Consider the following 57,127-nt stretch of genomic DNA (forward strand, 5'->3'; position numbering starts at 1 on the left):
CCCGCCGTCGTTCACGCCGCGTCGCGCAGGCGTCGCGCGGGTCGCGCTAGCTCTGCGACTTGCCGTGCGAGCCGAGCTGGCGCGTGGCCTCGACGACGCGGGCAGCCATGGCCGACTCCGCCGTCTTGCCCCAGGCGCGGGGGTCGTACGTCTTCTTGTCGCCGACCTCGCCGTCGACCTTGAGGAAGCCGTCGTACTTGCGGAGCACCGAGTCGGCGATGGAGCGGCTGAACGCGTACTGCGTGTCGGTGTCGATGTTCATCTTGACCACGCCGTTGCGGACGGCCTCCGAGATCTCGTCGTCGGAGGAGCCGGATCCGCCGTGGAAGACGAGGTCGAACGGCTTCTCGCCCGTGCCGTACTTCGACTGGATGCCGTCCTGGATCTCCTTGAGCAGCGACGGGCGCAGCTGCACGCCACCGGGCTTGTACACGCCGTGCACGTTGCCGAAGGTGAGCGCGGCCATGTAGCGGCCCTTGTCGCCGAGGCCGAGGGCCTCGACCGTGGAGATGGCGTCCTCGAGGGTCGTGTAGAGGTGCGAGCCGGTGTCGTGGCTGACCCCGTCTTCTTCGCCGCCGACGACGCCGATCTCGACCTCCAGGATCGCGTTGATGGCCTTCATGCGGGGGAGCAGGTCCGTCGCGATGTCGAGGTTCTCATTGAGCGGGATCGCGGATCCGTCCCACATGTGCGACTGGAAGATGGGGTTGCGGCCCGCGCGGACCTCCTCCTCGCTGGCCTCGATCATGGGGAGGACGAAGCCGTCGAGGGCGTCCTTCGGGCAGTGGTCGGTGTGGAGCGCGACCGTGATGGGGTAGTTCTTGGCGACCTCGGTGGCGAAGCGCGCGAACGCAAGCGCGCCGGCCGCGCGGTTCTTCACGGTGTGGCCGGAGAAGTAGTCGGCGCCGCCCGTGGTGACCTGGATGATGCCGTCGGAGCCGGCCTCGGTGAGCCCCTGGAGGACCGCGTTGATGGTCTGCGACGACGAGACGTTGACGGCCGGGTACGCGAAGGCGCCGGACTTGGCGCGATCCAGCATCTCGGCGTACTGCTCGGGGGTTGCTACGGGCATGGTGCATCTCCTTCGGCGGATCCACGGCGGCGCCGTGCGGCTGTCGCGGTGAACCATAGGCCGGTGGGAGCGCATCCCGCGGCCGGGCCCCGCGTGGTCGCCACTCTACCCAGCGGGGGTGTCCGCGACCGGGGACGCGGGACGGGTGAACTCGTCGGCCGTGAGCTCGCGGGCGGTGGCCTCGAGCGGCTCGAGCGTGCCGATGACCTTGGACTCGTCGAGCCGGGTGAGGCGGCGGGCGGTGGGCAGCACCTGGCGCTCCAGGGATCCGACGACGCGGTTGTAGTCGCCCACCGCGCCCGTGAGGGAGCGGCCGAGCTTGGCGATGTGCTCGCCGCTCGTGGCGAGACGCGCGTGCAGCTCGCGGCTGAGGTCGAAGAGCTGCTTCGCGTCCTCCGTGAGCACCTCCTGCTGCCAGCTGAACGCGACGGTCTTGAGCACCGACCACAGGGTGACGGGCGACGAGAGCGCGACCCGGCGGCTGAACGCGAACTCCATGATGCTCGGATCCGCCTCCAGTGCCGACGAGACCAGCGACTCGCTCGGGATGAACGCGATGACCATCTCCGGGCTCGCGTCGAGCCCCTCCCAGTACGCGCGGCTGCCGAGCGCCGTGATGTGGTCGCGCACGGCCTGCACGTGCTGCTTCATGAGCGCGTCGCGACGGGCGCCCTCGGGCCCCGTGGCGGACGCGGGGATGGCGCTCGCCTCGAGGTACGCGGTGAAGGGCGCCTTCGCATCCACCGCGATGTGCTTGCCGCCGGGTAGGTGCACGACCATGTCGGGTCGGCCGACGCCCTGTGCCGTGGCGACGGACGTCTGCACGTCGAAGTCGACCCGGTGGATGAGGCCGGCCGCCTCCACGACGCTCCGTAGCTGCGTCTCGCCCCACACGCCGCGCGTGCTGTTGGAGCGGAGCGCCGACGCGAGCGTCTCGGCCGTGGCGCGCAGCCGCTCCTCCGCCTCGGTGGCGCTCCGCAGCTGCTCGCTCAGCTCGCCGTGCTGCTGCCGGCGCTGCTCCTCCAGCTCGTGCACCTTCGCCTGCACCTGCTTGAGGCTCTCGGCGACCGGACTGAGCGCGGTGAGCACGCGGCCGTCCTCCTCGGTGCGGGCGACCTCTGCGCGTTGGATCTCGCGCAGCCGGGTCTGCAGTTCCGCGATGCGGTCCTCCTGCTGGCCGATCTGCTCACGGAGGTGGGACTCCTGCGCATCCAGCCGCTCGCGGTGCAGCGCGTCCTGGGCCTGCGCGCGCTCCGCGTACTGCGCCGTGGTCTGCGCGACCTGCTCCTCGGCGAGCCGCTCGGTGCGATCCAGCTGCTCGCGCAGCGCCTGGACCGTGGCCTCCGCGGCGGCGAGGCGCGCGGCCTCGCCCGCGGAGCCCGGCGCATCCACCCCGGAACGGGCGCGCGACACGGCGAGCCCGACCACCGCGCCCACGGCCAGGCCGATGACGAGGCCGACGAGGAGGGCGATGACGGGATCCATGCGTGCAGTGTGCCAGCGGCCCCCGACACGGCCGGGACGCCGGGCGCGCGCCCGAGGGATGGATCCGGCCGGGGGCGCCTGGGGAGGATCAGGCACAGTCGATGGGCGGCGTCGCGGCGGCCGACGCGCGCGTGACGGTCTGCGTGCGCGGCGCGCCGATGCGGCCGAGCCCCACGCCCACCGCCTCGGCGAGCCCCGTCAGCGACGCCGCTCCGTGCCGGCCGGCCGCGTGCACGACGATGGCGGCGCACGCCCGCGCATCCGCCAGCGCCTCGTGGTGCGAGAAGTCCTCGAAGCCGGCGGCTCGCGCAGCGACCGGCAGCCGGTACGAGTCGAGCGTGTAGGTGCGGCGCGCGACCTGGAGGCTGCAGAGGTAGGAGTACGGCGGCGCGATGAGCGCGGTCGCCTTGCACGCGCCCTGGATCACGCCCATGTCGAAGCGCGCGTTGTGGGCCACGAGGTGGTCGTCGCCCGCGAAGGCCATGAGGCGCGGCAGCTGGTCGGCCCAGCCGTCGGCGCCGGCCACGTCGTCCTCCACGATGCCGTGGATCCGCGTGTTCCAGACCGAGAAGGAGTCGTGCCCCGCGGGCGGCCGGATGAGCCACGACGCGGTCTCGACGACGACGCCGTCGCGCACCTTCACGAGACCCACCGAGCAGGCGCTCGCCGACGAGTTGTTGGCGGTCTCGAAGTCGATCGCGGTGAAGTCCAACGGCATGGGTTCGAGTGTTCCACGCACGACCGACGCCGGATCCCGGGACAGCCCGGGCCGGCGCGGGCGGGGGAGGAGCCGGAGGGCCCCGTACGATGGACTCCCGTGGCACTCACTATCGCGATCGTCGGTCTCCCCAACGTCGGCAAGTCGACGCTCTTCAACGCCCTGACCAAGAACCAGGTGCTCGCCGCGAACTACCCGTTCGCGACGATCGAGCCGAACGTGGGCGTGGTGAACCTCCCGGACCCGCGCCTCGAGGTGCTCGCCGGCCTCTTCGGCTCCGAGCGGATCCTCCCGGCTCCCGTCTCCTTCGTCGACATCGCGGGCATCGTCCGCGGCGCGAGCGAGGGCGAGGGGCTCGGCAACCAGTTCCTCGCGAACATCCGCGAGGCCGACGCGATCGCGCAGGTCGTCCGCGGCTTCGAGGACGAGGACGTCGTGCACGTCGACGGCCGCGTCGACGCCGCGAGCGACATGGAGACCATCAACACCGAGCTGATCCTCGCCGACCTGCAGACCCTCGAGCGCGCCGAGCCGCGCTACGAGAAGGAGCTGAAGACGAAGCGCATCGAGCCCGTCGTGCTCGAGACCGCGAAGGCCGCGCGCGAGTGGCTCGACTCGGGCAAGCCGCTGTCGGCGTCGAAGATCGACCTCGAGCCGGTGCGCGAGCTCGGCCTGCTGACGGCCAAGCCCTTCATCTACGTGTTCAACGTCGACGAGCAGGTGCTCGGCGACAAGGCCAAGCTCGCGGAGCTGGCCGCCCTCGTGGCGCCCGCGCAGGCCGTGTTCCTCGACGCGAAGATCGAGTCGGAGCTCATCGAGCTCGACCCCGAGGACGCCGCCGAGATGCTCGCGAGCACCGGCCAGGAGGAGTCGGGCCTCGACCAGCTCGCCCGCATCGGCTTCGAGACCCTCGGCCTCCAGACCTACCTGACGGCCGGCCCCAAGGAGACGCGGGCCTGGACCATCGGCAAGGGCTGGAAGGCCCCGCAGGCGGCCGGCGTGATCCACACCGACTTCGAGAAGGGCTTCATCAAGGCCGAGGTCATCTCCTACGACGACCTGGTCGAGACCGGCTCCATCGCCGAGGCGCGCTCCAAGGGCAAGGCCCGCATCGAGGGCAAGGAGTACGTCATGCAGGATGGCGACGTGGTGGAGTTCCGGTTCAACAACTGAAACTGGGCCGGCCGGCCGGCCGGCCGGCCGGCTGATCCGGTGGCTTGAGAAGGCCCCCTTGCGTCAATCGGCCATGCCGCCGCGCGTCCTCATAGAGCACCTTGGTCCCGGACAATGTGAGATTCCTCGCAGCCGGTCGGCCTACCAGCGCGTATCCGTAGTCGCTGGCGTTGTCAGGGGCCTTCCATCATCGCGGTGAGGCTGACACCATGTTAGCTGTAGGACCGACGTGCGCGGGGCGCGCGCACCTAGCTCAGCGAAAAAATCATTCGGCCGTTCGGCGGCACAACAAGTTCAGCGGAGGACCCGGTGTCAAACAGCGCCATCAATCATGGACGAATCGTGGCCCTCATTTGGAGCATCGCTGATGACGTTCTCCGCGACCTCTACGTTCGCGGCAAGTATCGAGACGTAATACTCCCATTCACCGTCCTCCGCCGCCTTGATAGCGTCTTGGGGCCAACGCGAGGGGCGGTCATGACGATGAAGAAGATGCTGGATGAAGCCGGCATCGCCGATCAAGATGCTCCGCTTAGAGACGCGGCCAAGCAGGACTTCTACAACACGTCAGGATTCGCTTTAAGCGACCTGCGGCATACGTCGAACGCTACCAGGCTGCGTCAGAATTTCGCGGCCTACCTTGACGGCTTTTCGTCAAACGTGCAGGAGATAATCGACAATTTCGAGTTCCGCAATCAGCTTCCACGCCTCACCAGGGCCGACGCACTCGGCGCGCTTATCGAGAAGTTCCTGGCGCCAGACCTCGACTTGTCTCCTAGCGCGCTAGACAACCATGGTATGGGAACCGTGTTCGAGGAACTCGTTCGACGCTTTAACGAGGAGAACAACGAAGAGGCCGGTGAGCACTGGACGCCACGTGACGCCGTCCGCCTGATGACAAGGCTCATGTTCGAGCCGATCGCTGATGATATCCCATCCGGCACTTACCGTCTCTATGACGGCGCGATGGGCACCGGCGGCATGCTGACAGTTGCCGAGGAGACGCTAAAGAATCTGACCGAGTTGTCAAGAAGAAAAGTGTCCACTCACTTGTATGGACAGGAGATCAACGCCGAGACCTACGCAATCGCAAAGGCCGACCTGATCCTGAAGGGAGACGGCAAGGCTGCGGACAACATCGTAGGTGGCCCGGAATACTCGACTCTCTCGAACGACGCGTTCGCAGGTCAAGAGTTCGATTTTATGCTCTCGAACCCGCCCTACGGCAAAAGTTGGAAGACCGATCAGGATCGGCTCGGCGGCGCGAAAAAGATCATCGATCCGCGCTTCGTAGTTACTCACGATGGTGATAGCGAATACTCTCTGGTCACGAGAAGCAGCGACGGGCAGCTGATGTTTCTCGCAAATCTGATTTCGAAGATGAAGCAGAGAACCGATCGAGGCTCCCGCATCGCATCAGTCCACAATGGGTCTTCGCTGTTCACCGGTGACGCGGGACAAGGCGAGAGTAATGTTCGCCGGTGGATAATCGAGAACGATTGGCTCGAGGCCATCGTCGCGCTACCGCTCAAGATGTTCTACAATACCGGCATTGCGACTTACGTGTGGGTGCTTTCTAATCGTAAAGAAGAGCGCCGCAAGGGCAAGGTTCAACTGATCGATGCCACGGGCTGGGCTACACCGCTCAGGAAGAACCTGGGAGAGAAGGGTGTCGAGGTTAGTGCTACCGACGCCGACAAAGTGCTCGAAGCGTTCAAGGCGTTCGATCAGTATGCCGACACCGATCGTTCCAAGGTGTTCGACGGAGCCGACTTCGGTTATCGGAAAATAACAGTTGAGCGCCCGCTACGCATGGTCGGAGTAGATCCAAACCGCGTGTACTCAGCGAAGGAAATTGCGCGACTCAAGGAAGAAGGCATACGCGATGAGACTGCTCCGCCGGTCATCAAGAAGGCACTCCCATACGCTGCTGTGCCCGACCCGCTTCACGGTCAATACGAGGCCATCATCAGCGGGCGAACTCGTGTGGTGGAGTACGAGCCGGACACCAAACTTCGCGACACCGAGCAAGTGCCACTGACTGAACCGAAAAATGACTACTTCGACGGCATCGAAGCTTTCTTTCGTCGCGAAGTCACTCCCTATGCTCCGGATGCCTGGATCGATGAGTCAAAGACGAAGATTGGCTACGAGATTTCCTTCACGCGCCACTTTTATAGGCCCGCCCAGACGCGAACTCTCGCTGAGATCCAGGCAGACATCCGTGCCCTCGAGGCCGAGACAGAGGATCTGATCGCCGAGATCGCTGGTAAGGTCTGATGTTTTACGATTTACAACGATACGGCTCATATAAAGCCGCAGGTGAATGGATTCCCGAGTTGCCTATTTCGTGGGGCTGGTCGCCTGCCCGAACGGTCTTTGCTGAGCGTAAAGACGCTGGACACGTTGAGGAACAGATGCTTTCTGTAACTATCGGTAGCGGGGTCATTCCCCAAGCTGACTTACTGTCGTCTACGTCGAAAAAGGACTCATCCAACGTTGACAAGTCGAAATATAAGCTGGTCGAGCCTGGCGATGTTGTCTACAACAAAATGCGTGCATGGCAAGGAGCCGCAGGCGGATCAGGGCATCGTGGCATTGTTAGTCCTGCTTATATCGTGATGTCTCCACGAGATGCCCTCACCGAATACATTCACCACGTCGTCAGGACTCCGCAGTTCGCGAAAGAAGCCGAGCGTTGGTCGTACGGCATCACTTCCGACCAGTGGAGCTTGCGGCCTGAGCACTTCAAGATGATCCGCTTCCCCGTGCCACCGGTTGAGGAGCAGGCAGTAATCGTAAAATACCTTACCCACGCGAACGCCCGCGTCGACAAGGCCATCGCCGCCAAGCGCCGCCTTATCGCCCTCCTTAATGAGCAGGGCCGGGCCATCGTTGAGGCTGCTCTATCGCTAAACGCGGGGAGCGAACGTCTAGGTTTTCACATAGATCTCACTACCGGTTTTCCGTTCAGGAGCGAAGATTTCAAGTCCGGGTTGCATGCATCGCGAACGCGCCTTTTGCGAGGCGTTAATGTTGGAATCGGTGAAACGCGTTGGGAGGATGTGGTTTCAGTTGACCCCGATTTGGCTAAATCAGCTTCTAGCTTTCGCTTGGAGTTCGGTGATCTCATTCTTGGGATGGATCGACCGGTCATATCTGCCGGTGTGCGTGTGGCGCAAATCAACGACGACGCAGTGGGCTCTCTACTCGTGCAGCGAGTGGCACGCTTGCGGCCCAGGGCAACTTTGGATGCTGCGTACTTGATGACGGTGCTACGAAGCGTAGTGTTCGAAAGATACTTGGAGCCAATCTTCACTGGAATCAGTGTGCCGCACTTGAGCCCAAAGCAGATTCGCGATTTTCTCATTCCGTTGCCGGCTATAAGTGACCAGAGAGCGATAGTCGCTCAAATCGAGCTCGAGAAGATTAACTTGAATGAAGCTGTCTTGCGCGCTCAGGAGGAGATTGTTCTCCTCAAAGAGTTTCGGACACGCCTGGTCGCCGATGTCGTGACGGGCCAAGTTGACATCAGAGCAATAGCAGCCACGTTGCCGGACACACCCGAACCGATCGACAGACTAGTCACAAACCTGGATGACGGTCTTGAGGAAGCACTGAGCGAAAGCGAGGAGTGAGTATGCAGCGACTCAGCGAGGAGAGCTTGGAAACGCTCATCGTCACCCAGATGAGCGGGGATGGCTGGACCGCGGGGGCACCTGGCGACTACGTCGCTTCCTACGGGATCGATCTGGAACACTTCGTTAAGTTCATCGAGACAACCCAACCCGATCTCGTCGACTCGCTCGGGCTCATGTCCGAGACTCCCACGCGCCATAAGTTTCTGGCTCGGCTCCAGGGTGAGATCACGCGGCGAGGTGTCGTCCACGTCTTGCGAAACGGCATCGACCATCACGGTGACCATCTTGATCTCTATTACCCGACACCTGTGGATGGGAATTCAGAGGCTGCTGGGCATTTCGCCGCGAACCGGTTCGTCATCACGCGGCAGGTGCATCACAGCGTCAGTAACCCAGGCGATGCCGTCGACCTTGTGGCGTTCGTCAACGGTCTGCCCATCTTTACGTTTGAGTTGAAGAACAACATCACGAATCAAACGGTGCAAGACGCGGTGCAGCAGTACCAGCGCGACCGGGATCCTCGTGAGTTGCTGTTCGCGTTCGGCCGGACGATTGCACACTTCGCCCTGGATGATCAGCGCGCGCGATTCTGCACCGAGCTCAAGGGTGCTTCATCGTGGTTCTTGCCGTTCGACCAAGGATTCAACGATGGTGCGGGTAACCCGCCGAATCCCGATGGAGTCATGACGGACTACCTGTGGCGGCGAGTGCTCGCGCCGCAGAGCCTCGCCGGGATCATCGAGAACTATGCGCAGATCGTGGTTGAAAAGAGCCAGAAGACTGGCAAGAAGGTCTCCAAGGCGATCTTCCCTCGGTATCACCAGCTCGATGTCGTGCGCCGACTCCTGTCCGATGTCGAGGCCAACGGTGCTGGTCGTCGCTATCTCATTCAACACTCGGCTGGCAGCGGCAAGTCAAACTCGATTGCCTGGCTGACTCACCAGCTCACCGAGGCCTCACATGATGGCAAGATCGCCTTCGACTCGATCATCGTCGTCACCGACCGCATCATCCTTGACAGCCAGCTCACGCAGACCATCAAATCGTTCCTGCAGGTGGGGTCGACTGTGGTGCATGCGGACCGATCCGGAGATCTACGCCGCGCGATCACCGCAGGCAAGAAGATCATCGTCACTACGGTGCAGAAGTTCCCGTACATCCTGGATGACATCGGTACGGACCACCGTGACCGCACATTTGCCATCGTCATCGACGAGGCGCACTCATCACAAGGATCGAAGACCTCAGCGGCCGTCTCACGTGCACTTGCAGGTGTCGAAACCAACGAGGACGACACCGTCGAGGACCGGATCAACCGGATTATTGAGGGCAAGAAGCTGCTGACGAACGCGAGCTACTTCGCTTTCACGGCGACACCGAAAAACAAGACGCTCCAGATGTTCGGCGAGCCGGTGCCCAATGCCGAAGGAGGCACGAGCTTCCGCCCATTCCACTCGTACACGATGAAGCAGGCGATCCAGGAGGGGTTCATTACGGATGTCCTCTCAAACTACACGCCGGTCGGCAGCTACTACAAGCTGATGAAGACCGTGGAGGACGATCCCGAGTTCGATGCGAAGCGCGCCTCGAAGAAGCTTCGCGCCTATGTCGAGGGCAACGAGCACGCCATCGCTCAGAAGACCGACATCATGGTCGAGCACTTCCTCGCCCAGGTGGTCGCGAAGCGCAAGATCGGCGGCCAGGCGAGGGCAATGGTCGTGACGTCCTCGATTGCGCGATGCATCGAGTACTTCCATGCAATCCGTGACGCGCTCGGAGCACGAAAGAGCCCGTACCGGGCGATCGTCGCTTTCTCCGGTGAACATGAATACAAGGGCCTGAAAGTCACCGAAGCGAGCTTAAACGGCTTCCCGTCCAACGCGATCGCCGAGCAGGTGAAGACCGATCCCTATCGGATCCTTGTTGTCGCGAACAAGTTCCAGACCGGGTACGACGAGCCGCTACTGCACACGATGTACGTCGACAAGATGCTCTCCGGTGTGTTGGCCGTGCAGACCTTGTCGCGGCTTAATCGGGCACACCCCGCGAAGCACGACACGTTCGTCCTGGACTTTGCCAATGATGCCGATGAGATCCAGCGCGCTTTCGAGCCCTACTACCGCACGACCGTACTGTCTGAAGAGACGGACGCCAACAAACTGCACGATCTGGTCAACGATCTCGACGCGTTTGGCATTTACGCGCCTGAGCGAGTCGATGAGTTCGTCAATCGGTATCTGGCGGGGGAGAGGCGCGATCGCCTTGACCCGCTGCTGGACATTAGCGTCGCTGAGTACATCGAACTCCCCGACGAAGACGACCAGGTGATGTTCAAGGGAAACGCTAAGGCCTTCCTCCGCGCCTACAATTTCCTCTCCACCGTCCTGCCTTACGGCAGCAGTGAGTGGGAGAAACGATCGATATTCCTTGACCACCTGGTGCCCAAGCTGCCGGCCCCCAAGGAGGAGGATCTCTCCGCGGGAATCCTTGAGAACATCGACCTGGAGTCGTATCGCGCTGAAAAGCTCAACGCGATGAAGATCGTGCTAGATGACGAAGACGGCACTGTCGCCCCGGTCCCGGCCGCCAGCGGAGGGCACCTCACAGACCCAGAACTCGAGAGGCTCTCAGTGATCGTCAGGAGCTTCAACGATCACTTCGGCAACATCGAGTGGAACGACGCCGATCGCGTTGAGCGCTTCATCACCGAGGAGATTCCGAGGCTAGTCTCCGAGGACGAGGCCTACAAAAACGCGCAGGCTAATGACGACCCGGTGAATGCTCGCGTTGAGAGCGACCGGGCTCTAAGCCAAGTTATGCTGCGCCTCATCTCAGATGACACTCAGCTCTTCAAGGAGTTCCAGGACAACGGCAGCTTCAAGCAGTGGCTCGCTGGTGCAGTGTTTAAGGCGACGTACCGAAAGAGCGCATGACAAAGGGGCGTAAGGGGTTGAGTCGTCAAGTCGCATTATGGGATGTCACTCTCGGTCGCACCCCGACTACACGTGCGTCCTGGACTCCCGCGCGAGTTGTGAATCCCGTATGAGTAACAGCGCTGGCGTGAGAACCCGCCGCGAGGAGGAGATCGCGTTCCTTGTCATGGAACAGGTTCTTGGTGTCGATATTCAGCTCGCCGATGCCAATGGCGCGGACAAGATGCCCGACGGCGTTTGGGTGAGTCGCGATGGCCAAACCCGGTGCATCGTCGAGATAACGTCACCCCCGGCCGACCGCCTGATGGCTAAATGGGCGAAGGCGAAGCGAGAAGGGCGACCACAGGCAGAGAGCGGGTCAATACCTCTGCGGCGGAACGAGCTCGCTGATGTCTGCGTCGAGTTGCTCGCGACGGACTGGGCAGTTGGGAACATAAATAAGCTGCAAGCACAACGGGCCGACGAGCGACACCTCTTCCTGTTCGGACGAGGGCACTATATCCAGCACTACTTTTGTCGCCTTTCCGACCCGTATGAGGATGGATCTCCTGAATCTGTCTCAAACCTTGTCCTACCCGACGGTATTTCCGATGTCTGGTTCAGAGGCCGAGCCCCACGCAAACCCGGTCAGCTGTTGGGACCCATTGAGGTCTACCTAGCGCGATACAGCGCGGGACCCGGCTGGCAGCGCTATGTGGTGGAGATTGAAGAGCAAGACCTTCCCTCTCCTGCCTCTGGCATAGCGGACGACCCGGTGCCAGCCCGGATGCGGCACACGAAAGATCGAACAACCGTCGGCGTGATGGTTGACCCCTAGGGCTCGGTCGGGTTCCAAGATCGTTCGCAGTACCGACGCATTTAGAGCGTGCGAGCCAGGACGGTGAACCGTCCATAGATCCGACACGGTGTGTTGTGGTCAACATTGTGCGGATCTCGTTGAGGGCTTCGGCACCTCGAACGGGCGTTGGATGAACCTGCAGAGCAACTACGAGCTGCGGCTCCAGCGGCGGGCGCTGCACGACAGGATCGCCGAGATCGTGCCCCTGCGCGTCGCCTGACGCCGAGTCCTCAGAACAACGGCCAGGGAACAGCGGAGGACTGGCCGACGGGAGGCGGGAAGCGCGCCTCCGAGCGCAGGCGCGTGCAACGAGCGTGCAACGCCTCAAGTTCCTTAGCCGTCAGCAGCCCCGCCAGCTCCTGCGCCAGATCCCCGTCGAGTGCCGTGAGCACCCGGTCGATCCCGGAGAGCTCCTCCGCGGTCAGCGCCTCCCCGACCCACCCCCACAGCACCGTCCGCAGCTTGTGCTCCTGGTGGAACGTCAGGCCGTGGTCCACGCCGAAGCGGTGGCCGTCGGGCATCGCGAGCACGTGGTAGCCCTTGCGGTCGGCGTTGTTGGCGATCACGTCGAAGACGGCCATGCGGCGGAGGGCGGGGGAGTCCTCGTGGATCAGGGTGACCGAGCGGCCGTCCTCGTCCTCGCCGCCGAGCACCGTCCGGTAGCCGGTCTCCGGGATGTCGGCCGCGGGGATCAGGTCGACGGCGTCCTGGTCGGGATCCTCGTCCTGCCAGAGCTGCACCATGCCCTCGCCGAGGGGGCCGTCGCGGATCCACGTGCGCGGGACGACGTTCCAGCCGAGCGCCTCGGACACCCGGTACGCGGCGACCTCGCGGTCGGCCAGCCTGCCGTCGGGGAAGTCCCAGAGCGGGTTCTCGCCGTCGACGGGCTTGTAGACGACCTCCACGTCGCCGACGGTGCCGAGGAACGTCGCGTTCGACGCGGTGCGGATGCGGCCGGTGAGGGTGAGCTCGGCGGTCACGAGGTCCGTCTCGGACATCACTCGTCGGGGAAGGTGTGGACGTGCCCGTCGGGGTCGATGGGGTAGCCGCAGATCGCGCAGATCGGGCGGCCGGCGCCGACGATCTCGTGGGTGCGCTTCGCGAACGCGCGGGCTGCGCCGACGGGCATCCGCACCACGAGCATCTCGGTGTCGTCCGCGTCGTCGTCGGTGGGCAGGTCGAAGTCGTCGCTGTCGTCGTCCTCCGCGAGGGGGTATGCCTCCATGACGATCTGCGCCGTCGTCGGATCCCAGCCGAGGCCCATGGCGCCGGTGCGCCAGCGCTCGTCGACCTCCTCGAGCGGGTCGTTGTCGACGAGCTCCGGAGGCGTGCTCGTGGGGACGCTGAAGGGGTTGCCCTCGACGGTGACGAGCTGGTCGAGGATCTCGTCGATCTTCTCCGCGAGGAGGGAGGACTGCTGCTTCTCGAGGGCGATGGTCACCAGCTGGGGGCCGGAGCGCACCTGGAAGTAGAAGGTGCGGGCGCCCGGGAGGCCGATGGTGCCGACCACGGCCCGGTCGGGCCAGTCGAATTCGAGGGCTCGTGTGGGCATGCCTCCACTCTAGGCGCGGTGGATCACGGCGTCGCGTGCCCGGCGCCGCCGCCCACGGGAGCGTCACCGGATCCGACGGCCGCGGCCAGCCAGGAGAGGTCGCCCGCGTCGCTGTTGGTGGCGTGGACGGTGGGCCGGCTCGCGCCGTAGCGCACGATCGAGACGGACGCCGGGCCCACGTCGATGCGCTGGAAGAGGTCGAGGTGCGTGCCGAGCGCGTCGGCGAGGATCGACTTGATCACGTCGCCGTGGCTGACCGCGACCCACACGGCGCCCGGCCCGTGCTCGGCCTCGATCGCGGCGTCGTGGCGGCGGATCGCGGCGACCGCGCGCGCCTGCATCCCGGCCATCGACTCGCCGCCCGGGAAGACGACCGACGACGGGTGCGACTGCACGCGCGACCAGAGGTCCTCCTTCGCGAGGTCGGCGAGGGAGCGGCCCTGCCAGTCGCCGTAGTCGCACTCGGTGAGGTCGGGGTCGACGGGTTGGGCGGGCTTCCCCGTCTGCCGGTCGAGGATCCGCTGCGCGGTCTCCCAGCAGCGCTGCAGCGGGCTGGACACGACGGCCGCCAGCGGCAGCGCGGCGAGCCGGTCGGCGGTGCGGTCGGCCTGCTCGCGTCCGGTGTCGTCGAGGTCGACGCCGGGGGTGCGCCCCGCCAGGATCCCGGTCGCGTTCGCTGTGGTGCGTCCGTGCCGCACGAGGATCACTGTCGCCATGCGGCCAGCCTAGGGACACGGGCTGGCCGCGGGGCGCAGGGAGCGGGCCTCACGCCGGAGGGCGGCTCGGTCCGTCGTGCGCTCCGATCCGCGTGCCGGTGGTCGCGGCGGCGACCAGCGCGGCGGTCCCGGCCGCGACCATCGACAGCACCGTGATGCCGGGCAGCCACGCAGACGCGACGAGTCCGCTCACCGGGGACGCGAGCAGGACGCCCGCGTAGATGCCCGTCATGTAGGCGCCGGTGGTCCAGCCGACGCGCTCCGGGCTGAAGGACTGCACCCAGCTGAGCCCCACGGCGGCGAAGAGGCCGTAGTAGCCGCCCTCGAGGACGCTCGCGAGCGCGGCGAGGGCCCATCCGTCGGCCAGGAGGTAGGTGCCGTACGCGATCACCGCCATCGACGAGCAGAGGAGCAGGGCGACGCGCGGGCTGCATCGCGCGAGGACCTCGGGGGCGAGCAGGATGGCGACCATCTCGACGGCCGCCTTGATCGCGATGACGCTGCCGATCCCGCTCTCGGGCACGGCGGCGTGGGCCTCGAGCAGCAGCGGCAGCGACGTGGTCGTCGCGATGTGCGCGAATGACAGCAGGAAGACCAGCGCCACCGCCGCGCGCACGCGGCGTCGGACGGGGAGGCCCGGTGCGACCGACCGACTGGTCTCCTTCCGCGCTGCGGGGCCGGGGCCGTCGGTGGGGCCGACTTCCAGGCAACGCCGGGCCGACAGCAGCAGCGCGAGCGCGACCAGGGCGGACGCGCTGACCGCGACGAGCGACGTCTCGGCGTTCGCGGAGCCCACCAGGGCGAACGAGCCGGCGGGGCCGAGCACCCACCCCGCCGAAGTGGCGAGCCGGAGGGCGGAGTTGGACCTCGTGAGGTCGCGTCCCGCAGCGACCGCCGCACGTCGGCCCATGGCGTAGAACACCGGTACCGTGGCCCCGCCCGTGGCCAGAGCGGGGACGACCAGGACCAGGAACACCGGATCCCGCAACGCGCCGATGGCCGCGACGCCCGCGACGACCTGGGCTGCCCCGCCGACGGCGCACAGGAGCACCGCGGATGTGCCGCGGTCGACGAGCGCGGAGGCGCGGCGGTTCAGGAGGATCGTGATCGCGGTGACGGCGAAGGAGTACAGGCCGACCTCCCACAGCTGCCACCCCATCCGCGTCGCGAGCAGGTACGGCAGGAGCGGCACCATCGCGGAGTTCGCCACGACGGCCGACGCCAGCAGCGGGGGCACCAGCCGGTGGTCGGTCGTGCGCGGATCGGACGTCGTCGGTCCTCCGGCGCCAACCTGGACGCGCCCGCGTGTGCGCACCCCGACATGTTAGGGACGGAGCCCCCGCACGGGGGCGTCGGCGGGCAGTCTTCCCGCGGAGTTCATCTGACGGCGAGGGAGTCCCGCGGCGCGGTGCGCTGCCGGCGTCGACGCCTCACGCCGTCTCGTCCTCCCGCACGGAGGCGCGCATCACGGGATCGGAGTCCGCGTCGACCGCCGCCGGATCCACCGACCCGCCCCGCGCCTTCGTCACCGCGTACAGCCCGAGCACGACCGCCCAGGCGACGAGGCTCAGCACGAGCTGGGGGCGGATCTCGGGATCCAGCGCCATCTGCACGAGCACCGCGACGATCCCGACGACCGTGAGGATCGAGAGGCCGGGGAACAGCCACATCCGCACGACCAGCCCTGACGAGCCGTTGCGGCGGCGCAGGACGATCTGCGAGATCGCGATGAGCAGGTAGACGAACAGGATGATCGCGCCGGAGGAGTTGAGCAGGAACAGGAACACGGTGTCGGGGGAGACGGCCGCCGCGATCACGCAGAGGAAGCCGACGACCGACGAGAGCAGGATCGCCGCGCGCGGCACGCCCCGGGACGTCACCTGCACCAGTCGCGCGGGCGCCTCGCGCCGCCCGGCCAGCACGAAGAGCATGCGCGACGCCGTGTAGAGGCCGGAGTTCAGGCAGGAGAGCACGGCCGTGAGGACGACCGCGTTCATCACGTCGCCGGCGAACGGGATGCCCATGCGGTCGAAGGCGCTCACGAAGGGCGAGGCGCCGAGCTCCGTGGAGTCCCACGGGAGGATCACGGCGAGGAGGAACAGGGAGCCGACGAAGAAGAGCGAGATGCGGAGGATCACCGAGTTGGTGGACTTCCGGATCGCGGTCGCCGGGTCCTTCGACTCGGCCGCGGCGATGGTGGCGATCTCCGCGCCGACCATGGAGAAGATCACGACGACGACCGAGGAGAAGATCGCACCGACGCCGTTCGGGAAGAAGCCGCCGTGCGCGGTGAGGTTCGAGAAGTCGGCGGAGCGGCCGGGCCAGATGCCGAGCACGTAGAGCCCGCCGAGGCCGAGGAACAGGATGATGGCGGCCACCTTGATCCCCGCGAACCAGTACTCGAAGGCGCCGAACGCGCCGACGGAGACGAGGTTCGTGGCGGTCATCAGCGCCATGAGCCCGAGGGACAGCAGCCAGAGCGGCGCGTCGAACCAGTAGGTGAGGGCCTTCGCGCCGGCGACCGCCTCGAAGCCGACGACGATGACCCAGAAGTACCAGTACAGCCAGCCCATCGAGAAGCCGGCCCAGCCGCCGAGGGCGTGGCGGGCGTAGTCGGCGAAGGAGCCGGTGCTCGGGTTCGCGGTGGCCATCTCGCCGAGCATCCGCATCACCAGGATGATGAGGACGCCCGAGATCGCGTAGGTGAGGAACGCCCCGGGGCCGGCGCCGTTGATGACGACGCCGGAGCCGACGAAGAGCCCGGCGCCGATCACCCCGCCGATCGCGATCATGCTGAGCTGTCTCTGCGTCAGTCCCTTGTGCAGCTGCGGTGCGGGTGCCATGAAAGCCTCCGTGCGTGTCGGCGTTCTCGGGTGGGGGATCCTCCCGCTCCACCGGCGACGCGTCGGGCCGGGAGGTCCTGAGCACGATACGCAGGGGAGGGGCCCGGCCGGGAAGTGTTCACAAGGGCTTTACATTCGGGCGGTGTTCGGGCGCAGCCGACGACCGGAGGCCACCGTCCGCCGGCCGACGGAGCACGATGGCCGGAGGAGCACACGACGAGAGGCGAGACGATGGCAGCTGAGACGCAGGCCGGTTGGTGCGACGACGGCTCGGGCACCACGCGCTGGTGGGACGGCACGCGGTGGACGGAGACGGTGCAGCCGCTGCCTCCGCCGGGATACGCGGAGGCGGCGGTACCTGCGTCCGTCGCGACGGCATCAGTCGGCTCGCACAAGCGGGACAAGACGTACGTCGTCCTCCAGACCATCCTCAAGGAGAAGGTGTGGGGCACGGGGTCCGGCAACCTCACCGAGCTGGAGAACGCGATCAACGCGCAGGCGGCCCGCGGCTACCGGCTGCACACCATCTCGACGGCGGTCTCGGGGAGCAAGGGCCTGGGTGGTGGCGACCGGATCCAGGCGACGATGGTGTTCGAAGCGATCGACTGACCGCATCGCCCGGCTGGGCCGCTACACAGCCCCCCGCACCGTCGGCCGGCAGATCAGCACCGGGCACGGCGCCGAGTGCTGCACGCGCGACGCGGTGCTGCCCAGCAGGATCGTCGCGGTGAGGCCGCGGCTGCCGGCGGCCATGGAGATCAGGCCCGCGGAGAGCTCCTCGGCCGCGCGGATGATCTCGGTGGCCGGCGAGCCGCTGCGGACGTCGCGGTGGATCGTGGGGCCCCAGCCGTCGAAGACCGCGGCGACCGTGTCGACGGCGGCCTCGGCGTCGCGGCGGTAGCTGAGCTCGGTCTGGCCGGTCGCGCGGCGCGGGCCGAGCTCGTTGGCGAAGGGTGCCGCGGCGTAGGGGCTCACGACGGCGAGCACGGTGACCTCGGTGATCTCGCGGGAGTCCGCGATCACCTGGAACTGGCGGGCGGCCTCGAGCGAGGCGCGGGATCCGTCGGTGGCGACGATGACGTGCACTTCTCAGACCTCCCGGTCGGTCGGGCCGGCCGCGGCGACGCCGGCGGCGTCCTCGAGATCCGGCTTCTTCTGGCCGAACGCCCGCTGGAACAGGTACAGCACGAGGCCGAGCGCGAGCAGCCCGCCGACCCACCACAGGGCGTCCGGGTCGTCGACGAGCGTGTAGATCAGCACGGCGACGTTGCCGACGATCCCGACGATGAGCAGCGGCGTGTTCGCGCGGTAGGTGTCCTTCGTCTCGTCGTGGCCGCGGAGCTTCAGGCACGCGACGATCACGAGCGCGTAGATGAAGAGGAGGAACACGACGGTGATGGTCGCCAGGCGGTCGACGATGTCGAGCCGCTCGTCCTCGGGGATGCCGGCCTGGCTGGAGCGGATGGCCGCGCCGATGATCAGCAGCGACGCGACCACGGCGCCGCCGAAGATGAGCGCCACGTAGGGGCTGCGGCGGGCGGGGTGCACCTTGGCGAAGATCGCGGGCACGACGTTCTCGCGGGCCATGCCGAACAGGATCCGCGACTGGGCCACCACGGTCACGAGCGCCGTGTTGCTGATGGCGACCATCGCGATGACGGCGAAGATCACGAGCATCACCGCGGCGGGGATGAAGAAGAGGTCGGCGCGGATCACCTCGAGGAGCGTGTTGCCCGCGAGGTCGCCGATCGGGACGGCGAGGGCGGCGGCCATCGAGACGAGCACGTAGACGACGCCGGCGGTCATCATGCCGCCGATGAGGGCGCGGGGAAACGCGCGCGACGGATCGATGGTCTCCTCGGCCACGTTCGCCGCGTTCTCGAAGCCGGTCATGGCGAAGAAGGCGAGCGAGACGCCGGCGAGCACGGCCAGCACCGCGGATCCGGCGCCGCCCTCGACCTGGAACTGCAGGAGCACGGACGGGTCGCCCACGCCCTCGACGAGCGCGATCACGCCGATCGCGACCACCACGATGAGCCCGCTGATCTCCACGAACGTCATCACCACGTTCGCGATGACGGACTCGCTGATGCCGATGAGGTTGATGAGCGTGATGACCGCCACGAACGCGACCGCGATCCCGGTGGTCGCCCAGATCGCCGACTCCGGCAGCCCGATGAGATCGCTGAGGTAGCGCACGAAGCCGGCGGCGAGGGAGCCGACCGCGGCCATGTTGGCGCTCAGCATGCAGATGGTGATGAAGAAGGTGAGCACCGGGCTCCGGAACGCCTTGTTGATGTAGAGCGAGGCGCCGGCGGCCTGCGGGTACTTCGTCACGAGCTCCGCGTAGGCGAGGCCGGTGATGGTCGCGATGGAGACGCCCACGAGGAACGCCATCCAGAACGCGCCGCCCACGGCCGCGGCCACGAGGCCCACGAGCACGTAGATGCCGGAGCCGAGCACGTCGCCGACCACGTAGAAGTACAGCTGCTTGACCGTGATGGAGCGCTTCAGCTCGCTGCGCGGGGGTGCCTCGGCCTCGATGGGGTTCGCCATTTCCCCACCCTAGAGGGGACGTGTCCCGGGGTGAAGGGGTTCCCTCGTGCCCTCTCGTCGTGAGAGGGTCTGCGTCGTAACTGATGCTCGTGACGTCGAGGCACGCGAAGGCCTCTACGTCGTCGGCGGCGAGTTCGTGCCCGCTTGAATGCCGCCACTTCATGCGATCACCCGCGACAACTCCTCAGGACGGTGAAGGTTGAACTGCTCTGGATGCACCACCGAGCTTTCCCGCACCGCGCGATTCTGCCCCGGGTGCGGCCTCGCTGCGGTCGGCCCGACCGGCGTCAACGGTGTCACGACGGGCGGAGGGTCTATCGGCGGCGGGGTCTTTCAAGCGGGAAGGGACATCGTCCTGGGTCTCGGGGAGCCGCCGTCGCCCCGCGGCACCTACGAGACTGTGCCCGCCTGGCGCAGCCCATTCACGCAGGCGGTGCTCGGCTGGACGGGCCTGATCCTGGGCGTGGTCGGACTCCTGCCTCTTGCGAAGGTCGTCGAACCAGTTGTCGCGATGGTCACGGACCGACACGGCCCTCCGGTATCGGCTCCTCCGGTCGGCTGGACCTTCGGGCTGCTCGCCATCGTCGCGGCCATCGCGTTGGTGACACATCTGTTCGGGATCGCGCGCCACGGCACCCGGCACCCGCTGTGCTTCGGATTCGCGCTGAGCGGCTCGGGGAAGCGCATCACCATCGAACGCGTGGTCCCCGGACCCTGCCCTTTGTGCGGTGGTCGCATGCGCTACGTGAGCCGACCGACTGGCTGGCGGGAGACGGTCATGTCGGACGGTCGGATCAAGAAGGTCGTCACCGAGCGGGTGCCGGCTCTCGTCTGCGCGCGGAATTCCCGGGCGCATTGGTTCGAGGTGGATCCTGCAGAGCGATGACTCAGCTCGGCTAGGGCGCCGACGCTCAGTCGCGGTTCGCGAGCCGTTCCATGAGGGCGATCGCGTCGCGGATCTCGTCGTCGCCGATCGGCGGCCGTGCGGCGGTCGCGGTGTCGCGGATCCACGCCACGCGCGCGTCGAGAACCTCCTCGAGCAGGCGTCGGCCCGCGGGTGCGACGAGCAGGCGGGAGCCGTCGTCGTCGGACTCCTCCGCGAGGATCCGGCGCTGCAGCAGGCCGCTCAGGCTGGGGACGAGCGCCGCGCGCGACGTGCGCGTCCAGTGGGCGAGCGACGTGCGGTCCACGCGCACGTCGGTCGCGACCACGCGCACCAGCTGGATCTGCAGGCCGGTGAGGCCCACCCACGCCTCGAGGGTGGCGGCGTCCATGAGGTCGAAGACCGTGGACATCGAGATGACCAGACGTTCGTGGGTGCGGGGTTCCGGCATGATGCTCCTCTGGTGGAGCGTGTCACGGCGCCCCGGGATGGGGCGACTGCTCGTACTCCGGAACGTACGCTCCGGGAACGTGCCCGGTGTCGAAGAGGCCGACATGCACAGGCGCCGGACCTTTCCGGGATGATGGGAAGGCTGCCCGCGCTCGCCGCGGGAGCCTGGACGGACGGGGAGATGCCATGAGCGCTCACGTCGACGCGGCGGGATCGGACGCCGGGTGGCGGGCATGACGCCGCGGATCCGCGCGCTGCTCCTCAGCGGCATCATCGCGGGGCTGACAGCCGCGATCGTCGCCGCCGCGCGTCCGTGGACCCGACCGCCCGAGCCCGACGACTGGGTCGTGCTGCGCTTCGCCGCGGGCGAGGGCGGCTCCGCGTACGAGGCGTTCGCGTCGCTGGCGGCGACCGAGGCCGCGGGCGACGACGCCCTGCAGCTGCTCGAGGCGGGTGCGATCCACGGCAACGCGTTCGGCGACGACTCCTACGACGTGCACTACATGGGATCCGACCGCCGCCTCATGTGGGAGGTGCTGGAGCCGATCTTCCAGGACGCGCCCGTCGCCTGGACCTCAGTGGAGCTGCGCCGCGGCTTCGACGACGCGGCGCCGGTGGTGGTGCGGGCGCGGCGGTGACGGCGGGGCGCCGGGCGGCCAGGAGCGAGCCGTACCGGGACGGTGTCGGACCCCGCGCCTAGCGTCGGGGCATGACGTCGAGACGATCCGCGGGGCGCCGCGATGCCGTGCACGGCGGTGCCGCCGCATCGTCCGGTGCCGCCCCGGCCTCCGGTGCCGCCCCCGCCTCCGGTGCCGCCCCCTGCCGCGCGGACGCCTGCGGTGATCCGGCCGAGCCCACCGCCCCCGTCCCGCTGTGCGCGGCGCACCTCGTCGCCGCGGCCGAGTGGGCGGAGCGCGAGCGGGGCATCGAGGACGCGCTGCCGTCGCCGTGCCCGGCCTGCGGATCGCGCCTCGGCGTGCGCTTCCCCTCCGCGTGGCTGTGCGCGGTGTGCGAGTGGCGGCACGGCGAGCACCCGGACGGGGAGCTGGCGGCACCCCGGGTGGACGTCGTCTACTACATCCGCTTCGGCGACCGGATGAAGATCGGCACGAGCGCGAACCCCAGGCAGCGGCTCGGCACGCTCCGGCACGACGAGCTGCTCGCGTTCGAGCGCGGCGGCCGGGCGGTGGAGCGGGCGCGGCACGAGCGGTTCGCGCGGCAGCGGTACGCCCGCACGGAGTGGTTCGCGCTCGACGCCGAGCTGCGCGCGCACGTGGCGGCGCTCGCGGCCGGCCAGCCGGATCCGTGGGAGCTGCTCGCGCGCTGGCGCAGCGAGGCGCTGGCGCTGCGGATCAGCTGACGTGCGCGGGCCGGCCGGCTCTGGGCGCGGTCGCGGGCGGTTCGGACGGCGGCTCCTCGCGCAGGTACGCGTCCACGAACAGCGCCCCACGGATCTCGCGCAGCCGGTCGAGCAGCGCATCCACCGTGCCGCGCGTGATGCCCGACACGCACAGGTCGTAGGGACCGAGCGGCGGCAGCCTGCCGGTGCGGATGCGGATCACCTCCCACCCGGCGGCGCGCAGCGCGCGGTCCTTGCGCCGGTCGGCCTCCTCGCGACGGCCGACGTGCTCGAGGCCGTGGCGGCCCGTGGAGTCGTACTCGATCGCGACGCGCAGCTCCGGCAGCAGGATGTCGGGCCACGCCTCGAGGTGCTCGAAGAACGGACGCGCGAGGCGCACGGCGTTGAAGCCCGGCGTGTGCTCGAGGCGCGCGGCGAGCTCCTGGCGGAGGCGCTCCTCCACCGCGGACGCGGGCGGCGGCGCGCAGGCGCTCGCGAACGGCTCACCGACCGGGAGGTCGGGCGTCTTCGCGCAGACGCCGGGGGAGCGGCGGGTGCGGGCGGGAGCCGCGGCGGCGGCCTGCGCGGCGCTGCTCGGCGTGCCGTCCTTCCCACGTCGGTCGCGTGCGGTGCCGCCGGAGGACGGCATCCCGTCGCGCGATCCGCGGCGGGGGCGCGGGGCCTCGGTGGGGGACGGGCGCGCCGCGGTCGGCACCTCGGATCCGCCCGCCACCGGCCCCGCGACGAGCGGCGACGCCCCCGGCCAGCGCACCCGGTCGGCCATCGGCAGCACGGGCGTGCGCGGGGCCGCGGCCTCGGCGCAGTCCGGGCACCACGACGACCGTCGGCGCTCGCGGCCCGGCCGCATCCGCTGCTCCTCGGGCGTCGCGACGAAGACGTGGCCGACGTCGCACTGCCAGGTGAGGAGCACATCGGCGGCGGGCGGCACCTGCGTGAGCGTGATGCCGCGGTTGAACTCGGGGTGGTACTGCCGGATGAGCACGGGGAACGACGCCCACGCCTCCCGGTAGGTGCCGACGGGATACGGCACGTCGAGGCCGCGCGACCAGCGGCGCCGCGCCCACCACGCATCCACCGGTTCGGGCATGCGGTCACGCTAGGGGCGACCACCGACGTCGCCGCCTACCCTGGGGCGATGCCCGACCTCGCGACCGACCGCCTGCTCCTCCGCCGCTTCACGGAAGCGGACGCGCCCTTCCTCCTCGACCTGCACGCGCGGCCCGAGGTGATGCGGTGGATCGGCACGGGGGCCGTGCAGGCGGATCCCGCGCAGGCCGTCGCCCGCGCCGCCCGCTACGCCGCCCTCGACCACCCGGTGCGCGGCATCTGGGCGATCGAGGACCGCGACGGCGGCGCGCTCCTCGGCACGCTGCTGCTCAAGGACCTGCCCGCCTCGGCCGCGCCCCTCGCCGCCGACGACCCCGCCCCGCGCGATGCGCCGGAGGACGGCGAGACGGAGATCGGCTGGCACCTGCACCCGGACGCGTGGGGTCGCGGCGTCGCCACGGAGGCCGCCAGGCGGGTGCTCGCCCACGCCGCCGAGCGCGGGCTGACGCGCGTGCTCGCGGTCACGAACCCGGCGAACGCCCCGTCGCAGGCGGTGTGCCGGCGGATCGGCATGCGCCTCCTCGGCCGCACGCACGGCTACTACGACAAGGAGTGCGCGCTGTTCCGCATCGACCTCGCGGACCGGGCCGACGCTCCCGGGGGCCGGATCCGGCGGACGGCCTGATGCCGCGCATCGTCCCGCTGCTCGGCTCCGACGACCGGGTGGTCGCGGGCATCCGCCGCATCCGGTCCGACGGGGACGTGCCGCTCGTGCTCGACGAGCGGATGCCGGAGGCGCACCTGACGGCGGTCCGGACGCTGGTCGACGAGGCGGCCGTCCCGTCCGACGCGGCCTGGGCGACGCTGACCTCGGGCAGCACCGGTGTCCCGCGTGTCGTCGTGCGCACGGACGCGTCGTGGCGGTCGTCCCACGCCGCGGTCTCGGATCTCCTGCACGCCGGCCCGGCGGACGGGATCGCGCTCCCCGCCCCGCCGGCGTCGTCGCTCACCCTGTTCTCGCTCGCGCACGCGGAGGCCGGCGGTCCGCGACCGGTCCTCGTGGGGCGCGACGGCGACGCGCGCGGCGCCGTCTGCTTCCACGGCACCCCGCAGGGCCTCGCCCGGCTCCTCGCCGCGGGCGGCACGACGCCCCTCCGCACGGCCCTGGTCGGCGGCGCGGCCCTCGACCCCGCGCTCCGGGCGGAGGCCGAGGCCCGGGGGATCCGCGTGGTCGCGTACTACGGCGCCGCGGAGCTCTCGTTCGTCGCGATCGACGCGGGCGACGGGCTGCGTCCCTTCCCCGGGGTCGACGTCGACGTGCGCAACGGCCGGCTCTGGGTGCGCTCCTCCACGGTCGCGATCGGCTACCTCGGCCGGCCGGGCGCCCTCCGCCGCGACGGCGGCTGGGCGACGGTGGGCGACCTGGCGGAGCTCGTCGGCGGACGGCTCGTGCTCCGCGGCCGCGCCGACGGGGCGATCCTCACCGCCGCGGCGACCGTCGTCCCCGAGGAGGTCGAGGCGGCGCTGCGGACGCTCTCCGGCGTGGCGGACGCGGTCGTGTTCGGCCTTCCCGTCCCCGGCATCGGCGCGCTCGTGGCCGCGCTCGTCGAGCCGCGCGCGTCCGGCCCCGGGCTCGACGTGGCCTCGCTGCGGTCGGGTGCCGCCGCCGTGCTCGCACCCGCGAGCCGGCCGCGCGTGTGGTTCGCGGGTCCCGTGCCGCGCACCGCGGCGGGGAAGCCCGCTCGCGCCGAGGCGATCCGGCGCGCGACGTCGGGTGAGGCGGACCGCCTTGCCGGCTGAGCCCCTCATCGTCGCCGCCCGGCGAACGCCCATCGCGACGCGCGGTCGCGCGCTCGCCGCCGTGCCCGTCGACGAGCTCGCGGCGGCCGTGATCCGCGCCGTCGTCGTCGACGCGGGGAGGGCCGTCGGGTCCGCGCTGCCGGTGGCCGACGTGCTCCTCGGTAACTGCATGGGCCCGGGCGGCAACCCGGCGCGGATCGCCGCGCTCGCCGCGGGCCTCGGAGCCGGGGTGCCGGGCGGGACCGTCGACCGCCAGTGCGGCAGCGGGCTCGCGGCCGTGGTCGACGCGGCCACGGCCATCCGCGCGGGCGCCGCGGGAGGGCGCATCGCCGGGGGTGCCGAGAGCGCATCCACCGCCCCGGTCCGCTCGTCGGGCGGCGTCCCCTACGCGCGGGCGCCGTTCGCGCCGGCGGGCTGGCCGGATCCGGACATGCTGCCCGCGGCCGACGACCTCGCCCGCCACGACGGCATCTCCCGTGCCCGCCAGGAGGAGCACGCGCGGCGCAGCCACCGGCGTGCCGTCGCCGCCCGGGACGCCGGCCGCCTCGCGGAGGAGCTCGTCCCGGTCGGATCCTCGGGCATCACGGCCGACGACGCGATCGGCGCCGCCCTCGACCTCCTCCCGCGCCTCCCTCCGCTCCGGGGCGGCGGCACGGTCACCGCGGGCACGGCCACGCGGGTGAGCGACGGGGCCGCGGCCGTCGCGCTCGTGTCGCGGGACCGGGCGCCCGGCGTCCCCGGCCTCGTGGTCCGGGGCCATGCGGTCGTCGGATGCGATCCCGCGCTGCCCGGCATCGGCGCCGCTCCCGCCGTGCTCGCCGCCCTCGCCGACGCGGGCATCGGGATCGTCGGCGTCGCCGCGTTCGAGATCGTGGAGGCGTTCGCCGCCCAGTCGCTCGCCGTGCTCGACCGCCTCGGGCTCGCCGACGACGACCCTCGGGTCTGCGCCGACGGCGGCGCGCTCGCGCTCGGCCACCCGTGGGGCGCGAGCGGGGCGGTGGGCGTCGTGCGGCTGTTCAGCCGTCTCGTGCGCGGCGGCGCGCCGGCCGGCACGATCGGCGTCGCGGCGGCGTCCGTCGGCGGCGGCATGGGCATCGCCGCGGTGGTCGAGGTGGTGCGCTGACCCGGGTCGGGCGCCCGCGTCAGCCCTCCCGCTCGCGCGCCCTCCGCGTCTCGCGGTCGTTCGCCTTCCGGATCCCCTCGACCAGCTCGTCCTTCGTCATGCGGCTGCGGCCGGGCACGTCGAGGCGGCGCGCGACCTCCGACAGGTGCGCCTTCGAGGCGTTCGCGTCGACGCCGCCGGCCGTGCCCGCGCCGCGCCGCTCGGCGCCGTCGTCGGACGGCCCCGCCTCGTCCTTCGGCTCCCAGTGGTCGCCGACCTTCTCGAAGCCGTGCTCGAGCGCGGCGTAGGCGGTGCGCTCGGCGCGCTCGCCGGATCCGTACTGCTCCTCGGCCGCGGCGTGCGCCGCCGACCAGGTCGCCTGCGCGTGCTCGGGGGAGCGGCGGATGGTGCTCGGCATGTCGTCGTCGGGGGCCACGGATCCTCCTCGTGCTCGGTGCGGGCGACCTCGCGCGCCCGCGGTCCCTCCACCCTGCCCCTCCGGACGGGCCGAGGTCGATGCCGGCGCCGATGCCGACGCTGATGCCGGCGCCGACGCGACCGCCTCAGCCGAGCGCGGCACCCGCTGCGTCGACCCCCAGCCGCCGGATCGCCACGACCGTCACGTCGTCCGGCAGCGACCGCTCGGCCACGAGACCCGTGATGCCCGTCACCGCGTCGATCGCGCGCGGTCCGGCCGACATGGCCGCGTCGACGGCCAGGTCGAGCGACCCGATCGACCCGTCGAAGAGGTCGAGCACCCCGTCGCTGCAGATGAGCAGCAGGTCGCCGGGGTCGAGGCGCACGGCGCTCGTCGCCCACTCCTGCGTGCCCAGCGCCCCGAGCGGCAGGTTCCGGGACGGGATCGTCTCCCGCGACCCGTCCACCCGGCAGACGACGCCGAGGCCGTGCCCCGCGTCCACGGCCGTGATCCCGCCGCTCGCCGCCTCGAGCCGCAGGTGCAGCAGCGTGACGAAGGCGTCGTTCGCCTCGAGGTCGGGCTCGACGGCCCGGTCGACGACGGACATGGTGCGGGCCGGATCCTCGCTCGGCAGCGCGATCCGGAGGGAGGCCCGCACGGTCGCCGCGATCACCGCGGCGCCGACGCCCTTGCCCATCACGTCGGCCAGGGTCACGACGAGGCCCTCGGGCGTCCGCTGCCAGTCGAAGAAGTCCCCGCTCACGGCGCCGCTCGGCACGCACGCGCCCGCGACCTCGTACCCCGGCAGGTCGGGCACGGTGCGCGGGAGGAGCCGCCGCTGCACGCCGCCGCCCTCCACCAGCTCCTCCCGCGACACGGCCGCGCGGGCCGCGGCCGCCTTGGCCGCCTGCTCGCCGCTCAGCGACGCCATGCTGAACGACACGACGACGAGCAGCACGAGCGTGATCAGCGCGGTCGACGGCGTGCCGAACCACGTCGTGAAGACCTCGCCCCGGGGGCCGGTCGCGAGGAACGCCACGAGGCGCCCGCCGTAGTAGACCGAGAGCGCGCCGGACGCGAGCAGCAGCGGCCAGCGCGTCCGCGAGTACGCCGCGTCGAGCAGCGCGAACTCCCGGCTCGAGAGCCCGATCAGCGCCGCCATGAGCGCGAGGAAGAGGGGTCCGGCCGACCAGTCGTTCGTCGCGGGCGAGTCGGCGCTGGAGACGACCGTCACCAGCACGGCCGGCGCGACGACCAGCCACCACGGGGTCGGCCGGTCGCGGAGGGAGCGGCTCCCCATCCACATGGACGCGGAGCCGGCGACGATGAGCCCGTTGCCGAGCGGGTTCGCCCAGACCTGGCCGCCGGTGCCGTCGAGGACGTAGGCGAGGGATCCGCTCATGAACAGCGCGATCGCGGCGCACCACCAGAAGCTGAAGGACGAGCGCGTGCCCCGGTAGGTGACGAGCGCGAAGAGCAGCAGCAGCACCAGGGAGGTGACGCCGAAGGCGATGCGGAGCGTGAGCGAGTCGAGCAAGGTGCTGTCCGTGGTCCTTCGGCCGAGCGCTCGGGCCGGACGTCGTCCAGCGGGTCGCGCGAGCGGTGCGTCCACCCGGGAGCATCGAGGCCGAGGCCACCGCAGCACCCCCCGGCAGCAGCGATCGTCCTCGCCAGGCTACCTATCGCGGACGAAGGAATCGACGACGAACGGGGATCGGATCCGCAGGGGCCTCCCTCCGACCGCCCGACCGCCGCGGCGCCCGCCGCCGCCCCCACGCGCCCGCCGCGGGGGATGATGGACGCATGGCGTCTCCGCTCCACCCCCGCACCCCGTCCGCCCTCCGTCGCGCCGCGCTCGCCGCGGGCGCCGCCGTGCTCGTCGTCGGGGGCGCGCTGATCCCCGCCGGCGCCGCGTCCGCGCACGACCGGCTGGTCGGATCCACGCCCGCCGCCGACGCCACCGTCACGGTCGAGCCCGGCAGCATCGCGCTCGACTTCAGCGACGACCTCCTCGCGCTCGACGCGCAGGCCACGGGCTTCGCGATCCAGGTCGTCAACGCCTCCGACGGCTCGTTCCACGAGGACGGCTGCGTGACGATCGACGGATCCACCGCCACCAGCCGCATCGCGCTCGGCACGGCCGGCACCTACCAGGTCGCCTGGCGCGCGGTCTCGAGCGACAGCCACCCCATCGACGGCAGCTACTCCTTCACCTACGCGCCCGCGGGCGACACGGTCGGCGGCCCGGCGATCCTCCAGGCCCCGGCCTGCGGCGACGCCTGGGCGGGCAGCGCGCCCACCGCGACGCCCGAGCCCGAGGGCACCATGACCACCCAGGGCGGCGGATCCGCGGCCCCCGCGCCCACGACCGATGCGCGGTCCGGCGAGTCCGTGCCGCTCGCGGACGCCGCGGAGACGACGCCCGTGTGGGTCTTCGTGCTCATCGGACTCGTGATCCTCGGGGCCGCCGCGCTCGTCGTGCTCGGCGTCGTGCGCCGGTCGTCGCGGCGCTTCCCGGGTGAGGACGGTCGGAGCGTCGGCGGGCCGACGGACGGCGCCGACGACCCGCGTTAGGCCGGGTCATCCGCGCCCGACCGCGCCGGCGAGGAGCGTCAGGCCTCGTCGTCCGCGCCGAGCGCGCGGCGGAGCGCCGTGAGGTCGTCCCCGTCGAGCGTTCCGGCGAAGCGCAGGAGCGCCGCCTCGCGGTCCTTCGTGGCCGCGAGCGCGCCCGACATGAGCGACGCCGCGTGGTCCGTGCGGGACCGCGCGGGCGCGAACTCGAGCGCGCGCGCCTCGTCGGACCGGGTCACGAGGCCCTTCTGGCCGAGCCGCTCCAGCACCGTGAGCACCGTCGTGAGCGCGGGCCGCGGATCCGGGATGCGGGCTACGACGTCCTTGGCCGTGAGCGGCTCGTCGGCGTCCCAGAGCGCGTCCATGATGGCGGCCTCGAGCTCGCCGCGGGGGCGCTGGCGTCCGATCGGCACGGCGGGCTCCCCTCGGGTCGGATGGTGGGCGGGAAGTGTCGATCCTAGCTCCGCAGCGCGCCCGGTCGGCCGCCCCGGTCAGGCGCCGTGCCGCCCGATCGGGCACGATGGGGGCATGACCGATTCACAGGACCGAGAGCCCACCCCCCTCGAGCAGGCCATCGCGCGCGGCCAGGCCGGCGAGTCCGACATGACCGCCGTCCTCACGGAGTTCATCAACACCGTGGTCGTGGTGCCCACCGCCACGCCCCTGACCCCTGAGACCGACCAGCTCCAGCCGGTCCTCTTCGACCGCGACGGCGTGCCCATGCTGGCCGCCTTCACGCACGAGGACCGCATCGACGAGAAGGTCACGAGCGTCGCCGACCACGTCGCCACCATCCCCGCCGCCGAGCTCGTGCAGGCGATCCCCGAGGGCACCGGCCTCGTCATCAACGTCGGCACCACGGACGGCTTCGAGATGATGCCCGAGGGCGTCGCGCAGCTCGCCGACGACGTGCGCCGCGTCATCGACCAGGACGAGGACGGCCAGCCCGGCACGACGGCCCCCGCCGCGCCGTCGCCCGACGCGATCTAGAGGACCGCTCGACCCGACCGTCCGACGCCGCCGCATCCACCCGGATGCGGCGGCGTCGTCGCGTCCGGCCCGGGCATCACGACGCCGGGCGCACGCGGGATCGTCACACGCCCGAAACGTCCCGCTCGATATGCTGGGCCGGTAACACGGCCGCGCACGCATCGCGGGAGAGCTCCTCCGGGAGCACCGAAGGAGCAAGCCTCCCCGCCAATCTCTCAGGTCCACGTACCGCGATGCACTGGCCACTCTGAAAAGCAGTCGTCCCGCACGGCTCGCCCACGGTGAAAGCACCCTCCTCGGACGGCGCGAAGCTCTCAGGCACATGACAGAGGGGGAGTCCCGCATCCGGCGTCCGCGCCGGTCACGACCGGAGGACTCCATGACCGACGCACCCGCCCCCGCCGCGGCGACCGGCGCCCCGCCCCGCCGATCCCCGCTGCACGCCGTGCACGAGGCCGCCGGCGCCTCCTTCACCGACTTCGCCGGCTGGCTCATGCCCGTCCGCTACACGAGCGACCTCGCCGAGCACCGCGCCGTGCGCGAGGCCGCGGGCATCTTCGACATCTCGCACATGGCCGAGATCGCCGTGGAGGGGGAGGGCGCCGCCCGGTTCCTCGACTCCGTGCTCGCGGGCAAGCTCTCCGCCATCGCCGAGTGGCAGGCGAAGTACACGCTGCTGCTGGATCCCTCGGGCGGCATCGTCGACGACCTCATCGTCTACCGCACGGGCGAGGAGTCCTTCCTCGTCGTCGCCAACGCGGGCAACCACGATCCCGTGCTCGCCGTCCTCGCCGAGGCCGCCCGGGGACGGGACGACGTGGAGGTCGACGACGCGAGCGACGACGTCGCGCTCATCGCCGTGCAGGGCCCGGTCTCCCGCGCGATCCTGGAGGCCACCGCCGGGCTCGAGACCGCGACGCCGCTCGAGGCGCTCCGCTACTACCGCGCGACGCCCGCGCGCTTCGCCGGGCAGGACGTGCTCGTCGCCCGCACCGGCTACACGGGCGAGGACGGCTACGAGCTGTACGTCGCCACCGAGGACGCCGTCGCCCTGTGGGAGGCGCTCGTCGCCGCCGGCGCGCCGCTCGGCCTCCTGCCGACGGGCCTCGCCTGCCGCGACACGCTCCGCCTCGAGGCGGGCATGCCGCTCTACGGCCACGAGCTCGGCCTCCACACGCTCCCGGTGCAGGCCGGCCTCGGCAAGGTGGTCGCGCTCGCCAAGGAGGACGACTTCCTCGGCCGCGCGGCGATCGAGAAGGGCCCGGACCCCGCGGCCCGCGTGCTCGTCGGCCTCGTCACCGAGGGCCGCCGCGCGCCCCGCGCCGACTACCCCGTCTACGCCGAGGAGGTCGCGGGCGGCTCCGCCGACGCCCTCGAGGCCGTGATGGACGCGACCGAGGGCGCCGTGCCGCCCGTCGGCCTCGTCACGAGCGGCGCCCTGTCGCCCACGCTCGGCCACCCCGTCGCCATGGCGTACGTGGATCCCGCGCTCGCCGCCCCCGGCACGCGTCTCACCGTCGACGTCCGCGGCACGCGCGTGCCCGCCACCGTCGTGACCCTCCCCTTCTACTCGCGAAAGGCCCTCGCATGACCGATCAGACCAGCCTCCAGTACACGGCCGAGCACGAGTGGGTGCAGGTCGACGGCGACGTCGCGACCGTCGGCATCACGGCCTACGCCGCCGACAAGCTCGGCGACGTCGTCTTCGTCGAGCTGCCCGCCGTGGGCGACGAGCTCGCGGGCGGCGAGGTCGTCGGCGAGATCGAGTCGACCAAGTCGGTCGGCGAGCTCTTCGCGCCCATCGACGGCACGGTCACCGAGGTGAACGAGGAGGTCGTCGCCTCGCCCGACCTCGTGAACAGCGACCCGTTCGGATCCGGTTGGCTCGTGAAGGTGCGCTTCGAGGCGCTGCCCACTCTCCTCAGCCACGACGAGTACGTCGCGCTGGTGGGCGAGTGACCGCCGTCGACGCCGGCACCCACCCGGCCACGCCCGCGCCCGACGCGGCGCCGGACATCGCGGAGGAGTCCTCGACCTTCGCGCCCGGCGCGTTCGGCGCCCGCCACATCGGCATCGACTCCGAGGCCCGCGCCACCATGCTCGGCGTCCTCGGCCACGACTCGATCCCGTCGCTCCTCGCGAAGGCCGTGCCCGAGTCGATCCAGGTCGACCGCTTCCGCACCGAGGGCGACTCCGTGCTGCCCGAGGCGGCCACCGAGCGCGACGCCCTCGCCGAGCTCCGACGCATCGCGGGCCGCAACCGCGTGCGCACCTCGATGATCGGCCTCGGCTACCACGACACCATCACGCCCGCGGTCATCACCCGCAACGTGCTCGAGAACCCGAGCTGGTACACGGCCTACACGCCGTACCAGCCGGAGATCTCGCAGGGCCGCCTCGAGGCGCTCATCAACTTCCAGACGATGGTGGCCGAGCTCTCCGGGCTGGCCACCGCGAACGCGTCCATGCTCGACGAGTCCACCGCGGTCGTGGAGGGCATGCTGCTCGCGCGTCGCGCCTCCAAGGCCAAGACGCCCGTGTTCCTCATCGACGCCGACGCCCTGCCGCAGACGCGCGCCCTCCTCGACAGCCGTGCCGCCGCGCTCGGCATCGAACTGGTCGCGCACGACCTCGCCACGGTGGATCCCGCGGAGCTGCCCGACGCGTTCGGCGCCTTCATCCAGTACCCGGGCGCCTCCGGCCGCGTCTTCGACCCGAGCGCCGTCATCGCGCGCGTGCACGCGGCGGGCGGCCTCGCGGTCGTCGCGGCCGACCTGCTCGCCCTCACGGTCATCACGTCGCCCGGCGAGCTCGGCGCGGACATCGCGGTCGGCACCTCGCAGCGCTTCGGCGTGCCCATGGGCTTCGGCGGTCCGCACGCGGGTTACCTCGCCGTGCGCTCCGGGCTCGAGCGCCAGATGCCCGGCCGCCTCGTGGGCGTCAGCCAGGACGCGGCCGGCCACCCCGCCTACCGCCTCTCGCTGCAGACCCGCGAGCAGCACATCCGCCGCGAGAAGGCCACCAGCAACATCTGCACCGCGCAGGTGCTCCTCGCCGTGATGGCCTCGATGTACGCGGTGTACCACGGGCCGAAGGGCCTCCGCGTGATCGCGCGCCAGGCGAACCGGGGCGCCCGCCGCCTCGTCCGCTCGCTCGCCACGGTGGGCGTCGAGCCGCTGCAGGCCGCGTTCTTCGACACCGTGCGCGTCTCCGTGCCCGGCCGCGCCGACGCGATCCTCGCGGCCGCCGCCGCGGGAGGGGTCAACCTGCTCCGCGTCGACGCCGACACGATCGGCTTCAGCGTCGACGAGGCCACGCGCGTCGAGGACCTCGCCGTCGTCGCGCGCGCGTTCGGCGCCGAGCTCGCGGATGACGAGGGCGCGACCGGCGACCTGTCGTCGATCCCGCACGGCTCGATCCGCACGAGCGAGTACCTCACGCACGCCGTCTTCTCCACGCACCGCTCCGAGACCGGCATGATGCGCTACCTCAAGCGCCTCTCCGACAAGGACTACGCGCTCGACCGCGGCATGATCCCGCTCGGCTCCTGCACCATGAAGCTCAACGCGGCCACCGAGATGGAGGCGGTGACCTGGCCCGAGTTCCAGGCCATCCACCCCTTCGCGCCCACCGACGACGTCGAGGGCTACCTCGAGCTCGTGCTCCAGCTGGAGACCTGGCTCGCCGACGTCACCGGCTACGACACCGTGAGCCTCCAGCCGAACGCCGGCAGCCAGGGCGAGCTCGCGGGCCTCCTCGCGATCCGCGGCTACCACCTCGCCAACGGCGACACCCAGCGCACGGTCTGCCTCATCCCGCAGAGCGCGCACGGCACGAACGCGGCCAGCGCCGTGCTCGCCGGCATGCGCGTCGTGGTCGTCGCGTGCGACGAGCTCGGCAACGTCGACGTGGCCGACCTCCGCGCCAAGATCGCCGCGCACCGCGACGAGCTCGCCGGGCTGATGATCACGTACCCCTCCACCCACGGCGTCTACGAGCACGAGGTCGGCGCGATCTGCGAGGCCGTGCACGAGGCCGGCGGCCAGGTCTACGTCGACGGCGCGAACCTCAACGCGCTCCTCGGCTTCGCCCGCTTCGGCGACTTCGGCGGCGACGTCTCGCACCTCAACCTGCACAAGACCTTCTGCATCCCGCACGGCGGCGGCGGCCCGGGCGTCGGCCCGGTCGCGGCGAAGGCGCACCTCGCGCCCTTCCTGCCCGGCCACCCGCAGGCGCAGCGCAACGTGCACGCGCTCGTGCAGGACGGCGTGGTCTCCACGATCGAGCACGGCGGCGCCCCGGTGTCGGCGGCGCCCTACGGATCCCCGAGCATCCTCCCCATCAGCTGGGCCTACGTCCGCATGATGGGCGCCGAGGGCCTCAAGCAGGCGACGGGCGCCGCGGTGCTGTCGGCGAACTACATCGCCGCGCGCCTCCGCGACCACTACCCCGTCCTCTACGCGGGGGAGGACGGCCTCGTCGCGCACGAGTGCATCCTCGACCTGCGTCCGCTGACCGCGGCGACCGGCGTGACGGTGGACGACGTGGCCAAGCGCCTCGTCGACTACGGCTTCCACGCTCCCACGATGAGCTTCCCGGTCCCGGGCACGCTCATGGTCGAGCCCACGGAGAGCGAGGACCTCGCGGAGGTCGAGCGCTTCATCGCGGCGATGATCGGCATCAAGCAGGAGGCCGACTCGGTCGCCGCGGGCGAGTGGCCCGCCGACGACAACCCGCTCCGGAACGCGCCGCACACGGCCGAGTCGGTCATCGCGGGGGAGTGGACGCACGCGTACACGCGCGAGCGCGCCGTCTACCCGGTGTCGACCCTCGTGCGCGACAAGTACTGGCCGCCGGTGCGCCGCATCGACCAGGCCTACGGCGACCGCAACCTGTTCTGCGCCTGCCCGCCGCCGGAGGCGTTCGCCTGATCCGCGTCTGATCCGCGGCGCCCCGCGCGCCGCATCGCACCACCGCCGAGGGCGGCGGGACCCCCGGGTCCCGCCGCCCTCGCGTCGTCCCGCCCGCTCCCGTTCACCCTCCGTTCACCGCCCAGGGTCGAAGCGTCGACAGCGGCTGCCTATGGTGGACGCTGCGTCCACAGGATCCCGAGCCGGATCCCCGACCCGGGCGCGGAGACGAGCGCCACCCGTGAGCACCCCCGGCCGGACTCTCGTGTTCGACTTCGACGGCACCGTCTCCCTCGGCGACGGGCCGGTGCTCCGCTATGCGCACCACGTCGCGGAGACGCTCTCCGGCGACGACGCGCGCACGCGCTTCGCCGCCGCCGTGACCGCAGGCCTCCGCGAGGTCGGCCGGCCCCACGGCGCGATCGACGGCTACGCGCTCGTGCAAGGGCTCGCGGTGCAGCACGACGTGCCCGAGCGGCTCCTCTCCGCCGCGTTCCTGGCGAGCCGCGCGGAGCTCGGCGGCCCGCACGCCCCCGTCGTCCCTCCCGCCGGCCTCGGCGGCTTCCTCCGCGGGCTGGAGGGCCGGGCGACCCGCGTCCTCGTCACGAACTCGCCGGCCGTCCGGATCCCCGAGGCGCTCGCCGCGCTGGGCGTCGCCGGCGCGTTCGACGAGGTCGTCACGGGCGCCGGCAAGCCCGCGGGGATGGGCGCCGTCCTCGACCGCCTCGATCCCGGTCCCGCCGCGGGCCCCGCCGCCGCCCGGCTCCTCAGCGTCGGCGACCTCTGGGTCAACGACCTGGAGCCCGCGCACGCCCGCGGCTTCAGCACCGCGCTCGTCGGACCCGCCGCGTCCGCCGACGACCGGCCCACCTACCGCGCCACCACCGTCGCCGGGCTGTACGCGGACATCCGCGCCTGGCTCGACCGCGACCACTCGACCCCCGCCTCCCCCCTCGCCGCTGAATCCGGAAAGCAGATGCACGCATGAACAAGCCCGCCCTCCCGCTCCTCGTCATCGGGGCCGTGACCGCCCTCGCCCTCACCGGCTGCTCGTCGGCCGGCGACGCCGCCGGCGCGTCCGGTGCGTCCGGCGCCGCGGACCCGACGTCCCTCACGCTCGCGCTCGTCCCCTCGCAGGACCAGGACGGCCTCGTGCAGACCGCGGCGCCGCTCACCGACATGCTCACGAAGGCCCTCGGCATCCCGGTCACCGGCGTGGTGGCGAAGGACTACCAGGCCGCCGTCGAGGCGATGGGCGCCGACCAGGCCCAGATCGGCTTCCTGCCCTCGCTGCAGCTGTGGCAGGCGAGCGACATGTACCAGGCCAAGGTCGTGCTGCAGACGGAGCGGAACGGGAACATCACGTACCCCGCCCAGTTCATGACGAACGATCCGGACAAGTACTGCGACGACGCGCCCGTCGAGCGCGACGGCATGCTGTTCTGCAACGGCGCCGACGCGATGTCGGGTCCGCAGGGGCTCGACTCCATCGCGAAGGTGAAGGGCGCCAAGGTCGCCGTGCTCGGGCCCGGATCGCCCGCCGGCTACATCTACCCGATGCTCGCGCTCAAGGACGCCGGCCTCGACATCGACTCCGACATCCAGCGGATCCCCGTCACGGCCAACGACGCCTCCGTGCTCGCGGTCTACGACGGCGACGCCGAGGTCGGGTTCAGCTTCTGGGACGCGCGCACCATCGTCAAGAAGGACAAGCCGGACGTCGGGAAGAAGGTCGTCGTGTTCGCGATGACCGACGAGATCCCCAACGACGGCGTCGCGGTCTCCGGCTCGCTCTCGCCGGAGCTGCAGGACCGGATCACGAAGGCCCTCCTCGACTACTCGGCCACGCCCGAGGGCTCCGCGGCCCTCACCGCCGTGTACTCCATCACGAAGCTCGCGCCCGCCGACCCGTCGTCGCTCGACGTCGTGGCCCGCGCCGCCCAGTCGCTCGGTCTGCGGTAGCGGATGACCGCCACCGGCTCCCTGTCGGAGGCCGCCGCGCTCGCGCCGGCCTCCGCGCCGTGGGCCGTCCGCCTCGCCGGCGTCACGGTCCGCTACCCCAACGGCGTCGTCGCGCTGAAGGACGTCTCGCTCGACATCGCCGGCGGCGAGATGGTCTCCGTGGTCGGCCTGTCCGGATCCGGCAAGTCGAGCCTCATCCGCACGATCAACGGCCTCGTCCCCGTCTCCTCCGGCGAGGTGGAGGTGGGCGGCACGCGCGTCGACGGGCTCGCCGGCCGCCGGCTGCGCGCCCTCCGCGGCGACATCGGCATGGTCTTCCAGGGCTTCAACCTCGCGAAGCGCGCGAGCGTGCTCGACAACGTGCTCGTCGGCCGGCTCGCGCACACGCCAGGGTGGCGGACGTTCCTCGGGCTGCCGCGCACGGCCGACCGCGAGATCGCGTTCCAGGCGCTCGAGAGCGTCGGGATCCTCGGCAAGGTGTGGGACCGCGCGTCCACCCTGTCCGGCGGCCAGCAGCAACGCGTCGCCATCGCCCGCGCGCTCGCGCAGCGCCCCCGGCTGGTCCTGGCCGACGAGCCGGTCGCGAGCCTCGACCCGCCGACCGCGCACGGCGTCATGAGCGACCTCCGCCGCATCAACCGCGAGCTCGGGATCACCGTGCTGACCAACCTGCACCTGCTCGACCTGGCCCGCGGCTACGGCGACCGCATGATCGGCCTCCGCGCCGGCGAGGTCGTCTACGACGGCCCGGCCGCCACGGCGGGCGACGACGTGTTCGAGGCCATCTACGGCCGCTCGATCCGCCCCGAGGACACCCTCGGATGAGCATCCGGGAGCTGCCGCCGCGCCCGGCGGGTCGCTGGAGGCCGTGGGCCGCGCTCGCCGTCGTGCTCGCCATCACGGCCGTCGCCATGAGCCCCCAGGTGGGCGTCGCGTTCGGGTTCGACGCCATCGCGCGCAACTGGCGGAACGGCGCCGACAAGCTGGCGCGCCTGTTCGAGCCCGACTGGTCCTTCTTCCCGCGCACCGTCGCGCCGATGCTCGAGACGCTCGCCATGGCCGCCATCGCGACCGTCGCGGGTGCCGTGGTCGCGCTGCCGCTCAGCCTGTGGGCCGCGCGCCTCACCAACCCGCACCCGGTCAGCCGCGGCATCCTCCGCGCGGTCCTCAACGTGGTGCGCGCCGTGCCCGAGCTGCTCTACGCCGCGCTGCTCGTGGCGATGGTGGGCGTCGGCGCGCTGCCCGGCATCATCGCGCTCGTCCTCTTCAACGTGGGCATCATCGTGAAGCTCGTCTCGGAGGCCATCGAGTCGAACGACGCCGGACCGCTCGAGGCGGGGCGCGCGGCGGGCGGCACCAGGATGCAGGTCGACCGGGCGGTCGCCCTGCCCGACGTGCTCCCCGGCTTCATCGGCCAGACGCTCTACGTGCTCGAGCTCAACGTGCGCGCGTCCACCGTGCTCGGGCTCGTGGGCGCCGGCGGCATCGGCCTCCTCATCGACGCCGTGCGCACCTTCTACCGCTACGACCAGCTCGCGCTGATCGTGCTCGAGATCCTCGTGATCGTCATCGTGATCGACCTCGTCTCGAACGAGATCAGGAAGAGGATCGCATGAGCCTCGCCGTGCCCGTCCGCCCCCGCCGCCCGGGTCGCGTCGTCGTCGCCGCGGGCGTGACCGCCGTCGTGGTCGTCGCCTGCTGGTCGGCCGACATCGCCTGGGACCGCCTCGCCGACCTCCCCGCGGAGCTCGTCCGCTACCTCTGGCTGATGTTCTCCAGCCCCGACTGGTCGAAGCTCCCGGAGGCGCTCCGCCAGACGTGGATCTCGGTGCTCATGGCCTGGGTCGGCACGGTCATCGGCGTCCTGGTCTCGGTGCCGCTGGCCTTCCTCGCCGCCCGCGGCTTCGCGCCCGCGGCCGTCCGCTGGCCGCTGCGCATCCTGTTCTCCGCGATCCGCGCCGTGCCCGAGATCATCACCGCCATCGTGATCCTCTCGGTCACCGGCCTCACGCCCTTGACGGGCGCGCTCGCCCTCGGCGTCTCGAGCGTCGGCACGCTCGGCAAGTGGGGGTACGAGTCCGTCGAGGGCGTCGACCGCGGCCCGCTCGAGGCTGTGCGCGCGGCCGGCGGCGGCTCCTGGGCGCTGATCCGCTGGGGCGTCTGGCCGCAGGCGAGCGCCGACTTCCTCTCCTTCTGGCTGTACCGGTTCGAGATCAACGTGCGCGCGTCGGCGGTCCTCGGCCTCATCGGCGTCGGCGGGATCGGCGACATGCTCACCTCCTACACTCAGTACCGGGAGTGGCCCACGGTGGGCGTCCTCCTCATCGTCGTCGTCGCGGTCACCATGTCGATCGACGCCGTCTCCGGCCGGATCCGCCGCCGGATCACCGAGGGGGCGAGGGTCCGTGCAGTGGAGTGACGACGTGGGGCCCACCACGCGCATCGCGACCGTGGTCAACGCCCTGCAGCCGAGCGAGCGCCGGGTGGTCGAGCTGATCCTCGACGACACCGAGGGCGTGGTGGAGATCACCGCGCAGGAGCTCGCCGATCGCGCGGGCGTCGCCCGCTCCACCGTCGTCCGCTCCTGCCAGAGCCTCGGCTACCGCGGGTACCCGCAGCTGCGCGTCGCCCTCACCCGCGAGCTCGCGCGGAGCGCGGCCCGCGCGACGACCTCGGGGCAGGACGCGCACGGCCCCAGCGCGCTCGGCCGGATCCGCTCCGACCTCGACGCGCTCGCCGCCGCCCTGCCGCGGGTCGGGAGCGTGCTCACCGAGGCGGAGGTGGAGGACGCGGTCGCGCGTGTCGTCGCCGCGCGCCGCCTGGTGATCGTCGCCAGCGGCCTGTCCTCGCCGCTCGCGCTCGACCTCTCCATGCGCCTCACCGCGGTCGGCCGCCCCGCCGAGTTCGTCGCGGATCCGGTCGGCCAGCAGATCGCGGTCAGCCGCCTGTCGCCCGAGGACGTGGTGGTCGTCATCAGCGGCAGCGGCGCCAACGAGCTGAGCCTCCGCGGCGCGCGGTCGGCCCGCGCGGCCGGCGCCGCCGTCGTGGCCGTCACCTCGTTCGCGACGTCGCCCCTCGGCGCCCTCGCCGACGTCGCCCTGGTGGTGGCGCCCGCGAAGGCCGGGTTCCGGCACGAGGTCGAGCACACCTCGCGCATCCCGCACGTGATCGTCCTCGAGTCCCTCGTCGAGATCGTGGCCGACCGGCTGGGCACCACCGCGGCGGACACGCGCGCGGCCGTCCTCACCATCCTCAGCGAGAACCTCAGCGACTGACGGCGACGCGGGCCCGGACGCCCTCGACCGGCGCCCGGGCATCCGCGCCTAGTGCTCGGTCGCCTTCTCGGCGCCGTGGCCGGTGAGCGACCGCACGTCCATCTCGGCCGCCACCAGCGGGTCCTCCTTGCGCGTGGACGTCACCGTCCCGATCCAGCCGAGCAGGAACCCGACCGGGATCGACACGATCCCGGGGTTGCTCAGCGGGAACCACGAGAAGTCGGCCCCCGGGATCATCGACGTCTCCGCGCCCGACACCACGGGCGAGAACGCGATGAGCACGAGCGCCGTCCCGAGCCCGCCGTACATGCTGAGCACCGCGCCCCGGGTGGAGAACCGCCGCCAGTAGAGGGAGTAGAGGATTGTCGGCAGGTTCGCGCTCGCCGCCACCGCGAAGGCCAGCGCCACGAGGAACGCCACGTTCTGCCCGTTCGCGCCGATGCCCGCGACGATCGACACCAGGCCGATCACGACCACCGTGATCCGCGCGACCCGCACCTCGCCGTTCGCTGACACCTGGCCCTTCTTGATGACGCTGCCGTACACGTCGTGCGCGAAGGACGCCGCCGCCGTGATGGTGAGACCAGCGACCACCGCCAGGATCGTCGCGAACGCGACCGCCGCGATGATCCCGAGCAGGATCGGGCCGCCCAGCTCCAGCGCCAGCAGCGGCGCCGCGGAGTTCACGCCGCCGGGGGCCGCGAGGATCCGCTCGCTCCCGAGCAGCGCGCCCGCGCCGTACCCGAGCACCAGGGTGAAGAGGTAGAAGATCCCGATGAGCCAGATCGCCCAGACGACGCTGCGACGCGCCTCCTTCGCGGTCGGCACCGTGTAGAAGCGCATGAGCACGTGGGGGAGACCGGCGGTGCCGAGCACCAACGCGAGCGCGAGCGACAGGAAGTCGAGCTTGGTGATGCCCGTGGCCCCGTACTGGTTGCCGGGCTCGAGCACGGGCTTGTCGGCCGCGGCGGCCGCCGCGCCCAGCAGATCCGAGACGTTGAACCCGTGGATCGCGAGCACCCACACGGTCATCACGGCGGCGCCCGCGATGAGCAGGCAGGCCTTGATGATCTGCACCCAGGTCGTGCCCTTCATCCCGCCGACGAGCACGTACACGATCATGAGCGCGCCCACGACGGCGATCACGAGCGACTGCCCGAGCCGGTCGTCGATCCCGAGCAGCAGCGAGACGAGGCCGCCCGCGCCCGCCATCTGCGCGAGCAGGTAGAAGAAGCAGACCGCGAGCGTCGTGGTCGCCGCCGCGAGCCGCACGGGCCGCTGCTTCAACCGGAAGCTCAGCACGTCGGCCATCGTGAACTTGCCCGTGTTGCGCATCAGCTCGGCCACGAGCAGCAGCGCCACGAGCCACGCGACGAGGAACCCGATCGAGTAGAGGAACCCGTCGTACCCGTTGATGGCGATGGCGCCCACGATGCCGAGGAATGACGCCGCCGAGAGGTAGTCGCCCGCGATGGCGGTGCCGTTCTGCGGCCCGGTGAACGAGCGGCCGGCCGCGTAGTAGTCGGCCGCGGTCGAGTTGTTGCGGCTCGCGCGGAACACGATCACGAGGGTGATGACCACGAACGCCCCGAAGATCGAGATGTTGAGGACGGGGTCGCCCGTGTCGGTCGTGGGCGTCGTCGCCATCACGACTCCGGTCGCGGCGGTCACCGCGGGCCGCCCTTCCGGCGCTCCGGCGGGGTGGACCCGCGCGGCGCCTCGACCGCGACGCGCTCGCGCTCCTCCAGGTCCGCCCGGATCTCCGCGGAGATCGGATCGAACCGCGAGTTCGCGCGGCTCACGTACCAGGTGGTGATGGCGAAGGTCGTCACGAACTGGCCGAGCCCCAGCAGGATCCCGAGGTTCACGTTGCCGATGACGGGCGTGGACATGAGCTCGTGCGCGTAGTCCGACAGCAGGACGAACGCGAAGTACCAGACGAGGAACGCGACGGCGAGCGGGAAGACGAAGCTGCGGTGCGCCCGCTTCAGCTCCCGGAACCGGGCCGAGTCCTCGACCTCCAGGTAGTCGACGGCCGGCCGGGGGTCCCCGGTCGGATGAGCGGCGTCGCCCATGGGATCTCCTCGAGATGAGGCCGCACCTCGTCGTGCGGCGTTCCCAGGTTAGGCACAGGTGCGCCTGATGCGCCAGGGTCGCGCCCCCGGTCGCATCCGGAAACCCGTCAGCCGAACAGTCCCGGCAGCAGCTGCAGCGCGACCGGGTAGCCCACGAAGCTGACGACGTCGAGGATCAGGTGGGCGACCACGAGCGGCGCCGTGCGCCCGAAGCGCACGTAGCACCAGCCGAAGACGACGCCCATCACGACGTTCCCGAGGAAGGGCCCGTAGCCCTGGTACAGGTGGTAGCTCCCGCGCAGCACGGCGGCCACGAGGATCACGCTCCACGTCCCCATCCGGCCGTGCCCCCAGCCGAGCTCGCGGAGCCGCGTGAACAGGTAGCCGACCACGATCACCTCCTCCTGCAGCGCCGCACGCAGGGCGACGAGCACGAGCACCGGCACGGTCCACCAGTACGAGTCGAGCGCGGTCGGGACCACGTCCACCGTGATCCCGAGCGCGCGGCCGGCGAAGTAGAGGCCGAGCCCCGGCACGCCGATGAGCGCGGCGAGGCCGAACCCGGCGGCCGCGTCGCGCCCCGGGCGGGAGGCGTCGAGGCCGATGCGGCGGAACGCGCTGCGCCCCGGCTGCCAGAGCAGGAAGAGCACGAGGGCGACCGGCACGAGCGCGGTCGCGATGTCGAGCAGCTGGTAGAGCAGGTCGAACACCTGCCGGTCGTTGAGGCTCCGGTTGATCGTGGCGCTCTGCGAGCCGAGCGCCTCCGGCCGCGTGGAGAGGTCGACGATCCGGAGCACGGAGTACACGGCGCTCGCCCCGAGCGAGAGCCCGAGCACGAGGGCGATCTCGATCCGGATCCGCCGGCGGACCGCGGGCCGCGGCGCCGCGGGTCGGGCGGGTCGGGTCGCGGCGGGGGAGGGGGCGTCGGGCACGGGCCGATCCTAGGCGCGGCCACCCGCACCCCGGCTGTCGGCGGGCTCGTGGCCGACGGTGCCCCGGACGACGCGATCCGTCGTCGAGGCCGGAGATCACGCGCGATCCCGACCGTCCGGACGCACGGATCCGGACCCCGACGCGCGGATCCGCGCGTCCGAGTTACCGGTATGTAACGTTTGTGCCCAGTTTTTGCAAAGACTCCCAGCCGTACCTAGGGTCATTCTTATCTGCGCGGTCGACCGCACGCACGGTGGGTCCGCGCCATTCCCATGCACAGGAGGAACCTTGAAAATCAGACGCCTCGCAGCGGCTGGTGCCGTCATCGTCTCCGGTGCCCTCGTACTCAGCGGCTGCTCTGCGCCCGCTCAGCAGTCCGAGGTCATCGCCGGCACTGAGATCACCGTGGCCTGGAACGACCCGTTCCTCGAGTACAACAACCTGTCGGCGACCGGCAACGCCACCGCCAACACGAACATCGTGTACCTGACGAACCGGGCCTTCAACTACTACGACGACGGCCCCTCGCTGCAGAAGGACACCGACTTCGGCACGTACGAGAAGGTGTCCGACGACCCCCTGGTCGTGAAGTTCACGATCAACGAGGGCGTCAAGTGGAGCGACGGCACCCCGGTCGACGCCGCGGACATGCTGCTCAACTGGGCCGCCAACACGACGAACGTCAACACGGTCGGCGACGACGCGGTGCAGAAGGACGACGACGGCGTGGCCAAGGTCGCCGACGACCAGGTCTTCTTCAACTCCGGCGCCATCGCGGACGCGCGCCTCGGCCTGGTCACCAAGACCCCCGAGATCGGCGACGACGGCCGCAGCCTCACCTACACGTACGACCAGCCGTACGTCGACTGGGAGGTCGCGACCGGCAACGGCGTCGGCGTCTCCGCCCACGGCACCACGCAGCTCGCCTTCCCCGACGAGAACCTCTCGCCGGAGGACGCGAAGAAGAAGCTCATCACGGCGATCCAGGACAAGGACGCCAGCGTCCTCGCCCCGGTCTCCAAGGTCTGGAACGACGGCTACCGCTACTCGGACATGCCGACGGAGGCCCAGAAGACCCTGAGCGACGGCGCGTACACGATCACCGACCTCAAGGCCGACCAGTACATCACCCTGACGGCCAACAAGGAGTACACCGGCGACAAGAAGCCGAAGTACGAGAAGATCACGGTCCGCTTCATCAAGGACCCGCAGGCGCAGATCCAGGCCCTCTCCAACGGCGAGGTCCAGATCGCGTCCGGTCAGCCCACGGCCGACCTCCTCCAGCAGGTCCAGGGGCTCAGCGGCATCGAGTACAAGGGCCAGGCCGAGGGCACGTACGAGCACGTCGACCTCCAGGTCACCAACGGCGGCCCGTTCGACCCCTCGAAGTTCGGCGGCGACGCCGAGAAGGCCAAGCTCGTCCGCCAGGCGTTCTTCAAGACGCTGCCGCGCGAGGAGATCCTCGACAAGCTGATCAAGCCCCTGCAGACCGACGCCGAGCTCCGCAACTCGAACGTCTTCGTCCCCGGCACGCCGAACTACGAGGCCTCGGTCGAGAAGAACGGCTACAAGGACCAGGCGGTCGACATCGAGGGCGCCAAGGCGGACCTCGCCAAGGCCGGCGTCACGGGCACGATCGACGCCCGCGTCATCTACGGACAGGGCAACACGCGTCGCCAGCAGGAGTTCGAGCTCATGCGCCAGTCGGCAGCGCTGGCCGGCTTCAACCTCATCGACGTGAACAGCGCCACGTGGGGTGCCGACCTCTCCAGCAAGACCACCTCGTACGACATCGCCCTCTTCGGATGGCAGTCGACGAGCCTCGCGGTCGGCGAGTCCGGCCCGAACTACCAGACCGGCGGCATCAACAACTACTTCGGCTGGTCGAACCCCGAGATCGACTCGCTGTTCAAGCAGCTGGACACGGAGACCGACAAGGACAAGCAGCGCGATCTGCTCATCCAGGCCGAGACCCTGATCCAGCAGCAGGGTTGGACGACGCCGATCTTCCAGTTCCCGGGCCTCACCGCCTGGAGCTCGTCGGTCACGGGCGTCAAGCCGGCGTTCCTCTCGCCGACCTACTTCTGGAACTACTGGGAGTGGGCTCCGGCGCAGGCCGCAGCCAAGTAGCACGGAAGCAGTGAGCGCCGTCCCCTGAACGGGAGGGTGCGAGGGTGCCGAGGCCGCCTGGCCTCGGCACCCTCTCCATGTCCGTTGCCGATTCGTGATCTCCGGATCCGGCCGCGTATGCTCTCGTCGGGTCGGGTCACGAGCCCTGGCCGATCACAGAAAGGGACGTCGTCGCCCTGTGCTTACCTTCGTCTTGAGGCGCCTCGTCGCGTCGTTCTTCGTCCTCCTGGGCGCCAGCTTCATCATCTACAACCTGGCGGCCAACTCGGGTGATCCCCTCCAGGATCTGCGGGAGAACCCGTCGCCCAACCGCGACGCTCTCATCGCCGCCCGCGTCGACCTCCTCGACCTGGACGTGCCGGCGCCGCTGCGCTACTTCCTCTGGCTGGGGGGCGTGTTCAAGGTCTTCATCGGCCAGGTCGACCTCGGCCGGGCAATCGACGGCCGCGAGGTCAACGACCTCATCGCCAACGCTGCCGGCCAGACCATCCAGCTCGTGACGATCGCCACGATCATCGCGGTGCTCATCGGCGTCTCCATCGGCATGACGACCGCGCTCCGCCAGTACAGCGGCTACGACTACACCGTCACCTTCGCGTCGTTCCTCTTCTTCTCCCTGCCGATCTTCTTCGTCGCCGTGCTGCTCAAGCAGTACGTCGCCATCGGCTTCAACGACTTCCTCGTGAACCCGTCGATACCGCCGGTCCTCATCGTGGTGCTGTCGCTCGTGTCGGGCTTCGTCTGGATGAGCATCATCGGCGGCGACCCGAAGCCGCGCCTCATCGTGTTCGGCTCCGCGACGGTCATCACCGCGGCCGTGCTCGTCTACCTGCTCGTCACCGACTGGTTCGCGCGACCGGGTCTCGGCATCGTGCTCATCGGCGCCCTCGGGGCCCTGATCGCCGTGCTCATCACGTCGCTGTCCACGGGGCTCCGCAACCGGCGCGCGTTCTACTCGGCGCTCGCCATGGCCGTCCTCGGCGCCGTGCTCTGGTACCCGCTGCAGTACGTGCTGACGGTCTCCGCCCCCTGGTGGATCACGATCGTGCTCATCGTCGCGTTCGTGGTGGTCGGCGTGGTGGTCGGCTACGTCGTCGGTCAGAACGACAAGCCCATCGTCGCCCGCGGCGCCGGCATCACCGGCGGCCTCGTCGCGCTGCTGATCATCGTCGACCGGGTCATGCAGGTGTGGCCGGACTACGTGACCAACACGCGCGGCCGCCCCATCGCCACCGTCGGCGCCGTCACCCCGGGCCTCAACGGCTCGGTCTGGCAGGGCATGCTCGACAGCTACACGCACCTCCTGCTGCCGACCATCGCCATCCTCCTCATCTCCGTGGCGAGCTACTCGCGCTACTCGCGGGCGAGCCTCCTCGAGGTGATGAACCAGGACTACGTGCGCACCGCGCGGGCCAAGGGCCTCACCGAGCGCACCGTGATCATGCGCCACGCGTTCCGCAACGCGATGATCCCCGTCGCCACCGTCATCGCCTTCGACGTGGGCGGGCTCATCGGCGGCGCCGTGATCACGGAGACGATCTTCGCCTGGAAGGGCATGGGCTCCGTGTTCCAGGACGCGCTCCGCACCACCGACCTCAATCCGCTGATGGGATTCATCCTGATCACCAGCATCCTGACCGTCATCTTCAACATGCTGGCCGACATCCTGTACTCGGTCCTCGATCCTCGAATCCGGGTGAGCTGACACATGTCCAACGCACTGATGGGGAACCCCAACGACCCCCACAACGACCCGACCCTCCCCGAGGGCGCCAACTCCGAGCTGACGATCGAGCAGCGGGAGGTCGAGGGCCTCAGCCAGGGCACCGTCGTCCGCCGCCGGTTCCTGCGCCACAAGGGCGCGATGACCGCGCTCGTGGTGCTCCTGCTGATGGCGATCCTCGTGTACTCGTCGGTCGGCATCCAGTTCTTCGGCTTCCGCATCCCCGGCTGGTGGATGTGGAACTACGAGGACGTCGCGCCCATCGTCAACGGCGGCAACCCCACGTGGACCCTGCCGTTCCAGTTCGGCGTGCACCCCTTCGGCCAGGACGAGATCGGGCGCGACATCTTCGCCCGCGTCATGCGCGGCACGCAGCAGTCCATCGTCGTGATGGTGCTGTACGGCATCATCGCCGCCTTCATCGGCATCGTGATCGGCGCCGTGTCCGGCTTCTTCCGCGGGCGCATCGACTCGCTCCTGATGCGCTTCACGGACCTCATCATCGTGATCCCCGTGATCGTCATCGCGGCCGTCCTCGGCCGCACCTTCGGCGGTCTCGGCGCGGTGGTGCTCGGCATCGTCCTCGGTCTCATCGGCTGGCCGTCGCTCGCCCGCCTCGTGCGCGGGGAGTTCCTGAGCCTGCGCGAGCGCGAGTTCGTGGACGCGGCCCGGGTCGCCGGTGCGTCCAACAGCCGCATCGTGTTCCGGCACATCCTGCCGAACGCCATCGGCGTCGTGATCGTGTCGACCACACTGCTCATGAGCGCGGCGATCCTGCTCGAGGCGGCGCTGTCGTTCCTCGGCTTCGGCATCGTGAAGCCCGACGTCTCGCTCGGGCAGATCATCAACGAGTACCAGGGCGCCTTCGCCACCCGGCCGTGGCTGTTCTGGTTCCCGGGCCTGTTCATCATCATCATCGCGCTGTCGATCAACTTCATCGGCGACGGCCTGCGCGACGCGTTCGACCCGCGCCAGCGGCGCATGCCGGGCGGACAGGGGCCCTACAAGCAGATGTTCGCCATGCTCACCGGCCGCAGCCGCCGCGAGCAGGGCCCGACGACCGGCTCCGGCGCCGAGGGCGTCCGCGTCCCGCCGCCCGTCGGCTCGGCCCGACCGGACGCGGCGGCCGACGGCAGCCCGTCGGACAGCGCGGACGGTCGATGACCGTCGCGACGACGGACGGGCCGGCCCTCACCCGGTCGGCCCTCCTCGGCGCGTCGGTCGTGCTGGGCGCCCCGGTGTCAGACCAGGGCGGTCACGATCGTCGCGACGACCAGCGCGGCCAGCACGGCGATCTCCGCCCAGTGCGTGCGGACGCGCCGACCCTCCTCCTCGATCGGGCCGCCCAGGTGGCCCGCCTCGGCGAGGTCGGCGAGGTGCGTGCGGATCACCGTGGCGGCGTCACCCGAGTCGGTGCGGGGCAGGTCGCCGCGACGCGCGTCCTGCATCATGGCGCTGAGGTAGGGCTGGATCTTCTCCTCCTCCGTGGTGATGTAGGCGTTCGAGTGGCGTCCGGGCGCCGGAGCGGCCCAGGCCGTGACGCGCTCGTGCGCGGTCGTGACGTTCAGGGCCCACTTGGTGTCGACCTCGCGGATCGCGGGCCACGACATCTCGTGCGTGCGGAAGACGTTGCGGATCTCGACGCCCTCGGTCGCGATGCGCACGCGCGGCGCCCAGAAGACGAGCCACGCGGCGTAGGCCAGCAGCAGCGGGCCCCATACGGCCGTGAGGAGCAGGTCGGCACGACCTCCCACCACGGTGCTCGCGAGCACGAAGACCACGATCGCCGAGACGATCACGGTCAAGAGGCGTCCGAACGACGGGCGGATGACGACGGGCTGATCCATGGCCACATCGTCCCACGGCCCGCCTCGACGCCCCTTGACACCCCCACTTCCAGCAGCCAGGAGTACGCAGCATGAGCGCTCACGCGAACGGGACCGACACGACCGTCCCCATCCTCGAGGTCTCCGGCCTCGGAGTCGACTTCTGGGTCGGCGACGAGTGGATCCCCGCGGCCATCGACCTCGACTACAGGGTCAACCCGGGCGAGGTCCTCGCCATCGTCGGCGAGTCCGGCTCCGGCAAGAGCGTCAGCTCCATGTCGCTGCTCGGCCTCCTGCCCAAGAACGGCCGGGTCCGGGGGAGCGCCAAGCTCAAGGGCGTCGAGATGGTCGGCGCCGACCAGGCCACCCTGCGCAAGGCCCGCGGCAACGACATCGCCGTGATCTTCCAGGAGCCGATGACGGCGCTCAACCCCGTGTACACGGTGGGCTTCCAGATCGTGGAGGCCCTTCGCGTCCACAATTCGATCATCCCGTCGGCCGCCAAGGTGCGCGCGCTCGAGCTGCTCAAGCTCGTCGAGATGCCGGATCCCGAGAAGGCCTTCGACTCGTACCCGCACCAGCTCTCGGGCGGGCAGCGCCAGCGCGCCATGATCGCCCAGTCGCTGTCGTGCGACCCGGACATGCTCATCGCCGACGAGCCCACCACGGCGCTCGACGTGACCATCCAGGCCGAGATCCTCGACCTGCTCCGGAAGCTCCACCAGCGCCTCAACAGCGCCATCGTCATCATCACGCACGACATGGGCGTGGTCGCCGACCTCGCGACCAACGTCATCGTGATGAAGAGCGGCCGCATCGTCGAGCGCGGCTCGGTGCGCGAGATCTTCCAGTCGCCGAAGGACCCGTACACGAAGCAGCTGCTCGCGTCGGTGCCGCACCTCGGCACGGGCGAGGCCTCGCAGGTCGAGATCGCCGAGCGCACCACCGAGCCCGCCATCTCCCTCAGGGAGGTGGACATCGACTACCCGAAGCTCGGCCGCGTGCCGGCGTTCCGGGCGGTCACGGGCGCGTCCTTCGACATCCACCCCGGCGAGGTCGTCGGCGTCGTGGGCGAGTCGGGATCCGGCAAGACCACCATCGCGCGCGCCGCGGTGGGCCTCCTGCCCGTCGCGGGCGGCGAGCTCACGGTCGCCGGTCGGCGCATGACCGGCATCTCGGCGAAGGACCTCCGGGCCGTCCGCCGCGAGATCGGCATCGTGTTCCAGGACCCGGGCTCGTCGCTCAACCCGCGCTGGCCCATCGGCCAGAGCATCGGCGAGCCGCTCGAGCTCTCGGGGCAGTTCTCGAAGAAGCAGCAGAGCGACCGGGTCGAGGAGCTCCTCGAGCAGGTGGAGCTGCCGCGCAGCTTCCGCAACCGCTACCCGAACGAGCTCTCCGGCGGCCAGCGCCAGCGCGTGGGCATCGCCCGGGCGCTCGCGCTCCGGCCCAAGGTGCTCGTGGCCGACGAGCCGACCTCGGCGCTCGACGTGTCGGTGCAGGCCCGCGTGCTCCAGCTGCTGCAGGAGATCCAGAAGGAGCTCCAGTTCGCGTGCCTGTTCGTCAGCCACGACCTCGCGGTGGTCGACCTCCTGGCCGACCGCATCGTGGTGATGAACCACGGAAAGATCGTGGAGCAGGGCCCGACCGAGTCGATCCTCCGGAACCCGCAGCACCCGTACACGCAGAAGCTCATCGCCGCGGTGCCGCTGCCCGACCCCGACCAGCAGCAGGAGCGCCGCCAGCTCCGCGAGGCGCTGCGCGACGAGCCGCCCGCGGCCTGACCCGCGGCCCGCACGACCCGGCCCGCCGTCCGTCGCACCCCCTCCCGGGGGCGCGCGGCCGGCGGGCCTCGTCGTGCCGCTCGCGTAGGATCGTCGGCGATGGACAGCGACACGCGAGGCCCCGGGGCCGCACCGGCCCGGCGCCCGCGGGGGCTGCGGCGGGTCGTCCGCGGCGCCTCCGCGATGGTCGCCCTGGCCCTCGTCGCCGGCCTCGCCGCCTGCTCGCCGACCACCGGCCTGGTGGCCGACTCCGCCATCCGCGCGGCGCTGCCCAGCACGTTCACCTCCTACAACGCGCAGTCCCGCACGGGCGCGACCGACGGCAACCGCGAGATCGTGCACGCCACGAACTCGCGCTTCGCGGAGGTCGCCGCCGACGGCACGGTCGCGTCCGACCCGGGCTACGGATCCGCGCGCATCGTCTCGCGCGACCCGTTCACGGTCGAGTACACGGTCGCCGAGGGCGTCCGCTGGTCCGACGGCGAGCCCGTGGACGCCGCCGACCTCCTGCTCTCCTGGGCCGCGGGATCCCGCGCGCTCGACACGCCGGGCTTCGACGCCGCCGGCTACGTCGACGAGTCGACCGGGGGCTACACGGGCGCCCTGCCCGCCGACGCGGTCTACTTCGACGCGGCCGAGGACGAGACGCTGTCCCAGGTCACCCGCACGCCCGTGATCGGCGACGGCGGGCGCTCCATCACGATGGTGTTCGACCAGTACAGGCCCGACTGGCGCCTCGCGTTCGAGATCGGCCTCCCGGCGCACGCCGTCGCGCAGCTCGCCCTCGACATGTCGAGCCCGGGCCGAGCCAAGCAGACCCTGGTGGACGCCGTGCAGGACCGCGCGCCCGAGCTCCTGTCGCCCATCTCCGACGCCTGGAACCGGGGGTTCGGCGTCGCCGCCGTCGCCGCGCACCCGGAGCGCGCGGTCGGATCCGGGCCCTACGCCATCGAGTCCATCGACCCGGGCACCTCCATCACCCTGCACGCCAACCGCTTCTACACGGGGACCCACCGGCCGTCGGTGGAGCGCATCGTCGTGTCGACCATCGAGGACCCGCAGGCCGCCGTCGCGGCGCTCGCGGCCGGCGACGTCGACGTGATCGCGCCCGACGCGGACGCCGACGTGCTCGGCGCCCTCGACGACGTCGACGGCGCCCGCACCGTCATGGGATCGTCGGCCTCCTGGGAGCGCCTCGACCTGCAGACGCTCGGCGCCCGCAACAGCGCCATGGCCGACGCCACGGTGCGCACCGCCTTCCTCTCCACCGTGCCGCGCGAGGCCATCGCCCGCGAGCTCGGCGGGCCGGGGGGAGGCGGATCCACGCGCGACTCCTTCGTGCTGGCGCCCGGCGCCGCCGGCTACGACGACCAGGTGCGGGCCAACGGATCCAGCCGCTTCGACGACGTCGACCTCGACGAGGCGCGGCAGCTGCTCGCGTCGGTCGGGCAGCCGGCGCCGGAGGTGTGCGTGCTGTACGACCCCGCGGACGCGCGCCGCGCCGCCGAGTACGAGGCGATCCGCGACTCGGCCGCGCAGGCGGGCTTCGTCGTGACCGACTGCTCCACGCCGCAGTGGCAGGACGTGCTCGGCCAGCCCGGTGCCTACGACGCGGCGCTCGTGGGCCCCGAGGACGCCTACCCGTCCGTGGCCGGGATCCGCGCGCTGCACGACGACCGCGCCGACGCGCGCGACGGCCAGGCCACCGCCGACCCCGACGTGGCCGCGCTCTTCACCTCGCTCAGTCGCACGGAGGACGCCGACGCCCGCGGCGAGCTCCTGCTCCGCCTCGACCGCCGCATGTACGGCGACCGCGCCGGCCTCCCGCTCTTCCAGCACCCGGCGCTCGCCGCCACCTCCGCCCGCGTCGACGGGGTCCAGGTCTCGGCGCACCAGGCCGGCGTCCTCGACGACGCCTGGCGCTGGACGCTCCGCTCCGACGCTCCCTGAGCCCGGCTTGCATCGGCACGGTAGGCTGGGGGTCGCTGGGAATAGCAGACGGCGGCTCTTCGCCCTCCTCCCTTGATGACAAGGCCGGCACCCTCTCCACTGAAGGACAGCACTATGGCGCTAGTCGCGCGCAACGACCTCCGCAATGTGGCCATCGTGGCCCACGTGGACCACGGCAAGACCACCCTGGTGGACGCCATGCTCAAGCAGACGAACTCGTTCGACGCCCACTTCGAGGGCGAGGACCGGATGATGGACTCGAACGACCTCGAGCGCGAGAAGGGCATCACGATCCTCGCGAAGAACACCGCGGTGCTCTACAACGGGAAGCACGCCGACGGCACGCCGATCGTCATCAACGTGATCGACACCCCGGGCCACGCCGACTTCGGCGGCGAGGTCGAGCGCGGCCTGTCCATGGTCGACGGCGTCGTGCTCCTGGTGGACGCGTCCGAGGGCCCGCTGCCCCAGACGCGCTTCGTGCTCCGCAAGGCGCTCGAGGCGAAGCTGCCCGTCATCCTCCTGGTCAACAAGACCGACCGCCCCGATGCGCGCATCGACGAGGTCGTCGCTGAGAGCCAGGACCTCCTCCTCGGCCTCGCCTCCGACATGTCGGACGAGCACCCGGACCTCGACCTCGACGCGATCCTCGACGTGCCCGTCGTCTACGCCTCCGGCCGCAACGGCGCCGCGAGCGACACCAAGCCCGCGAACGGCGAGCTGCCCGACAACGACGACCTCGAGCCCCTCTTCAAGGCGATCCTCGACCACGTCCCGGCGCCCACCTACGACGACGAGCACCCCCTGCAGGCGCACGTCACCAACCTCGACGCGTCGCCGTTCCTCGGCCGCCTCGCCCTCCTCCGCGTCTTCAACGGCACGATCAAGAAGGGCCAGCAGGTCGCCTGGGTCAAGCACGACGGCACCGTCAAGAACGTGAAGATCACCGAGCTCCTCATCACGAAGGCGCTCGACCGCTTCCCGACCGAGTCCGCGGGCCCCGGCGACATCGTCGCCGTCGCCGGCATCGAGGACATCACCATCGGCGAGACGCTCGCCGACCCGGACGACGTCCGCCCGCTCCCCACCATCACGGTCGACGACCCGGCCATCTCGATGACCATCGGCACCAACACGAGCCCGCTCATCGGCAAGGTCAAGGGCCACAAGCTCACCGCGCGCATGGTCAAGGACCGCCTCGACCGCGAGCTCATCGGAAACGTCTCCATCAAGCTGGTCGACATCGGCCGCCCGGACGCGTGGGAGATCCAGGGCCGCGGCGAGCTCGCGCTGGCGATCCTCGTGGAGCAGATGCGCCGCGAGGGGTTCGAGCTCACCGTCGGCAAGCCGCAGGTGGTCGTGAAGCAGGTCGACGGCAAGGTCCACGAGCCGTACGAGCACCTCACCATCGACTCGCCCGAGGAGTACCTCGGCGCGATCACGCAGCTCCTCGCCGCCCGCAAGGGCCGCATGGAGGGCATGGCCAACCACGGCACCGGCTGGGTCCGCATGGAGTTCGTCGTCCCGTCGCGCGGCCTCATCGGCTTCCGCACGGAGTTCCTCACCATCACGCGCGGCGCGGGCATCGCCAACGCCGTGTCGCACGGCTACGAGCAGTGGGCGGGCGAGATCACGACCCGCGTCAACGGCTCGATCGTCGCCGACCGCGCGGGCGTCGCCACGCCGTTCGCCATGGTGGCCCTGCAGGAGCGCATGTCGTTCTTCGTGGAGCCGACCCAGGAGGTCTACGAGGGCATGGTCGTCGGCGAGAACTCGCGCGCGGACGACATGGACGTGAACATCACCAAGGAGAAGCAGCTGACCAACATGCGTCAGTCCACCTCCGACTCCTTCGAGCGCATGACGCCCTCGCGGAAGCTGACGCTCGAGGAGTGCCTCGAGTTCGCCCGCGAGGACGAGTGCGTGGAGGTCACGCCCGAGTTCGTCCGGATCCGGAAGGTCGAGCTGGACGCCAACGCGCGGCAGCGCAAGACCTCGCGGCTGAAGAAGCAGAACGCGTAGCGCAGCAGGACCGCGACGAGCCCGTCCGCCCGTTCCCTCCGCAGGAGGGGCGGGCGGCCGGGCTCGTCCTCGTTCCGGGGCTCGCGCTCACGGGGTGCAGCGCCGCCGGCGACGCCGTGCGCGACGCGGTGCGCGAGGGCGGGGCCGGCTACCCGAAGAGCGTCTCGCCCACGTAGCCGTCGCGGGTCGCGCCCGGCGGCACCGCCCAGATCCCGCTGCCGACATGGCGGAGGTACTCGTTCATGGCGTCGCGCGCGAGGCTGCGCTGGATGGGGATGAACTGCTCCCGCGGATCCCGCTGGAACGCCAGGAAGAACAGCCCCGCGTTCAGCCGGCCGAGGTCGTCGTTGCCGTCGACGAAGTTGTAGCCGCGGCGGAGGAGCACCGCGCCGCCGTTCGTGTCCGGATGCGCGAGGCGCACGTGCGACGCCCGGTCGATGAGCGGAGCGCCGGCGCGACCGGTCGCGGCGAAGTTGGGCGCCGTGTGCTCCTCGCCGCCGCTGAGCGGCGCCCCCGAGTCCTTCGTGCGGCCCACGACGCGCTCCTGCTCGCGGAGCGTCGAGCGGTCCCACGTCTCGATGGTCATGCGGATGCGGCGCGCGACGAGGTAGGAACCGCCCCGCATCCAGGCCTCGCCGGGCGCGGAGCCGGAGTCGGCCCAGACGTGGTCGTCGACCACGCGGGTGTCCTCGGACTTCACGTTCGCCGTGCCGTCCTTGAAGCCGAAGAGGTTGCGCGGCGTGACCTGGGCGCGGCTCGTGGACGACGTGCGGCCGAAGCCGAGCTGCGACCAGCGGATGGACGCCCGGCCGAAGGCGATGCGCGACAGGTTGCGGATCGCGTGCACGGCGACCTGCGGGTCATCGCTGCACGCCTGGATGCAGAGGTCGCCGCCCGTCGCCTGGGGCACGAGCGCCTCACCGGGGAAGCGCGGCAGGTCGACGAGCGCGGCGGGACGGCGGTCGGCGATGCCGAACCGGTCGATGCCGTCGGCCGTGGTGAACAGCGACGGACCGAGGCCGAAGGTGATGGTGAGGCCGGCCGGCGGGAGGTCGAGGGCCTCGCCCGTGTCGTCCGGCGGGGAGTCGTAGGGGCCGTCGACCGCGCCGAGCGGGCCCGCGGATCCGCCCGCCGTCATCCGGGCCGCGGCGGCGCTCCAGTCCCGCAGGAGGGAGACGAGGCCGTCGCGGTCGATGTCCGCCACGTCGAACGCGGCGAAGTGCAGGCGGTCCTGCGCGGGCGTGGTGATGCCGGCCTGGTGCGCTCCGTGGAACGCGTAGGTGGCGCCGCCCGCGGCCTGGCGCGCGCCGGCGAAGGCGCGGTCGGCCATGACGCCGGCGGCGGATCCCACGAGCCCGCCGCCGAGCGCGCCGGCCCCCAGCAGCCCGAGGACGCCGCGGCGGGAGACGCCGCGCGGGGCGTCCGCGGCGTCCGCGGGAGACGATGCGTCGTCCGTGTCGGGCGCGACCGCCGCCTCGTGTCCGTCGGTCATCCGACGAGCGTCCCGGTGAGCTTCGACAGCGGCTCGGCCAGCGCGTTCACGCCGTCCGCGAGGCCCTTGACCTGGTCCGTCGTCAGCGCGTCGTAGGCGGTGAAGCCCTTCTCGAGCGACCCGTAGGCGGCGAGGTCGGTCTCGAGCTTCGCGAACTGCGCGTCGAGGGTGGCGACGAGCTGCGGGTCCTTGGCGGCGACGATGTCGCGGACGCCCTCGTAGGCGACGCGGGCGCCCTCGAGGTTCGCCTGGAAGTCCCAGAGGTCGGTGTGCGACCAGATCTCCTCCTCGCCCGTGATCTTGCCGGTCGCGACCTCGTCCATCAGCCCGACGGCGCCGTTCGAGACCGTGGAGATGTCGACCGAGAAGCCGTCGGCGTGCACGGCGTCGGAGAGGCGCTGCGTGTCGGCGGTCAGCTGCTGGGCGAAGTGCGCGCGGTCCCCGGCGCTGAGCGGCACGTACACGTCTCCGCCGTTCGCGTCGGGCGCGGGCCGCCAGAGGTCCTTCTCGATGCGGTGCCAGCCGGTCCACTCGGTGCCGGGATCGACGTCGGCCTCGCGGAAGTCGATCGCCGGGTCGAGGTCGCCGAAGGACTCCGCGACCGGCTCCACGCGCTCGTAGTACGACCGGGCCGTGGGGTAGAGCGAGCGCGCCCTCTCGTCGTCGCCCGCGAGGTAGGCGTCGGCGAACTCCTGCGTGGCGGGGAGGAGCCGGCTCACCTGGTCCTTGACGTAGGCGAGGTAGTTCGCGGCGGCGTCCTGGCCCTGCTGCGCGGCGTCGCCGGCGAGGGCGACCTGGTCGCCGGTGACCGTGAAGGGCGCGCGGCCCACGCCGTCGCCCACCATGCCGGGCTTGCAGACGGTGTAGTAGCTGCCGGGCTGCGCCGTGAGCACGAGGTCG

Annotated in this window: 50 protein-coding genes and 1 riboswitch (1 of these 51 cut by a window edge); of the genes, 29 read left to right on the top strand and 21 right to left on the bottom strand. The window is 70.7% G+C overall.

From position 1 onward, the window contains the following. Window positions 1–46: 46 nt before the first annotated feature. The 3 genes from fbaA to AWH51_RS13560 all read right to left on the bottom strand — a co-directional run bounded on the left by fbaA (window position 47) and on the right by AWH51_RS13560 (window position 3,275). The gene (gene fbaA, locus AWH51_RS13550; protein ID WP_063072593.1) at window positions 47–1,072 is read right to left on the bottom strand and encodes a class II fructose-bisphosphate aldolase; all 1,026 of its coding nucleotides are present in this window, start codon (window positions 1,070–1,072) and stop codon (window positions 47–49) included. Between the two features lie 105 nt (window positions 1,073–1,177). Further along, a complete protein-coding gene (locus tag AWH51_RS13555; RefSeq protein ID WP_063072594.1) occupies window positions 1,178–2,557 on the bottom strand; it encodes a DNA recombination protein RmuC in 1,380 nt (459 codons plus the stop codon). Window positions 2,558–2,645: 88 nt separating this feature from the next. Beyond that, complete coding sequence (locus AWH51_RS13560; RefSeq protein WP_063072595.1) at window positions 2,646–3,275, bottom strand: 3'-5' exonuclease; 630 nt, start codon at window positions 3,273–3,275, stop codon at window positions 2,646–2,648. A gap of 99 nt (window positions 3,276–3,374) precedes the next feature. Between AWH51_RS13560 and ychF the strand changes: the two genes are divergently transcribed. The 5 genes from ychF to AWH51_RS16100 all read left to right on the top strand — a co-directional run bounded on the left by ychF (window position 3,375) and on the right by AWH51_RS16100 (window position 11,839). After that, a complete protein-coding gene (ychF, locus tag AWH51_RS13565; RefSeq protein ID WP_063072596.1) occupies window positions 3,375–4,448 on the top strand; it encodes a redox-regulated ATPase YchF in 1,074 nt (357 codons plus the stop codon). A 342-nt stretch (window positions 4,449–4,790) separates the two neighbouring features. Continuing rightward, window positions 4,791–6,728, top strand: a complete 1,938-nt coding sequence (locus AWH51_RS13570) for a type I restriction-modification system subunit M (RefSeq protein ID WP_254654587.1) — start codon at window positions 4,791–4,793, stop codon at window positions 6,726–6,728. Continuing rightward, window positions 6,728–8,086 (top strand): restriction endonuclease subunit S, encoded by a 1,359-nt coding sequence (locus AWH51_RS16095; RefSeq protein WP_131798143.1) that lies wholly within the window; start codon window positions 6,728–6,730, stop codon window positions 8,084–8,086. The genes AWH51_RS13570 and AWH51_RS16095 overlap by 1 nt, the downstream gene beginning before the upstream one ends. Before the next feature lie 2 nt (window positions 8,087–8,088). Continuing rightward, entirely contained in the window at window positions 8,089–11,022 is a 2,934-nt protein-coding gene (locus AWH51_RS13580) for a type I restriction endonuclease subunit R (RefSeq protein WP_063072599.1), read from the top strand. Between the two features lie 127 nt (window positions 11,023–11,149). Further along, window positions 11,150–11,839 (top strand): hypothetical protein, encoded by a 690-nt coding sequence (locus AWH51_RS16100; protein WP_131798144.1) that lies wholly within the window; start codon window positions 11,150–11,152, stop codon window positions 11,837–11,839. Between the two features lie 251 nt (window positions 11,840–12,090). Here AWH51_RS16100 and AWH51_RS13590 read toward each other — a convergent pair whose 3' ends face one another. From AWH51_RS13590 to AWH51_RS13610, 5 genes are all read right to left on the bottom strand, one after another. Further along, window positions 12,091–12,858 carry an SCO1664 family protein gene (locus AWH51_RS13590; RefSeq protein ID WP_063072600.1) on the bottom strand — a complete coding sequence of 256 codons (768 nt, stop codon included), beginning with the start codon at window positions 12,856–12,858 and terminating at the stop codon, window positions 12,091–12,093. Continuing rightward, complete coding sequence (locus AWH51_RS13595; protein ID WP_063072601.1) at window positions 12,858–13,412, bottom strand: DUF3090 domain-containing protein; 555 nt, start codon at window positions 13,410–13,412, stop codon at window positions 12,858–12,860. The genes AWH51_RS13590 and AWH51_RS13595 overlap by 1 nt, the downstream gene beginning before the upstream one ends. A 23-nt stretch (window positions 13,413–13,435) precedes the next feature. Further along, window positions 13,436–14,128: a histidine phosphatase family protein gene (locus AWH51_RS13600; RefSeq protein WP_081235133.1), complete on the bottom strand. Its 693-nt coding sequence runs from the start codon at window positions 14,126–14,128 to the stop codon at window positions 13,436–13,438. Between the two features lie 49 nt (window positions 14,129–14,177). After that, complete coding sequence (locus AWH51_RS13605) at window positions 14,178–15,365, bottom strand: MFS transporter (RefSeq protein WP_063072602.1); 1,188 nt, start codon at window positions 15,363–15,365, stop codon at window positions 14,178–14,180. A gap of 193 nt (window positions 15,366–15,558) precedes the next feature. Further along, window positions 15,559–16,971, bottom strand: a complete 1,413-nt coding sequence (locus AWH51_RS13610) for an amino acid permease (RefSeq protein ID WP_063072603.1) — start codon at window positions 16,969–16,971, stop codon at window positions 15,559–15,561. Window positions 16,972–17,202: 231 nt separating this feature from the next. Here AWH51_RS13610 and AWH51_RS13615 point away from each other — a divergent pair, with 231 nt between their 5' ends. Then, window positions 17,203–17,580: a DUF2510 domain-containing protein gene (locus AWH51_RS13615; protein WP_081235134.1), complete on the top strand. Its 378-nt coding sequence runs from the start codon at window positions 17,203–17,205 to the stop codon at window positions 17,578–17,580. A 21-nt stretch (window positions 17,581–17,601) separates the two neighbouring features. Here the strand turns inward: AWH51_RS13615 and AWH51_RS13620 are convergent, their stop codons facing one another. Both AWH51_RS13620 and AWH51_RS13625 read right to left on the bottom strand, forming a co-directional pair. Beyond that, window positions 17,602–18,057 (bottom strand): universal stress protein, encoded by a 456-nt coding sequence (locus tag AWH51_RS13620; protein WP_063072604.1) that lies wholly within the window; start codon window positions 18,055–18,057, stop codon window positions 17,602–17,604. Window positions 18,058–18,060: 3 nt separating this feature from the next. Next, window positions 18,061–19,527 (bottom strand): APC family permease, encoded by a 1,467-nt coding sequence (locus tag AWH51_RS13625; RefSeq protein WP_063072605.1) that lies wholly within the window; start codon window positions 19,525–19,527, stop codon window positions 18,061–18,063. 400 nt (window positions 19,528–19,927) lie between these two features. Here AWH51_RS13625 and AWH51_RS13630 point away from each other — a divergent pair, with 400 nt between their 5' ends. Beyond that, window positions 19,928–20,413: a hypothetical protein gene (locus tag AWH51_RS13630; RefSeq protein ID WP_063072606.1), complete on the top strand. Its 486-nt coding sequence runs from the start codon at window positions 19,928–19,930 to the stop codon at window positions 20,411–20,413. A gap of 25 nt (window positions 20,414–20,438) precedes the next feature. Here the strand turns inward: AWH51_RS13630 and AWH51_RS13635 are convergent, their stop codons facing one another. Further along, complete coding sequence (locus AWH51_RS13635) at window positions 20,439–20,861, bottom strand: hypothetical protein (RefSeq protein ID WP_063072607.1); 423 nt, start codon at window positions 20,859–20,861, stop codon at window positions 20,439–20,441. Between the two features lie 232 nt (window positions 20,862–21,093). On the opposite strand from AWH51_RS13635, the gene AWH51_RS13640 reads away from it, so the two are divergent. Both AWH51_RS13640 and AWH51_RS13645 read left to right on the top strand, forming a co-directional pair. Further along, window positions 21,094–21,498 carry a hypothetical protein gene (locus tag AWH51_RS13640; protein WP_063072645.1) on the top strand — a complete coding sequence of 135 codons (405 nt, stop codon included), beginning with the start codon at window positions 21,094–21,096 and terminating at the stop codon, window positions 21,496–21,498. 71 nt (window positions 21,499–21,569) lie between these two features. Next, window positions 21,570–22,220 carry a GIY-YIG nuclease family protein gene (locus AWH51_RS13645; RefSeq protein ID WP_081235135.1) on the top strand — a complete coding sequence of 217 codons (651 nt, stop codon included), beginning with the start codon at window positions 21,570–21,572 and terminating at the stop codon, window positions 22,218–22,220. On the opposite strand, the gene AWH51_RS13650 is transcribed toward AWH51_RS13645, so the two are convergent. Next, entirely contained in the window at window positions 22,213–23,307 is a 1,095-nt protein-coding gene (locus AWH51_RS13650) for a zinc-ribbon domain-containing protein (protein ID WP_063072609.1), read from the bottom strand. The two genes, AWH51_RS13645 and AWH51_RS13650, sit on opposite strands and share 8 nt — an antisense overlap. A gap of 48 nt (window positions 23,308–23,355) precedes the next feature. Between AWH51_RS13650 and AWH51_RS13655 the strand changes: the two genes are divergently transcribed. From AWH51_RS13655 to AWH51_RS13665, 3 genes are read left to right on the top strand one after another with little or no spacing between them, the layout of a single operon-like run. Further along, entirely contained in the window at window positions 23,356–23,952 is a 597-nt protein-coding gene (locus AWH51_RS13655) for a GNAT family N-acetyltransferase (protein WP_063072610.1), read from the top strand. Beyond that, a complete protein-coding gene (locus AWH51_RS13660) occupies window positions 23,952–25,067 on the top strand; it encodes a class I adenylate-forming enzyme family protein (RefSeq protein ID WP_063072611.1) in 1,116 nt (371 codons plus the stop codon). Before AWH51_RS13655 ends, AWH51_RS13660 begins: the two co-directional genes overlap by 1 nt. After that, window positions 25,057–26,190, top strand: a complete 1,134-nt coding sequence (locus AWH51_RS13665) for a thiolase family protein (protein ID WP_063072612.1) — start codon at window positions 25,057–25,059, stop codon at window positions 26,188–26,190. Before AWH51_RS13660 ends, AWH51_RS13665 begins: the two co-directional genes overlap by 11 nt. Window positions 26,191–26,209: 19 nt before the next feature. On the opposite strand, the gene AWH51_RS13670 is transcribed toward AWH51_RS13665, so the two are convergent. Beyond that, on the bottom strand, window positions 26,210–26,605 hold the full coding sequence (locus tag AWH51_RS13670) for a ChaB family protein (RefSeq protein WP_081235136.1): 396 nt from the start codon (window positions 26,603–26,605) through the stop codon (window positions 26,210–26,212). Window positions 26,606–26,732: 127 nt separating this feature from the next. Beyond that, complete coding sequence (locus AWH51_RS13675) at window positions 26,733–28,124, bottom strand: PP2C family protein-serine/threonine phosphatase (RefSeq protein ID WP_063072613.1); 1,392 nt, start codon at window positions 28,122–28,124, stop codon at window positions 26,733–26,735. 266 nt (window positions 28,125–28,390) lie between these two features. Here AWH51_RS13675 and AWH51_RS13680 point away from each other — a divergent pair, with 266 nt between their 5' ends. Continuing rightward, on the top strand, window positions 28,391–29,161 hold the full coding sequence (locus AWH51_RS13680; protein WP_063072614.1) for a copper resistance CopC family protein: 771 nt from the start codon (window positions 28,391–28,393) through the stop codon (window positions 29,159–29,161). Window positions 29,162–29,199: 38 nt separating this feature from the next. Here AWH51_RS13680 and AWH51_RS13685 read toward each other — a convergent pair whose 3' ends face one another. After that, a complete protein-coding gene (locus AWH51_RS13685) occupies window positions 29,200–29,571 on the bottom strand; it encodes a BlaI/MecI/CopY family transcriptional regulator (protein WP_063072615.1) in 372 nt (123 codons plus the stop codon). Window positions 29,572–29,686: 115 nt separating this feature from the next. Here AWH51_RS13685 and AWH51_RS13690 point away from each other — a divergent pair, with 115 nt between their 5' ends. From AWH51_RS13690 to AWH51_RS13735, 10 genes are all read left to right on the top strand, one after another. After that, window positions 29,687–30,148, top strand: coding sequence for an SseB family protein (locus tag AWH51_RS13690; protein WP_063072616.1), 462 nt, complete (start codon window positions 29,687–29,689; stop codon window positions 30,146–30,148). Between the two features lie 154 nt (window positions 30,149–30,302). Then, a riboswitch (glycine riboswitch) is annotated at window positions 30,303–30,389 on the top strand. Between the two features lie 138 nt (window positions 30,390–30,527). Beyond that, window positions 30,528–31,739: a glycine cleavage system aminomethyltransferase GcvT gene (gene gcvT, locus AWH51_RS13695; RefSeq protein ID WP_063072617.1), complete on the top strand. Its 1,212-nt coding sequence runs from the start codon at window positions 30,528–30,530 to the stop codon at window positions 31,737–31,739. Further along, on the top strand, window positions 31,736–32,107 hold the full coding sequence (gene gcvH, locus AWH51_RS13700) for a glycine cleavage system protein GcvH (RefSeq protein ID WP_063072618.1): 372 nt from the start codon (window positions 31,736–31,738) through the stop codon (window positions 32,105–32,107). Before gcvT ends, gcvH begins: the two co-directional genes overlap by 4 nt. Continuing rightward, a complete protein-coding gene (gcvP, locus tag AWH51_RS13705) occupies window positions 32,104–35,079 on the top strand; it encodes an aminomethyl-transferring glycine dehydrogenase (RefSeq protein ID WP_063072619.1) in 2,976 nt (991 codons plus the stop codon). Before gcvH ends, gcvP begins: the two co-directional genes overlap by 4 nt. A gap of 220 nt (window positions 35,080–35,299) precedes the next feature. Further along, window positions 35,300–36,046: an HAD family hydrolase gene (locus AWH51_RS13710; protein WP_131798145.1), complete on the top strand. Its 747-nt coding sequence runs from the start codon at window positions 35,300–35,302 to the stop codon at window positions 36,044–36,046. Beyond that, window positions 36,043–37,020 (top strand): phosphate/phosphite/phosphonate ABC transporter substrate-binding protein, encoded by a 978-nt coding sequence (phnD, locus tag AWH51_RS13715; RefSeq protein WP_063072621.1) that lies wholly within the window; start codon window positions 36,043–36,045, stop codon window positions 37,018–37,020. Before AWH51_RS13710 ends, phnD begins: the two co-directional genes overlap by 4 nt. Before the next feature lie 3 nt (window positions 37,021–37,023). After that, the gene (phnC, locus tag AWH51_RS13720) at window positions 37,024–37,845 is read left to right on the top strand and encodes a phosphonate ABC transporter ATP-binding protein (protein ID WP_063072622.1); all 822 of its coding nucleotides are present in this window, start codon (window positions 37,024–37,026) and stop codon (window positions 37,843–37,845) included. Then, complete coding sequence (phnE, locus tag AWH51_RS13725) at window positions 37,842–38,636, top strand: phosphonate ABC transporter, permease protein PhnE (RefSeq protein WP_063072623.1); 795 nt, start codon at window positions 37,842–37,844, stop codon at window positions 38,634–38,636. Before phnC ends, phnE (AWH51_RS13725) begins: the two co-directional genes overlap by 4 nt. Beyond that, window positions 38,633–39,439 carry a phosphonate ABC transporter, permease protein PhnE gene (gene phnE, locus AWH51_RS13730; RefSeq protein WP_063072624.1) on the top strand — a complete coding sequence of 269 codons (807 nt, stop codon included), beginning with the start codon at window positions 38,633–38,635 and terminating at the stop codon, window positions 39,437–39,439. Before phnE (AWH51_RS13725) ends, phnE (AWH51_RS13730) begins: the two co-directional genes overlap by 4 nt. Next, a complete protein-coding gene (locus AWH51_RS13735; protein WP_063072625.1) occupies window positions 39,426–40,295 on the top strand; it encodes a MurR/RpiR family transcriptional regulator in 870 nt (289 codons plus the stop codon). Before phnE (AWH51_RS13730) ends, AWH51_RS13735 begins: the two co-directional genes overlap by 14 nt. A 48-nt stretch (window positions 40,296–40,343) precedes the next feature. Here AWH51_RS13735 and AWH51_RS13740 read toward each other — a convergent pair whose 3' ends face one another. From AWH51_RS13740 to AWH51_RS13750, 3 genes are all read right to left on the bottom strand, one after another. Further along, the gene (locus AWH51_RS13740; protein ID WP_063072647.1) at window positions 40,344–41,942 is read right to left on the bottom strand and encodes a cation acetate symporter; all 1,599 of its coding nucleotides are present in this window, start codon (window positions 41,940–41,942) and stop codon (window positions 40,344–40,346) included. Window positions 41,943–41,962: 20 nt separating this feature from the next. After that, window positions 41,963–42,370 (bottom strand): DUF485 domain-containing protein, encoded by a 408-nt coding sequence (locus AWH51_RS13745; protein WP_063072626.1) that lies wholly within the window; start codon window positions 42,368–42,370, stop codon window positions 41,963–41,965. Window positions 42,371–42,477: 107 nt separating this feature from the next. Next, window positions 42,478–43,302, bottom strand: coding sequence for a CPBP family intramembrane glutamic endopeptidase (locus AWH51_RS13750; protein WP_063072627.1), 825 nt, complete (start codon window positions 43,300–43,302; stop codon window positions 42,478–42,480). A gap of 289 nt (window positions 43,303–43,591) precedes the next feature. Here AWH51_RS13750 and AWH51_RS13755 point away from each other — a divergent pair, with 289 nt between their 5' ends. From AWH51_RS13755 to AWH51_RS13765, 3 genes are all read left to right on the top strand, one after another. Beyond that, window positions 43,592–45,433 carry an ABC transporter family substrate-binding protein gene (locus AWH51_RS13755; RefSeq protein ID WP_063072628.1) on the top strand — a complete coding sequence of 614 codons (1,842 nt, stop codon included), beginning with the start codon at window positions 43,592–43,594 and terminating at the stop codon, window positions 45,431–45,433. A 178-nt stretch (window positions 45,434–45,611) separates the two neighbouring features. Next, window positions 45,612–47,138, top strand: a complete 1,527-nt coding sequence (locus AWH51_RS13760; RefSeq protein WP_063072629.1) for an ABC transporter permease — start codon at window positions 45,612–45,614, stop codon at window positions 47,136–47,138. 3 nt (window positions 47,139–47,141) lie between these two features. Continuing rightward, entirely contained in the window at window positions 47,142–48,320 is a 1,179-nt protein-coding gene (locus tag AWH51_RS13765) for an ABC transporter permease (protein WP_063072630.1), read from the top strand. Window positions 48,321–48,397: 77 nt separating this feature from the next. Here the strand turns inward: AWH51_RS13765 and AWH51_RS13770 are convergent, their stop codons facing one another. After that, window positions 48,398–49,003: a PH domain-containing protein gene (locus AWH51_RS13770; RefSeq protein ID WP_063072631.1), complete on the bottom strand. Its 606-nt coding sequence runs from the start codon at window positions 49,001–49,003 to the stop codon at window positions 48,398–48,400. A gap of 71 nt (window positions 49,004–49,074) precedes the next feature. Between AWH51_RS13770 and AWH51_RS13775 the strand changes: the two genes are divergently transcribed. The 3 genes from AWH51_RS13775 (at window position 49,075) to typA (ending at window position 54,735) form a co-directional block, all read left to right on the top strand. Then, a complete protein-coding gene (locus AWH51_RS13775; RefSeq protein ID WP_063072632.1) occupies window positions 49,075–50,763 on the top strand; it encodes an ABC transporter ATP-binding protein in 1,689 nt (562 codons plus the stop codon). A 99-nt stretch (window positions 50,764–50,862) separates the two neighbouring features. After that, window positions 50,863–52,713, top strand: coding sequence for an ABC transporter substrate-binding protein (locus AWH51_RS13780; RefSeq protein ID WP_063072633.1), 1,851 nt, complete (start codon window positions 50,863–50,865; stop codon window positions 52,711–52,713). Window positions 52,714–52,827: 114 nt separating this feature from the next. Then, a complete protein-coding gene (gene typA, locus AWH51_RS13785; protein WP_063072634.1) occupies window positions 52,828–54,735 on the top strand; it encodes a translational GTPase TypA in 1,908 nt (635 codons plus the stop codon). A 148-nt stretch (window positions 54,736–54,883) separates the two neighbouring features. Here typA and efeB read toward each other — a convergent pair whose 3' ends face one another. Further along, entirely contained in the window at window positions 54,884–56,227 is a 1,344-nt protein-coding gene (efeB, locus tag AWH51_RS13790) for an iron uptake transporter deferrochelatase/peroxidase subunit (protein ID WP_063072635.1), read from the bottom strand. Beyond that, window positions 56,224–57,127, bottom strand: the 3' portion of a protein-coding gene (gene efeO / locus AWH51_RS13795) for an iron uptake system protein EfeO (RefSeq protein WP_063072636.1). 305 nt of this gene lie beyond the right edge of the window; the window shows 904 of its 1,209 coding nt (coding positions 306–1,209); its start codon lies off the right edge, out of view; it ends in the stop codon at window positions 56,224–56,226. Before efeO ends, efeB begins: the two co-directional genes overlap by 4 nt.

The sequence above is a fragment of the Clavibacter tessellarius genome (assembly GCF_001618005.1).
Classification (GTDB): domain Bacteria; phylum Actinomycetota; class Actinomycetes; order Actinomycetales; family Microbacteriaceae; genus Clavibacter; species Clavibacter tessellarius_A.

What these genes read in the sequence shown, in the direction of transcription:
- AWH51_RS13770 (WP_063072631.1), bottom strand. Translation starts at nt 49,003, where the DNA reads ATGGATCAGCCCGTCGTCATCCGCCCGTCGTTCGGACGCCTCTTGACC.
- AWH51_RS13680 (WP_063072614.1), top strand. Translation starts at nt 28,391, where the DNA reads ATGGCGTCTCCGCTCCACCCCCGCACCCCGTCCGCCCTCCGTCGCGCC.
- fbaA (WP_063072593.1), bottom strand. Translation starts at nt 1,072, where the DNA reads ATGCCCGTAGCAACCCCCGAGCAGTACGCCGAGATGCTGGATCGCGCC.
- typA (WP_063072634.1), top strand. Translation starts at nt 52,828, where the DNA reads ATGGCGCTAGTCGCGCGCAACGACCTCCGCAATGTGGCCATCGTGGCC.
- AWH51_RS16095 (WP_131798143.1), top strand. Translation starts at nt 6,728, where the DNA reads ATGTTTTACGATTTACAACGATACGGCTCATATAAAGCCGCAGGTGAA.
- phnD (WP_063072621.1), top strand. Translation starts at nt 36,043, where the DNA reads ATGAACAAGCCCGCCCTCCCGCTCCTCGTCATCGGGGCCGTGACCGCC.
- AWH51_RS13780 (WP_063072633.1), top strand. Translation starts at nt 50,863, where the DNA reads ATGGACAGCGACACGCGAGGCCCCGGGGCCGCACCGGCCCGGCGCCCG.
- AWH51_RS13745 (WP_063072626.1), bottom strand. Translation starts at nt 42,370, where the DNA reads ATGGGCGACGCCGCTCATCCGACCGGGGACCCCCGGCCGGCCGTCGAC.
- gcvT (WP_063072617.1), top strand. Translation starts at nt 30,528, where the DNA reads ATGACCGACGCACCCGCCCCCGCCGCGGCGACCGGCGCCCCGCCCCGC.
- AWH51_RS13580 (WP_063072599.1), top strand. Translation starts at nt 8,089, where the DNA reads ATGCAGCGACTCAGCGAGGAGAGCTTGGAAACGCTCATCGTCACCCAG.
- AWH51_RS13615 (WP_081235134.1), top strand. Translation starts at nt 17,203, where the DNA reads ATGGCAGCTGAGACGCAGGCCGGTTGGTGCGACGACGGCTCGGGCACC.
- AWH51_RS13660 (WP_063072611.1), top strand. Translation starts at nt 23,952, where the DNA reads ATGCCGCGCATCGTCCCGCTGCTCGGCTCCGACGACCGGGTGGTCGCG.
- efeB (WP_063072635.1), bottom strand. Translation starts at nt 56,227, where the DNA reads ATGACCGACGGACACGAGGCGGCGGTCGCGCCCGACACGGACGACGCA.
- AWH51_RS13690 (WP_063072616.1), top strand. Translation starts at nt 29,687, where the DNA reads ATGACCGATTCACAGGACCGAGAGCCCACCCCCCTCGAGCAGGCCATC.
- AWH51_RS13610 (WP_063072603.1), bottom strand. Translation starts at nt 16,971, where the DNA reads ATGGCACCCGCACCGCAGCTGCACAAGGGACTGACGCAGAGACAGCTC.
- AWH51_RS13590 (WP_063072600.1), bottom strand. Translation starts at nt 12,858, where the DNA reads ATGTCCGAGACGGACCTCGTGACCGCCGAGCTCACCCTCACCGGCCGC.
- phnC (WP_063072622.1), top strand. Translation starts at nt 37,024, where the DNA reads ATGACCGCCACCGGCTCCCTGTCGGAGGCCGCCGCGCTCGCGCCGGCC.
- phnE (WP_063072623.1), top strand. Translation starts at nt 37,842, where the DNA reads ATGAGCATCCGGGAGCTGCCGCCGCGCCCGGCGGGTCGCTGGAGGCCG.
- AWH51_RS13650 (WP_063072609.1), bottom strand. Translation starts at nt 23,307, where the DNA reads ATGCCCGAACCGGTGGATGCGTGGTGGGCGCGGCGCCGCTGGTCGCGC.
- AWH51_RS13775 (WP_063072632.1), top strand. Translation starts at nt 49,075, where the DNA reads ATGAGCGCTCACGCGAACGGGACCGACACGACCGTCCCCATCCTCGAG.
- AWH51_RS13640 (WP_063072645.1), top strand. Translation starts at nt 21,094, where the DNA reads ATGACGCCGCGGATCCGCGCGCTGCTCCTCAGCGGCATCATCGCGGGG.
- AWH51_RS13765 (WP_063072630.1), top strand. Translation starts at nt 47,142, where the DNA reads ATGTCCAACGCACTGATGGGGAACCCCAACGACCCCCACAACGACCCG.
- AWH51_RS13555 (WP_063072594.1), bottom strand. Translation starts at nt 2,557, where the DNA reads ATGGATCCCGTCATCGCCCTCCTCGTCGGCCTCGTCATCGGCCTGGCC.
- AWH51_RS13595 (WP_063072601.1), bottom strand. Translation starts at nt 13,412, where the DNA reads ATGCCCACACGAGCCCTCGAATTCGACTGGCCCGACCGGGCCGTGGTC.
- phnE (WP_063072624.1), top strand. Translation starts at nt 38,633, where the DNA reads ATGAGCCTCGCCGTGCCCGTCCGCCCCCGCCGCCCGGGTCGCGTCGTC.
- AWH51_RS13740 (WP_063072647.1), bottom strand. Translation starts at nt 41,942, where the DNA reads ATGGCGACGACGCCCACGACCGACACGGGCGACCCCGTCCTCAACATC.
- AWH51_RS13635 (WP_063072607.1), bottom strand. Translation starts at nt 20,861, where the DNA reads ATGCCGGAACCCCGCACCCACGAACGTCTGGTCATCTCGATGTCCACG.
- AWH51_RS13600 (WP_081235133.1), bottom strand. Translation starts at nt 14,128, where the DNA reads ATGGCGACAGTGATCCTCGTGCGGCACGGACGCACCACAGCGAACGCG.
- AWH51_RS13625 (WP_063072605.1), bottom strand. Translation starts at nt 19,527, where the DNA reads ATGGCGAACCCCATCGAGGCCGAGGCACCCCCGCGCAGCGAGCTGAAG.
- AWH51_RS13560 (WP_063072595.1), bottom strand. Translation starts at nt 3,275, where the DNA reads ATGCCGTTGGACTTCACCGCGATCGACTTCGAGACCGCCAACAACTCG.
- gcvH (WP_063072618.1), top strand. Translation starts at nt 31,736, where the DNA reads ATGACCGATCAGACCAGCCTCCAGTACACGGCCGAGCACGAGTGGGTG.
- AWH51_RS13655 (WP_063072610.1), top strand. Translation starts at nt 23,356, where the DNA reads ATGCCCGACCTCGCGACCGACCGCCTGCTCCTCCGCCGCTTCACGGAA.
- AWH51_RS13645 (WP_081235135.1), top strand. Translation starts at nt 21,570, where the DNA reads ATGACGTCGAGACGATCCGCGGGGCGCCGCGATGCCGTGCACGGCGGT.